The sequence below is a fragment of the Arthrobacter sp. 754 genome, assembly GCF_040548695.1.
Lineage (GTDB): Bacteria > Actinomycetota > Actinomycetes > Actinomycetales > Micrococcaceae > Arthrobacter.
The window spans coordinates 1027234-1082239 of sequence record NZ_JBEPSC010000001.1 but is presented as its reverse complement, the minus strand read 5'-3'; the positions used below and the strand labels follow the sequence as shown (position 1 = coordinate 1082239).

Genomic DNA, 55006 nt, shown 5'->3' with positions numbered 1-55006 from the left:
GCAGGTTGCCGTGTTCGACACCGCTTTCCACCGCACCCTGCCCGAGCACGCGTGGCGTTACGCCGTCCCGGACGAGCTGTACACCAACCACGGCATCCGCCGCTACGGCTTCCACGGCACCTCGCACGAATACGTCACGCACCGCGCCGCCGCGCTGCTGGGACTCCCGGTGGAAGAGTTCGACGGCGTGATCGCCCACCTGGGGAACGGCGCCTCCGTCACGGCCATCCGCGGTGGACATTCGGTGGACACGTCCATGGGCTTCACCCCTCTCGAAGGACTGGTGATGGGCACCCGCTCCGGCGACCTGGACCCCTCCATCCTCGTATTCCTGGGCCGGGCCGGCTGGACCCCGGAGGACCTCGACACCATGCTCAACCGTGAATCCGGGCTGAAAGGCCTCGCCGGAAACAACGACATGCGCTCCGTGGTTGAGGCCGCCGAAGCGGGCGATGCCAAGGCCGCCACCGCCCTCGCGGTCACGTCTTACCGGCTGGCCAAGTACATCGGCGGCTACCACGTGGCTGTGGGCGGCGCGAAGGCGCTCGTTTTCACTGCCGGCATCGGCGAGAATTCGCACCAGTTCCGCGCCCTCGTCGCCGACAAGCTCGGTGCCCTGGGGATAGAGCTCGACGCCGGCCTGAACAGTCAGCGGTCCAAAGAACCGCGCGTGATTTCCACGCCGGAGTCCGCCATCCCGGTTCTGGTGGTGCCCACCGACGAGGAGCGCGCCATCGCCGAGGCGACTGCCGCCGTCGTCCATTCATCGGTTGTTTCGTAACGCCCTTCCGGAGGCCCAAGAGGGCGTCATTGGGGCAAACGAGGGTAGTCACGGCGGGTCTTTGTGCCCTATGGCCTGGTTCCAGGCCGGACCTAGCCTGAGATAGGCAGAGCAGCGGGGCCGCCTGCCGAATCCCGGGAGGCAAACAGTGAACTCTGCAAAGACAAGCATCATCGCGGGCATAGTCCTGATGGCGGTCGGCGGGCTGTTGCTGCTGGACCTGCTCAACGTCGTCGAGAGCGCCGCGTATGTGCCGGCACTGATATTCGCGGCGGCCGGGGTTGTGTTCCTGTCCGTCTTCAGCCGCAGCCGGGAGAACTGGTGGGCAGCCATCCCCGGATCGGTGTTCCTCGGCCTGGCAGCGGTCATCACCGCCACGCAGCTCACGGAAGGCCGCTTTGGCGCGGCCTACCTGTTCCTCTTCATGGCAGCCGGATTCGCCGCGGTTTACCTGCGCGAGCAGGCTAACTGGTGGGCCCTGATCCCGTGCGGGGTAATGTTCACGCTGGCAATCATCGTCGCCCTCCCTCAGGGGCTTCCCGGCATGACCGTCCCTGCCGTCCTGTTTCTGGGCCTGGCAGCCACCTTCGGGTTGCTTTCCCTGGTCCCGGTGAAGGCTGACGGGCACACCGCCCGGATGAAGTGGCCCCTGATTCCGGCCGCCGTTCTCGGAGTCATGGGCGTGATCTTCGGGCTCCAGGCGACGGCGCTGCTCATCTCCGGTGACTTCGCCGTTCCGGCTGTCATGATCCTGGCGGGGATCGCCTTGCTGGTCTACGCCTACTATGCCCGCCATGACAGGCAGCACAAGGCGCCCGGCCACCTTGGACCTCCCTATTCCGGGTAACGGCGGACGTACTGGACGTACTGGACCTACTGGACGTACTGGACGTACTGGACCTACTGGACCTACTAAGCCCGGCCCTTGAGGATCAGGTTCCAGTAGACCTGCGGGAAAACGTCCCGGTCCACCACCCAGGAAGCGCGGCTTTCCTTCCACAGGGGGACCTTGGGAATGGTGGGCTTTGGCCGGTATGCGGCGTCGAACTCGGCAAACACCACGGTGGACCGGGAAACGGTGAACGGGCACACGGCATAGCCGTCGTACTTTTCCTTCAGTGGCGTGCCCTTCCGGGCAGCCACCATGTTCTTCGCCAGCACCTTGGTCTGTTTGCGCAGCGCCCCGCCGCACTTCGAATTGGTGGTGGCTGCGGCGTCACCCAGGGACCAGACGTTCGGGTAACGCACATGCCGCAGGGTTTCCGGGTCCACGTGCACGAACCCGCCGTCGTCGCCGGGGGCCGGCAGGTCCGTTGCCTTGAGCCAGTCCGGCGCGGACTGCGGCGGGACCGCGTTCAGGACGTCGTAACGGAGTTCCTCCGTGGAGCCGCTGGCGTTGTCCCTGATCAGAACAGTCTGGGCGGTGGGATCCGCCGCGGTCACCTCGCTGTTGAGGCGGAGTTCGATGCCGTACGCGGCGATCTTGCGGTCCAGCTCCTCGTCCACGCCGGGTACGCCAAAGACCGTGGGGTACGGCTGGACCATCACCACACGGATGTCCTTGAGGACCCCCTGTTCCCGCCAATAATCGCAGGCCAGGTACATGGGCTTCTGTGCGGCGCCGGCGCACTTCGCTGGCCCGGCCGGCATGGTGAACACCGCGGTGCCTGACTTGAGGCTGCTGAGCAGGGTCCAGGCCTTGGGGGCAAGATCGAACTCGTAGTGCGAAGCGCCGTGGGGGGAGTGGACGGCCGCCGCCAGCCCGGGGACCTTGGCCCAGTCCAGCTGCAGCCCGGGGCAGACCACCAGTTGGCCATACGTGAGCCCGGAACCCGACTCCAGGGTCACCGTGTTGGCTGCAGCGTTGATCCCCGCGGCGCCGTCCCGGATCCATACCACTCCCTTGGGCATGACCGAGGCCTGGGGGCGGATGGCCTCGGCCGCCTTCGCCCGCCCGCCGGCGATGTGGGAGAACAGCGGCTGGTAGAGGTGATGGTCTTTGGGTTCCACCACGGCGATGTCCCTGACGCCGTAGCGGTGCAGGCGTGCGGCCAGGGAAATCCCCGCGTTGCCGCCGCCGATGATGAGCACTTCGTGGTGCTTTGGGCCCGGCACGCGCCTAGTCCTTCTCGGTCAGGGCGGAAGCCTTGTGGGCGGCGCGGGCGCCGGTCTTGGCGGACTCCACGACGTACTGCGGTTCTGCTTCACTGGCCCGGTGCTGGTTCCCGTCCAGTTCGAAGTCGCCGGTCTTCTTCTCCACGATCTTCCCGTGGGTGGGACCCTGCGGCGTGTTCCATTCCACGGATGAACCCTTGCGTAGCGACATTCCTGCTCCTTCAGACGGACCCGGACGTGAAACACAATAGTAAGCATGATGAGTTTCGCAGGTCACTGCCGCGGAGGTTATTTCAGGCCGGCGCCGGGGAGCAGTTCGGTGGCGCCGAGCGAATCGGCGATGAAGGCGTAGTCCCAGGCCCGTTCGCGCCACTGGACGTACCGGCCGGACGCGCCGCCGTGGCCGCCGTCCATTTCGATTTTCATGACGATCGGCTCAGTACCCGTGGTCTTGTTCCGCAGTTCCTGCACCCACTTGGCCGGCTCCACATACAGCACACGCGTGTCATTGAAGGACGTGACGGCGGCGATCTTGGGGTAGGCCACGGCCCGCACATTCTCGTACGGCGCGTAGGACTTCATGTAGGCGTAGACCTCGGGGTCCGTGATGGGGTTGCCCCACTCTTCCCACTCCAGCGCGGACAGCGGCAGCTCCGGGTCAAGGATGCTGGTCAGGGGGTCCACGAACGGCACCTGCGCCACGACGGCCGCGTACTTCTCCGGCGCGAGGTTGGCCACCGCACCCATGAGCAGGCCGCCGGCGGATCCGCCCAGCGCGGCGATCCGGGCCGGATCAACCCAGCCGGAGTTGGCCAGCCAGTCGGTGGCGTCCACAAAGTCGGTGAAGGTGTTCTTCTTGGTGAGCTTCTTGCCGTCCTCGTACCAGTGCCGTCCCAGCTCACCGCCGCCGCGGATATGGGCGATCACAAACACCACGCCACGGTCCAGGAGCGAGAGCCGCGCAATGCCGAAACCGGGGTCCATGCTCAGCTCATACGAGCCGTATCCGTAGACCAGGCCCGCCGCCGTCGAATCCTGCTTGACGGCCTTGTGCCGCAGCACCGACAGCGGGATCTTGGTGCCGTCCGCGGCGTCGGCCCATTCACGGGTGGCCACGTAGTCGGCGGCGGAGTAGCCGCCCAGGACGGGGCTTTCCTTGCGCAGCAGCAGTTCCCCGGCAGGCTGCGAGGGCGTAGGCAGCACGAAATCGTAAACGCGCGACGGCGTGAAGTAGGACGTGTAGCCCAGCCGGATCACCGGTGCCTCGTAGTCGGACCCGCCCACGCCGGCCGTGTACAGCTCCTCGTCGAAGGCGGGCTCCACCGGCGGTTCCTGGGCGGCTGTGCCAAGCCCGGCAAGGCCCATCACCTGGACGCGTTCGATGGTGTCCTTGCGGACGGAGACGATCAGGTGGGTGGAGGTGACGCCGGCGCCGTTGACGCGGACGTCGTCGGAATGTTCGACGACGGTGTCCCAGTGCTGCTCGGCCAGCGGCTTGGTGAGCTCGGCCGGGTCTACGAGGGAGACCATGGAGTTCACGGCGTTCCGGTTGTGGGTGATGACGATGCGCTCCTGATTTTCGCCGTCAGGTCCGGTCAGCAGGAACGGCTCGGCCTCGTAGAGCACGCGCTCGTCCCGCGAAACCACGGTGGTGAGCGCCGCCGTCGGGTCATCAAAACGCAGCAGGCGGGTCTCGCTGTACTCGGAGCAGCCGATGCCCAGCACAAGGTGACGCCGGTCAGAGGAGAGCTCAAAGCCCAGCCACATGGCGACGTCGTCCTCCTGGTAAATCACCTCATCATCGGTGACCGGCGTGCCCAGCACGTGGGACTTGACCTGGTACGGGCGCCAGGAGTCGTCCACCACGGTGTAGAAAATCCGCGTCCCGTCGGGGGAGAAGCTGACGCCGTAGAAGATGTTCTCAATGACATCGGGCAGGAGTTCGCCGGTGCGGAGATCCTTGATCCGGAGCGTGAAGCGTTCGTCGCCGGAGTTGTCCACCGCGTAGGCGTAGAGGTTCCCGTCCACCGTGACGGCCGAGCCGCCCACTGAGAAGAACGGCTTGCCCTCGGCTTCGATGTTGCCGTCCAGCAGCACTTCCTCGCCCGGGATCCCGATGCCGGCCTCCACTGCGGGGGGAGTCCAGTCGGCCACGGGGTTGCCGGTGTCGGTCGCGCGGACGCGGCACTGGATGCCGTATTCCTTGCCCTCGACGGACCGGCTGAAGTACCACCAGCCGTCCTTGCGGTTCGGGACAGACAAGTCTGTCTCCTGGGTGCGGCCCTTGATTTCCTGGAAGATGGCCTCCCGCAGCGGCTCCTGATGCGCGGTGACCGCCTCCTGGTAGGCGTTCTCAGCCTTCAGGTGCTCCACGACTTCCGGGGATTCTTTTTCGCGCAGCCACTCGTAGTTGTCCACGAAGGTATCGCCGTGGTGCGTCCGCCCGAGCGGAACCTTCTTGGCGACGGGAGGCGCTGCCGGCGCGGGGGAAGCGGCGGTGGCGGAATTGGCGGAATCCTGCAGCGGAGTCTGGGTCATTCCTTCAATATATAGAGCCGGACTGACAATGGCGGCCGCGTTCGCTACCGGGGGAGCCCGCCCTCAAACGCTCTTCCACTTCCTGCGGTTTTTCCAGCGACGCTCTTTCAGTTCCTGCCGCCAAAACGCGAACGCTCTTTCACTTCCTGCGCCAGGCCGTGGCTCCCCGAGCCCCCGCCCCGGTCCCACCACGGCGGCCGGAAGTTGATAGAGGGTTTGCGCAAACACTGCAGAAAGTGAGAGAGCGTTGGAACCGGGTGGCGGCAAATTGGGCTGGAGCGGAAAAGTCGGACAGGCGTATCCTGATCACGCGAAGGCGCATCCGCCCAGCGTGAGAGGGGAAGTTCCATGACCATCCCGCCAGTGCACGAACCCGAGCCGTTCCCGCCGGAACCCGGCCCTGACCCGTTTTCGCCGGATCCCACCCAGCCGGGCCACCCCGGACCTGAGCGGCCAAGCCCGATCCCGGCACCGGAACCGCCCGGACCGCTGCCCGTCCCGGATCCGGGCCCGGCACCACTTCGGCCGGACCCTACCCGGAGCTGACGCGGCCGGCAGCCGGCGCGGAGCTGACTCCGCGCCGGCTTTTAGCGACCGGCCCCTATTAGCGGCCGGCCCCGGCGGCAGTGGTCCGCGTGGTGGTCTGCCTGGACAGCAGGATCCCGAGCCCGATCATCAGCAGGCCCAGAACCAGGTGGAGCCAGTTGTCGGCCGTGTTGAAAGGCACAAAGTTGGCCGGGGTGTCCTGCCCGATCAAAAGTCCGTACAGCCACAGAACCAGATAGATCGCGCCGCCATAGAGGAGGAAGGCGCGGGACTGTCCCGGTGTGCGTGCCAGCGCGATGCCTGCCACGCCGAAGAGCAGATGGACGATGTTGTGCAGGATGGACACCTGGAACACGCCCAGGAGGAGGGCTTCTGACCCGTGTCCGGCGAATCCCATGCTGCCGTAATTTGTGGTCACGCCCGGGATAAATCCCAGGATGCCCACCAGCAGAAAGACGGCCCCCACCACCTGTGCCGCGCGCTGGAGGGTGGTTTTGTGTTCGGTGGTTCGCGCGTTTGCCATGGCCTTTACCCCTGTTCAGTTCAGTAGGACCCAGCACTGTTAATTATGCTAAGCATGCTTACCGCATGGAAGACCCGCCCAACGAGGCGGCGCCAAAATACGCCGGGACACTTGCGCTGACTTGTGAGTGGTGCTATAAAAAATCTACATCAGCCAATACAGATCGGCTGATGGAACGTGTTGGATCGTCTCTTACGAGGAGGGAAGCCATGTTGATGCGAACCGATCCGTTCCGTGCGCTGGACAGGCTGGCCCAGCAGGTCCTCGGCACGGTTGCGCACCCGGCGGCGATGCCCCTGGATGCGTGGCAGGAGGACCAGGAGTTTGTGGTGGCCTTTGATCTGCCCGGTGTGAAACTGGATTCAGTGGATCTGGACGTGGAGGGGAATGTCCTGACCGTGCGGGCCGAGCGCCCCGATCCGGCCGGCGAGAACACCGAACTGATCGCGGCCGAGCGGCCGTGCGGTGTGTTCAGCCGCCAGTTGATCCTCGGGGACGCACTGGACACGGAAGGCGTCAAGGCAACGTACGACGCCGGTGTCCTGACCGTCCGGATTCCTGTCGCCGAGAAGGCCAAACCGCGTAAAATCGAGATTGAGGCAAAGGGGGCAAAGCAGCAGATTGCCGCCTGACCCGAGCCCTCTTCAACACAGGACCGGGAGGTCCGGACGCTATCGTTGACTGCCTTTTGGGGCGATTAGCCATTGCGTGCACGCCACAGCGCCTTTCGGCGCACCGGCAGCAAGCGCTGAACCTCCCTTACGATGGCCCCCGGCATAGCCCGGGGGCCATCCCCATGGAACTAGCCTTCCTCGGCTCGGTAGTGGAGTCCGAGCCAGGGGGAGCAGGCCAGTTCATTGTCTTCACGCAGCGGGATGAGGTGCCCGGCACGGGCGTCGGGAATCGGTGCTGTTTGCGGCTGCCCTGTTTGAGGCTTATCAGCGGCGGACATGGCGGACCTCCTGGGTGTCACGCGGGCCCCGCAGATCAGGCTGCGGGTGCGTGGGTGCCGGTCATCAGGGCAGCGAGATCATCCGGCTCCAGGAACGACGGCGGCGGCGGGGGACCCCAGCTGAACAGTCCCTGGGCGCCATGGAAGGTTTCCGGCGTCCAGATTTCGTCCTCGGGGATGCAGTCCATGTCGGAGTAATACTCGGAGAAGTTACCGGCCGGATCCTTGAGGTACCAGAAGAAATTCGAGCCCGCATGGTGGCGTCCGAGGCCCCAGATGTGCCGCTCCGGGTTGTTCTCCAGCATCGCTTTCGCGCCCCGTCCGACGTCGTCGATGTCATCAACCTGCCACGAGGTGTGGTGGAGGAAATTCACAGGGGCGGCCATAGCCAGGACGTTGTGATGGTCAACGGAGCAGCGCATGAACGCCCCCTTCTCCCCGACGTAGTCGCTGACTTTGAAGCCGATGCCTTCGGTAAAGAAGCGCATGGTGGCCGCCAGATCCACGGTGCCGATCACGGTGTGCCCCAGTTTGCGGGGTTTGATCCGGGTCTCACGCACGACGCCGGGAGCGCGGCCCATGCGCTCGGTCCGGCCCGGGCCGTTGTACGGCGTCGCCGCGGTCTTCTCCTGGGCGATGCGTGGCGCAACGTGGATGCGTGCCGTGAAACCCGAGATCGGTTCCTGGGCGAGGAGTTCGGATCCGTTATGGGTGATGGGGACACCCAGGCGGGTCATCTGCGTGGTGACACGGGCGACGTCGTCGTCGTTGTCAACGCCGACGCCGAGCTCCACCAGCCGCCGCGTAGGTGCGTGGACGATCTTGAGCTGTTCGCCGCCGTCGCGGGTTCCGAACGAGTTGTTGCCCAGCGGGTCCAGGCCGAATTCCTCATAGTAGGCGGCTGTTTCGGCGACGTTGGGGACGCCCATGACCACTCGGGTCAGGCGGTGCAATGACATGGGATTACTCCTTTGTATCCATGGATAAGGCTAAACGCTGATCGGCGGCGGCGCTGCTGCCCGGCTCCGCGCCGAGCAGCAGCGTCCGCTCACTGGGCGGCAGAAACGAAAGTCTGCGTGATCTCGCCGATCCCCTCGATGCGGGAGATCAGGGTCTCACCCGGCCGGATGAATCGCTGGGGACTGCGCCCCACGCCGACGCCTGCGGGGGTTCCGGTGAAGATGATGTCGCCGGGGAGCAGGGTCACCGTCTCGGAGAGTCCTTGGATCAGGGCGGGGATGGAGAAGATCAAATCGCTGGTGCGGCCCTTCTGGAGCTCCTCACCGTCGAGGCTGCACCCGAGTTCCAGATCGTCCGGGTCCTCGAACTCGTCCGGCGTGACCAGCCAGGGACCCACGGGGGCAAACCCGGCGAATGACTTCCCAAGCCCGAACTGCGGAGCCGGGCCGCGGAGCTGGGAAATGCGTTCGGACAGGTCCTGCCCGACCGAAAGCCCGGCAACGTGCGCCCAGGCCTCGGCGGCCGGAACGTTGGAGGCCGTCTTGCCGATGACGGCCACCAGCTCGACCTCCCAGTCCGTGTTCCCGCCATCGGGCAGCTCAACGGTGGTGTCCGGCCCGGTAAGGGCGCTGACGAACTTGGTGAACACCGGCGGCAGCTGCTCCGGGGCGTCGAATCCGGATTCCTTGGCATGTTCGCTGTAGTTCAGCCCGATCGCGAAAATCTGGCGCGGCGCCGGGGACGGTGACCCCAGCTGGGCGCGGTTGATGACGACGTCGTCGCCTGGGCTGGTGAAGCCGTTCGCCCAGGCGGCGAACGCCTCCCAGTCGTTGTAGAGCGAGGGCAGATCGGGGCCGAACCGGCCTTCGCTGGCGGCGTGGATGTCAACGCCGGCCTCTTCGGATGTCAGCAGGACAGCCCGGCTGTTGTGGTTTGCGATGCGCAAAGTAACTCCTTGAAAGTTGTGTTGCCGGTGCGGTGTGCGCCGGCGGGTCAGGGTCTGGCTGTCAGAGCAGCTGGGTGCCCAGCACCTGGCCGAGGGCGGACTTGAGGACTGCCTGGGCGTCCTGCGCGCCCTCGACTGAACGGAACGCCACATAGCGGTCGGGCCGGACCAGCACTGCACCGGTCGGGGAGATTTCGCGGTGCTTGAGCCAGGAGGCGCGGACATCGATGTAGTCGCTGTCCAGGATGCCCACGGTGGCCGCCTTGAGGGGCAGGCCGTGTTCCGCCGCGATCTTGTTGGCGGCGTCCACCCAGTCAGCGCCGTCTTCTCCCGCGATCAGGAGGAAATGGCCGCCGTGGACCAGGGTTCCCAGCGGGATCCGTACACCCTCGCGCTCCACCAGGGCATGGGGCATGGGGTGGCCGGGCTTGGTGCTCGGCTCGTAGAGCCTTACCGGGTCCAGTGGGACGTACTCGGGGCTGCCGTCGTCGACGATTGCACCGGCACCATATGTGTAGCCGAACTCCACGTTGTGGTGGCGGAATTCCATGGTCTGCGACCCGATGGCCTTGTTAAGGGCGTGCCGCTTGTCCTCGGACTCGGGCAGGTCTTCCCAGAGCGGGCGAAGCTCGGCCCAGTTCTCCTCAGACGATTTGTCCGGGGACAGGTTCAGGGCCTTGTCGATGGTGAAGTGGTTCATGGCGTTGGCGACCGCGTTGTTGATGTTGTTCTGGTCGACCGGTTTGCGCTCTGCCTCATAGCTGTCCAGCAGGGAATCCCCGGCCTGGCCTCGAAGGACGGAGGCCACTTTCCAGCACAGGTTGTAGGCGTCGTGCGCGGCCGAGTTCAGGCCAAGGCCGCCCGTCGGCGGGTGCCGGTGAGCTGCGTCGCCGAGGAAGAACACGGAGTCCTCGCGGAACTTGTCCGAGATGACCCCTTCCATCACCCAGGAGCTGATGCTGTTGATTTCCGGATCGAAATCGGGGATGCCCAGCGTGGCCTTGAGCCGGCCCAGGACCTTCTCGCGCTCCATCGCCTCGGGGTCATCCGTTGCGTACTGGAGGTGGATGATCCATTCCTCCGACGCCGGGCCCCAGTTCTCCGGTCCCATGGGAACCAGCACGCCGCTGGACCAGGAGCCGCCGAAATCGGGGTTGACCAGCCAGCGGATCAGGACTTCGTCGTCCTTGAGGTAGGCGGAGAGGTCAGCGGTGAAGTGCACGGTGACCATGCGCATCAGGTCCCGCGGCCCGGACATCCCGACGCCGAGCATCTTGCCGACCGTCCGGCCTCCGTCGGCCGCAAAGAGGTACTTGGCGCGGACCGTGAAGTCGGTGCCGTCGTCTTTGTTGTGGACGGTGGCGATGACGCCCTCTTCGTCCTGGACCAGTGCGGTCAGCTCATGGTTGAACCGGACGTTGCCCGGGTTAAGCGACTCGGCGTGTGCGCGCAGGACCGGCTCGAGGCGGATCTGCGGGAGGTTGCAGGTGCGGCAGGGGCTGGCAGCCACGTAGTCCGGATCCGTGTAGCCGCCGCCCCAGACCTCAAGGCGCCCCAGTTCACGGCCGTAGCCGTCGTGATCGCCGGTGATCCCGGCGTACCAGCCTGTTGCCTGCATGTTCTTGGCCGGAGTGCTTCGCTTGTAGATCTCGGGGGCGACGCCGACTTCCGTGAAGATCTCCATGGTGCGCTGGTTCAGCACGTGTGCCTTGGGCAGGATGGAGGTGTTGGGGAAGGCCGTCACGAGCAGCGACTCGATGCCGAGGTTTGAAAGGGTCATTGAAGCGGTGAGGCCCGCGCCGCCGCCGCCGACGATGAGGACAGGAACTTGTACATCCGTCATGGAATCTCCTTAGGGAAGGTACTGCTGGCTGTGGCCGTTTCCTCTTGCCTGTGGCTACGTTGCCATCCGGGCTTGAGCGGCCGATCTTGGAGGTGATCTGCAACACACACTGCCAGCACTTCATCGATATAGCAAGAAAATATCGATTTTATTTCTGTTGAGCGTTTTTTACTCCCGGGTCGGGTAGGGTGTGTTCATGACCTCGCCTGAGCCCAAGACCCATTCCGAAGGAGTCTATGCGTCCCTGCGGGCCGAGCTGCTGGGCGGAGCTTTTCTGCCGGGCAGCAAACTCAGGCTCGCAGGCCTGGGAACCCGCTATGGAGTAAGCCTCTCTGTGGTGCGCGAGGCCATGACCCGGTTGGCCGGTGAAGGGCTGGTGCGGGCCCTTCCCCAACGTGGCTTCTGCGTGACCCCGCTGTCCATTGAGGACCTGCTGGATCTTACCCGTGCCCGCGTTCTCATCGAAACTGCGGTGCTCCGCGAGTCCATCAGCCAGGGCGGCCTGGAGTGGGAATCGGCCGTAATTGCCGCCCACCACACCCTTCAGGGCACGCCGTACACCACCCGCGAGGGTCATCTGGGCGGTGCCTGGTCCGAGGCACACCATGCCTTCCACCGCGCGCTCCTCACGGGTGCCAAAAGCCCCCGGCTTGAGTCCATTGCCACTGAACTGCGCGACTGTTCCCTGCTGTACCAGCACTGGTCCATCGAAATCGCCGGCGACGTGGACCGCGACGTCGCCGCCGAGCACCGGCACATCGCCGATCTCGCCGTCGCCCGGGACGCCGAGGGGGCTGTCCAGGCCCTGACCGAGCATATTGAACGGACCACCGCAGCCCTGCTGGCCTACGCGGAATCACAAACGGGTCAGCAGCGTGCTGCGGGCATCCCCGCCTGACCGAAGCGCCCAGGGCCCTCAGGCCCAATTAATTAGGGGAACGACGACGGCGGTTGCCTCGTACAATCGGACTGTACGCAACCGGTCGTGTCCCCGCGGCGTACCAGCCGGGAGATGGCCGCCGTGCCCAGCATTTTGAGGGGCACCCGGTAAAAGCCTCTGGGAATGGAAAGCCCATCATGTCCATCGCGCCCCGAAAGACGTCCACGGCAACAGAAGCTCCAGAGCCCGTATCCAAGAAGAGACGCCGGCGCCCGTTGCGTGCTGCCGGCATCGTGGCGCTGGTTGTCCTGGGGCTGGTCCTGGTTTCCACGGTGATCAACCTGATCCTGGAGTCGACGGAAAAATCGGGCACCAAGCCCTATGGCGACCGGGTCGCAGTGAGCAGCGGAGGCGAGATGAACGTCTACCGGAGCGGGAGCGAGGGCCAGCCGATCGTCCTGCTCAGCGGACTGGGAACCCCCGCTCCTGGTCTTGACTTCGCTCCCCTTGTCCGCGAACTCAGCGGCTTCGACGTCATGGTCGTTGAGGGGTTCGGGTACGGCTACAGCGACATGGAAGCCCGGGCACGGACCAACGAGAACATCAGCACTGAACTCCATGAGGTGCTGGCCAAACTCCAGGTCAAGCCACCCTACGTTCTGGCGGGGCACTCCATTGCCGGTTTCTACATGCTGGACTACGCGAACCGCTACCCGGCGGAGGTATCGGCCGTGATCGGAATCGACGCGACAATACCGAAGCCGGGGAGCCAGCCTGTGCCGGACCCGGATCCGGGCATCAACTGGGGAAAGGCGCTCGCGGTCACCGGACTGGTCCGTGCGGTCGCCGCAGTTGCCCCCGGCATCTTCGACCCGGACAGCGACGCCTATACCGACGACGAGCTGCAACGCATGCGCCGGATGATGAACTGGAATTTCGGCAATGCCGCCGTCGCTGACGAAACAGCCCGGATCGCAAACAACGCCGCAGCACTCAGGGGAGTCACGTATCCGGACGACCTGCGCGTCCTGGCCTTCCTCGCCGATGACAAGTCCGATTCGATAACAACCAAGACAGCCGCGACGCAGAACCTGCTGAAGAACGTCAAACGGCAGGAAATCATCACCCTGGAGGGCGGGCACTACCTGCACTGGACCCAGGCCAAGCCAATGGCGGACGCTATCCGGGCTTTTCTTTCCCGCTCCGGGTAGCCAGGTACCTGCCCGGACGCCGCCGGGCGCTGGCTAGGCAGCCTTGACGACCGGAAGTTCATCCCAGTGCGTGGTGTAGCGGGGGGAGAGCATGTCCCGTTTCATGGTCCAGTCCGGCCCGACCCGGATGCCGGCGTGGCCGAGCCCGATGGAGCCGCGGCCGTACCGGCGGGCCACGTCTTCCAGAAGCGATCCGATGCGGCGTTCCTCGTGCGCGTTCTCGAACAGGGACAGGGGCGCCTGATTGCCGGTGGGCCGCAGGTCGGTGACCATGATCCCGGCCCTGGCATACTTAACGCCTTCGTGGATGAGGGGCAACAGGGCGTGGGAGGCCCTGGTCAGGATCACCGGATCCGCCGTGGGCATCGGCAGCGGGATGCACACCGACGGGTACGTAGTGTCCTTCGGGTTGAAGTGTGAGGTGCCGGCGAACGCCGTGAGGACTTTTGCCTGCAGACCGTGCTTGGCCAGCCGCGCCGAGGCCTGCTGCCCATAGACGCTCAGCACCTGCCGGACCCCTGCCGCCGTGGTGATGGGTGTGGCGAACGAGCGGGAAAAGATCAGCTGGTCGCGACCGATCCGCTCCTCCTCCATCGGGATGCAGGGCGTTCCCTGCAGTTCCAGCACGGTGCGCATCATGACCACCGAGAACCGGTCCCGGATCATGACAGGATCGGCCCGGGACAGGTCAAGGATCGAAAAAATACCCAGGACGTTTAGCCGTTTGGTCAGCCGCGTGGCCACTCCCCAGATTTCGATGACGGACAGGCGCCGCATCAGGCCTTCCCGTTCGACGCCGGGCACCGAGTCCCAGTGGCAGACCCCGCCGAAGCCGGGGTTGTTCTTCGCCCATTTGTTGGCCAGCTTGGCCAGGGTTTTCGTCGTCGCGATCCCCACACAAACCGGGACGCCCACGTTCCGGCGGACAGCGGCCTTCATGGCCCTGCCCAGCGTCAGCAGCTCAGCCGGGGTGCCTTTGACGCCGAGGAAGGCCTCGTCGATGCTGTAGACCTCCAGCCAGGCAGAGTACCGGCCCAGCAGCTCCATCACCCTGGCGCTCATGTCGCCGTAGAGCTCGTAGTTGCTGGAGAGGGCCACCAGCCCCCATTCCTTGGCCCTCGGGGCGAGCTTGAACCACGGCTCACCCACGGCGATGCCCAGGGCTTTGGCCTCGGGGGAACGGGTGACCGCGCAGCCGTCGTTGTTGGACAGCACCACCACGGGTATGCCCTCCAGTGACGGGTCGAAGGCCCGCTCGGCCGAGGCGTAGAAGCAGTTCACGTCCACGTGGGCGATCTGCGGCATCCGGCGCATCACCGCCGGCTTAGACATTGCTCCAACCCGCCTGCGTAGGCCCGGTAAGGCACCGAATCCGGCCGCCGGACAGGCCGCTGCCCTCGGTAGAGTTTCGGTTATGGATAACCCGGTGAAAGTCCGCCGCGCGCGCGTCGAAGACGCCGCCGTGATGGCCCGAGTGAACGTGCAGTCGTGGCGTGAGACCTACCGCGGCGTGATGGCGGACCGCGTCCTGGACGACCCCGGATTGCCCGCAGTCCGGGAACGGTTCTGGACCACCGCTCTCAGCGATGAACGATACCGCGCCAACCGCGTCGCCGTGGCCGAACGCGACGGCGAAATGATCGGGATCGCGATGGCGGGGCCGCCGCAGAGCCCAGGTGCGCAGTGGGGCACGCACCTGTATGTGCTCTACGTCCTCGCCGCTGAGCACGGGACAGGCGCCGGCGCCGCCCTCCTGGACGCCGTCGTCGGCCCGGAAGATTCGGCAGCGCTCTGGGTGGCCGATCCGAATCCCCGGGCGCAGGCGTTCTACCGCAAGCACGGCTTCGTGGCGGACGGGACGGTGAACGTGGACGACGGCGTGCGTGAGCTCCGCATGGTGCGGATCCTTTCCGGGCGCGGCCAGCTCCCGGACCCGTCCTCGGACGCTCCCTCCCGGCCGCCTAAACATGGTGAAGGCACCGCGTAGCGACACCCCAGATGACGAGGTCCGCAAGGGCCGGGACCCGGATGTCCGGGTAGGCAGGGTTCTCGGCCTGGAGCACGACGCCGGTGCCCGTGATCCGGAGCCGCTTCACCGTGAGCTCCCCGTCCAGGACCGCGACGACCACGCAGCCGTCGCGCGGTTCCAGGGCGCGGTTGACGATCAGTTCGTCGCCGTCGCTGATGCCGGCACCCTCCATGGAGTCCCCGGACACCCGCACAACGTATGTGCTGGTGATGTCCTTGATCAGGTGCTCGTTCAAATCGATCCGGCCATCAAAATAGTCCTGCGCCGGCGAGGGAAACCCCGCCGCGACCGGGACAGGTGAGATCAGCACCGACAACAACGACATGCCCGCATCTATCACACGGGGACCCACGATAACGCCCACAACACACCTTTATTCGAATATATGTTCGATTCATTCAGTGTAGCGGCAGGCGCAGACAAAGAGCAGACCACGCCGGTTCCCTCCGGCAGGCCGGGTACCGCGGAGGCGCCGCGGGCGGTCACTTCAGGCGGAAATTACCTGAACAGGCCTTCGCCGATGAACCCGCCGGGCTGGACGCCGGGAGGCACCGCCGCGAGGGCCGAACTGGTGTGCTTGAGGTACTCCAAAGCAAGCGTGTCCTGCTTGGCCATGGCCATCTGCATCGGGACGTAGTGCGTGCGGGGATCCTTGACGAAGGCAATGAAGAACAGGCCGGCGTCGAGGTGTCCGAGCCCGTCGGAACCGTCGGTGTAGTTGTAGCCGCGGCGGAGCATCCGCACGCCGTCGTTCTGGTCAGCGTGGGCGAGGCGGACGTGCGCGTCCATGCCGATCAGGGGCTCGCCGTCCTTGCCTTTGAGCGAAAAGTCGGGTGAGGTGAACTCCTTGCCCCCGGACAGCGGGGAGCCTTCGGATTTGGTCCGTCCGATCAGCCCCTCCTGTTCCCGCAGCGAGGTGCGGTCCCAGATTTCGATGTGCATGCGGATGCGGCGCGCCACCAGGTAGCTGCCGCCCTGCATCCAGGCCTCGCCGGACCGCGTGCCCGGGCCGGCCCAGACGTGTTCGTTCAGCAGGTCCGTGTCCTCGGCCTTGAGGTTGTTGGTGCCGTCCTTGAAGCCGAAAAGGTTGCGCGGGGTCTGCTGGTTCCTGGAGGTGGAGGACGTGCGGCCGAAACCGAGTTGGGACCAGCGCACCCGGGCTTTGCCGAAGCCGATGCGGGCGAGGTTGCGGATTGCGTGGACGGCGACCTGCGGATCGTCCGCGCATGCCTGGACGATGATGTCGCCGCCGCTGCGGTTGGCCTGCAGGTCGTCACCCGGGAAATGCGGGAGGTCGATCAGGGCGTCTGGCCGGCGGCCCTCGAGGCCAAAGCGTGCTTTGCCGTCTTTTTCGAACAGGCCGGCGCCGAACGCGAAGGTGACGGTGAGTTTGCCGGCGCTGAGGCCCAGTGCTTCGCCGGTGTCCTCGGGCGGTGCGTCGTAGGGGCCGTCCACCGCACCGGTTGCGCCGGTTTCGCGGCCCTGACTCATGGCCTCGGCCGCGGCGGTCCAGTCCTTCAGGAGGCGGATGAGGGCAGCCCGGTCCTCGGTGGTGACGTCGAATGCTGCCATGTGGAGGCGGTCCTGTGCGGCGGTGGTGATGCCGGCCTGGGTGGGTCCGTGGAAGGGCACAACGTCGCCGGTTCCGGCGTCGGCCGGCGTGGCCGCGGCAGCCAGGGCGTCCTGGGTGAGCAGGCCCGCGGCCAGACCGGCCACGGCTCCTGCACTGCCCACGCCTGCCAGCGCCAGCAGGCCCCTGCGGGACATGCGCGGCGCCGGTGCTTCACTTTGTGCGGGGTCGATGCTCTGTGCGGGGTCGGCCGTGCCTCCGCCGAATGGGCAGCCGCTCACAGGACGACGGCGGCGGTGAGGTTGGACAGTGGCTCACCCAGTGCATCCACCAGCGAAGCCAGCTTCTGGACCTGCTCCGGGGTCAGTTCGTCGTAGTAAACGAAGCCGTCACCGCGGGCGTGCTGGGTGAGTTCGGCCTGGAGGGCGGCGAACTTCCCCTCCAGCGACGCGGCGAGTTCCGGGTTCTTCTGCTCAAGCACGGGCTTGAGGTTCTCGAAGGCGATCCGGGCGCCGTCCACATTTGCCTGGAAGTCCCAGAGGTCCGTGTGCGACCAGATTTCCTCCTCGCCGGTGACCTTTCCGGTGGCGACCTCGTCGAGCAGTTCCTTGGCACCGTTGCCCAGTTTGTCGGCGGTGAGTTCAACGGTGCGCGTGCGGCCGGCCAGGTCCTCGGTGTCGGCCACCAGCTGGGCGGCGAGCGTCTCCCGTTCGGGGGCCGTCAGAGCCGTGAAACCGGCCGGCGGGAAGAGGTCCTTCTCGGCGCGGTGCCAGCCGGTCCACTCCTCGCCGGGAGCGAGGTCCGCCTCCCGGGCGTCCAGCTTCGGGTCCAGGTCGCCGAAGGATTCCGCGACCGGTTCAATCCGTTCCCAGTGCATGCGTGTGGCGGCGTAGAGGTCCCGGGCCTTCGCGGCATCCCCGGCGGCGTAGGCCGCGGCGAACTCCTTGGTTCCGGCGAGAAGCTGTTCGGTCTGGTCCTTGACGTAGGCCAGGTACTGGGCCGTCGCGGTGTCCGTGAGGGCCTTCATGTTGGTGTCCACGGCGGCCTGGCTGCCGGATTCGGTGATCTCGAACGCGGACCGGATGCCCTCGCCCTGCATGCCGGGCTTGCACGCCGTCGTGTACTTTCCGGCGGGTGCGGTGAGCACCAGGTTGCGGGTCAGGCCCGGGCCGATGTTCTCCACTTCGCCGATGATGCGCAGGCCGTCTTCGGCCAGGAGGTAGAACTCGGTGACCTGGTCGCCGTCGTTCTGGATTGCGAATGTCACGTTCCCGCTCTTGGTGCTCGAGCTGGACAGGGAGCAGACATCGTTCGTGCTGGACACCTTGATGGGGCCCGTGGCTGCCGGTGCGCTGTTGTCGGTGCAGGCAGCGAGCGCCAGCGGCAGGACGGCGGCGGCCAGCACGTACCGGAGGCGGGTGGACTTGGGGAGATTGGGCACAGGGGTATTCCTTTGGGGATGTGACGCGGGTAGGGGATATAACGCGCGGGTGGGGAGGGGTGGATCAGGAGCCGGCAGCGGTGCGGACCGGTTCCGGGATGGCGGCCGCGGTTTGGGCGCGGCGGTGGGATCGGAAGTAGAAAAACATCACTGGCGGGACGTAAAGCAGCCAGGCGGCAGCCTCAAGCCAGGTGGTGGCCGGGGAAAAGTTCAGGGTGCCTTTGAGCAGGGTTCCGTACCAGGACGACGGCGGCACGGCGGCTGAGACGTCGAAGGCCAGGCTGTGGAGGCCCGGAAGGATGCCGGCCTCCTGGAAGTCGTGGACGGCGTACGCCAGGACCCCGCCGGCGATGATGATCAGGGCGGCGCCGCTCCAGGTGAAGAACTTCCCGAGGTTGACCCTCAGGACGCCGCGGTGGAGCAGGGCGCCGAGGGCAACGGCGGTGGCGAGCCCCAGCAGCGCCCCGACCAGGGGTGAGGTGGAGGAACCGGTGGATCGGGCTGCCGCCCAGAGGAACAGGGCCGTTTCAATGCCTTCGCGGCCCACTGCCACGGCTCCAACAACCGCAAGCCCCCATCCGGATCCGGCGGTCTTCCGGTCCACCTGGGTCCGGAGGCCGCTGCCCAGGGTCCGGGCCGTCCGTGCCATCCAGAAGACCATCCAGGTGACCAGGCCGACGGCGATGACGGACAGGGTGCCGCCAATGGCCTCCTGCGCTTCGAAGGTCAGGCCGCGGGGGCCGAAGCTCAGAAGGGCACCGAAGCCCGCCGAGGCGGCCACGGCAATTCCGACGCCGGTCCACAGCCTGGGGAGGAGGTGGGAGCGGCCGCTTTTGGCCAGGTATGCCATCAGGAGGACGACAATCAGCGTCGCCTCCAGACCTTCTCGGAGGCCGATAAGGTAGTTCGCGGTCATAGGGAAGTGCACCTCGGCTCGTGGCAGCCAAGGTTAGGCTTACCTAAAGGTAGGTTACCGAGTTTGGTGAATTACGCAACTTCCACGTGCGCTAATTGCATTTGTGTTACATCCGCGGCCGGTTATCCGTTGGCGGGCTCCACCCAGTAGCGGCGTTTGCCGTTGCGGGTGTCCTCGTAGCGGCCGCCGTTCTTCTCGATCGTGGCCCGGGAACCGGCGTTGTCCTCATCGCAGGTAATGAGAACGCGGGAGATGCCCAGGTTCCGGGCGATCGGCAGGGCCTCTGCCAGCGCGGCGGACGCGTTGCCGCAGCGCCGCGCGGAGGGCCGCACGCTGTAGCCAATGTGCCCGCCCTGTTCGAGGAGGAATCCGTTCAGCTCGTGCCTGATGGCCAGCGAGCCAAGGAACGTGCCGCCCTCCACGATCCACAGGTAGGTGCACGGCACATGTTCCGGTTTCCGCGGGGTCTCCGGCAGCGCGTCGCGGACGAGGGTGTCGACGAAGCGGCGGAAGGCCCTGGCATCCTTCAGTTCTTCGAGCGTCCAGCCGTCTGCCCCCGCGCCGTCCTGCCGCGCGCCGTCGAATTCCGCGGCCCCTTCCAGCCATGAGGAATGAAAACGTACGTCGGGAGCGATCAGGAGAGGCATGACAGTAGCGTATTCGAAGGCTCCGCGTTTCTGCCTCTAGTGCTTGCCTTTGCGGGGCTGAAGGTAGTCCAGCAGGAGGTACGTGGTCTGCCTGGAGCACTTCGTGATCGGGCGGAGGTGCTCCGTCGCCAGCCGGGGAAGGACCGTACCGGGTTCGTTGTCCCGTGTTTCGTCGCGGAGGGACAGTTCGAGGTCGAAGGCAAGTCCTGCCAGGCGTTCCGCGCCCACCATCTGGCTGGAGGTCTTGAGGCTGAGGACGGCGTCCAGGGCGCCGGTCAGGTCGCCGGTGGTCAGGGCCATGCGCAGCTTCTCGATCCTCTGGGGCAGGGCCGCGATGAAGTTCTGCACGAACACCTTCCAGACCCCTTCGTCGTCGTCGAGTTCTTCGCGCAGCCGGCTCAGCACGGACGAGTCAAGGAGGGGCGCGACGTTGCCGTCATTCTGCGTCATGGCCGTCCTTCCCTGAGCCCCATTGCGGCGTCATCCCTGGAAATGGGTGGCGGGAGGTCCGCCCGGAAGGTCCTTCAGAATGGTGTCCGCGAGGACCCGGGCCTTGACGTTGCGGTGGCTCGAAGCCCTGGCAAGGATGTTGAATGCCTCCTCGTAGGAGCAGCGGTTCTGCCCCATGATGACCCCGCACGCGACGTCGATGGAGGTTCGGCCCTCCATGGCCGCGCGCAGCTGGCCGGCCGTGGTGAGGGCCGTCCTGATCTCTGTCGCCATGCGGAAACTCCTGCCGGCAAGGTTGCTGAAGGCCACGACGTCGGCAAGGACGGCAGGAGTGAAACGGTTGGCATCCTCGGCCAGGAGCGTCAACGCCGCGGAGCATCCCGGTTCCAGAGCCATCGGAACAGAAACGACGGACCGGTACCCGGCGTCCCTGAGCGGCGCCCAGAAGCCGGGCCACCGCGGATCCCTGGAAGAGTCATTGGGGATGATGGCCAGCCGCCCGGCCAGGGCCTGGGAAACGGGGCCGTCCCCGTGGCTTTGGTCCCATCTGGCCAGGCCCGCCGCGCCGTCGGTGGTACCGACGGTCAGCGGTGTCAGCCCCAGGCGGGCCAGCGTCAGGGCACAGTCCAGGGCAGGCCCTGCACCGCCCGCGAGGGCTGAAACAGCCGACAAGGCCAGGAGCCGGAGCGATTCCTGTTCACTGTCGGTGCGGAAGTCCAGCAGGAACTCTGAACGCCCCTGGATGCCGGCATGGCTCCGGGGCTCGCGAATGCTTGCGTGGGGAAGGGTGTTGCCGGCCAGCCCGCCGGACCCGGCCTGCCCGCCGGAGCCGGTCTGCCCGCCGGAGCCGGTCTGCCGGCGGGAACGGACCGTACCTAGTTTCGAACCCATGGACTGCCCCCCGAAAGTCGTTGTGCGCAGGGTTGCCGCACTGTTCCATGAACGCTACGGTCCCGGGGAGAGGGAAGGCATGCGTAGCGTGTACTCGACTTTCAAGGGGCGGACACTTGGAATCGGCCAGCCTTGCGCAGGGGAAATCAGGTATTCAGTTCCAGCATCAGGGCGGGCAGCTGGTCGGCCAGTTCGCGGGCCAGGAACCCCATCGGGCCCAGCCTGCTGGCCAGCCTGTCGGCTGCGGCGGCGTGGAGGTGGCTGCCCCAGCAGGCGGCCTGCGCGTCGGTGGTTCCGCGGGCGCGGAGACCGGCGATGGCACCGGCGAGCACGTCGCCGCTGCCCGAGGTCCCCAGTCCGCCGTATCCCGTGGTGATCTCCCAGAGCGAGGCGTCCTCAGGACCACCGGTGTCCGTTGCATCGGCGTCCGTCGCATCGGTGTCCGTTGCATCGCCGCCGGGCGGCCGGGCAACGAGGCCCTGGCAGCTGACCACGGCGTCATAGCGGCGGGCCACCTCGACGACGTCGGCCGCCAGGTCACCGATGTCCCGGCCCAGCAGCACCCCCGCTTCCGTGGGGTTGGGGGTGATGAGCAGGCGGCCCCGCCAGGGGTCCAGCCGGTCCCCGAGCCTGGGCAGGCAGCCCAGGGCGAAGGCGTCGAGGATGATCGCCGCGTCACCGGAAACGGATTTGTCCGCCAGCAGGGCGGCGAGCAGTTCCTCGGTGAGGTCGATGTCGTCCAGGCCCGGCCCGATCAGCAGGGCGTCGCAGCTCTCAAGGTCCGCGGAAAGCCGGTCCAGCCCGTCCGGCCCCAGCGAGCCCCGGGAATTCTCGGGAAGCCCCGTCACGCCGGCTTCGGGCAGCGCCACGGCCAGGTGCACGGCCACCGACTCCGGAACGGCCATGACCAGCTTCCCGGCCCCGGCGCGGAGGGCGGCGGTTCCGGCCAGCAGGGCAGCTCCCGGGGTTGACCGGGCGCCGCCGATGACCAGGACGGAGCCGCGGGAGTACTTGTCCTCCCCGGGCGCGGGCAGTGGCCAGTCCCGCAGCAGGGACGGGGTGACCGGGGTGGCGTCACTGCGGATGGACACTGGCATCTCCCGCGTGCTCGGTGACTTCCACGCCCTGTTCCCTCAGGTGGTCAGCGACGTTGAAGCTGTCCAGCGTCCACGGGCCCACGCCGTCGGGGCGCACATACCTGGTGACGGAGGCGTTGAGGATGGTGGTGCCCGCGGCGAGGTCCAGGAGTTCCTGTTCGCTCATCCCTTCGAGCACATACCGGCACAGCAGGATCAGCGCATCGTGGCAGACCAGCATGACGCGGTGGCCGGTGTCGAGGCTGTTCAGTTCGCTGAGCACCGAACGCAGCCGGAGCACCACGTCCGCCCACGACTCGCCCCCGGGCGGCCGGTAATAGAACTTGCCCAGCCACCGCCGTCGTTCGGCTTCTTCGGGCAGGCGCTGCTCCACGCCGAACCGGGTGAGCATGTCCAGGATGCCGAGTTCACGGTCCCGCAGCCGTTCATCCGTCCGCACGGTGACCGGCCAGTGCGCGGTTTCCACGGCGATCTCAGCCGTCTGGCGGGCGCGGACATACGGGGACGACACCACGGCGTCGGGCCTTAATTCCTCGGCGATCCCGGCCAACGCCTTGCCCAGCGCCAGGGCCTGGTCCTGCCCGGTGCGGGAGAGCGCGACATCGGCATCCCGCGCGGGCACCGGAATCACCTCGACGCCGGCCAGCGACGCCTCCGTGGCCGCCACATTTCCCTGGCTCTCGCCGTGCCGGATCAGGATGAGCTCCACCGCGCCGGGTGCCCGGACCGCCTGCGTCATTCCGTCGTTTTCCATCAGCGTCCATCCCGTCGTCCACTTTCCGCGTCCCGGCTGCATGCCGGGTGCGCGGGCATTACTAGTGCGGTACCCACATGCGCAGGCAAAATAACGGACGACGGCGGGCGCCTGCCCCGGGAGCGCGGCCTACGGCACGGCGTACTGGCCGATGCTGCCATCCCGCAGTGCGGCTCCCACGGCGTTGATGCCGCCGTAGTCAGGGAACACCACGGACTGCCCGGCGGCGAAGCCGGTCCCCGCGGTGGGCAGGGTCATGGTGCCGATGGCATTCACGTCAAGGTTCCGCAGGCTGTGGGCCAGGATGGCAACTTGGACGGGATCGAAACCCCTGTCCACGGTGAGGCAGCAGGCGGCGAAGCCGACGAGGGAGCGGACGGCATTGACGTCGTTCAGGGCACCGCCGGCGGTGAGCTTGGCCAGGATGGCCCGGAGCATGATGCGCTGGTTCTGGACGCGTTGGTAGTCGCCGTCGGAGAACGCGTAGCGCTCGCGGCTGAACTCCAGCGCGGCCTGGCCGTCCAGGTGGTTCACGCCGCCGGAAAACACATGCCCGGTATCGTGCGTGGACTGGAAGGGGAAGGGCACGTTCACATCGATCCCGCCCAGTCCGTCCGTGAGTCCCCGGAAGCCGTTGAAGTCCAGCATCAGGGTGTGGTCAACGTGGATGCCCAGGAGCGACTCCACCGTCCTCGCGGTCAGGTCGATGCCGCCGATTTCCAGTGCCGCGTTGACCTTCGAACCGCCGTAGCCGGGGATCTCCACCCACAGGTCCCGCATGATCGAGATGATGTAGAGGTTGTGGCGGTCAGCCGGAACATGGACCACCATGAGCACGTCCGAGCGGTGGTCCTGGGACTCCCCGGTCGCTGCGGTATGGGCCTCCTGCTCACGGGCGTTGGCCCGGCTGTCGCTGCCGATCACCAGAACGTTCATCGGCGCAGCCGGAAGCTCCGCGATCGGTTCGGGCGGCGGCGGTGCCACCGGTGCCGGCGGGGGCGGCGGCGTCTCCGACGGCGTGGGGGTGGGGGTGGCGGTGGCCGTGTCAGAGGCAGTGGGCGCCGGGGCCGCGACGTTCGCCGTCGGACGCGTGAAGATCAGGGCTGATACCGCGACGGCGGCCACGAGTACCACGGCCAGCACCAGTGCGATGATCTGCCGGCGGTTCAGGCCGGCACGTGCCTTGGGATCGGGGCCAGATTGTCCTGGACCGATGGGATCATGACCGCCTGGGGTGCTTACCATGACTTAGTGTCCGCCCGGAGGACGGGTTTGGCTACAGCATGGACTGTGTCGTTTCCACAACGTTTCCACAAAAATTACGACGGCGGCCGCACCGCTTCTGCGGGAACCGCCGTCGGGGAAATCAGGCGGGGAGGTTCACGCGGGCGTGGCGCAGAACGGACACGATCGCGGGGGCCAGTTCGTCTTCCATCTGGCGGTAGATGTCGGGGCTGCGCCGGTAGGGGTCGATGATGTCGTTCTCCGCCGAATCGGCGGGCAGCGACAGGTGCCGCACGGACGCTGCCCTGGCGGGGAGCCCCCGCCAGAAGGCGGTGTTGGCACTGAGGGGATCGCCGCCGTCGGCCGCTGCATGGCCTTGATTGGCACTGTCCGCCGCACTGTCCGCACGGTCGTCCAGGACGTCGAGCATGCGGGCGAACTCGCGGATGGTGAAGGTGCGCTTGAGCAGGGAGGCGTCCAGCTGGAGGACCTCGCCCCGGTGGCCGGAGGTCATGGTGAGCACCAGGTCCACGCCGCGCAGGATCTTGCTGGTCAGCTGCCGGGAGACGAAGCCGTCCGGGTTCCCTCCGTAAGTGCGGACGATGTCGCCGGACAGCGGCTGCATGGGGTCGCCCACCATGGCGCGGGTTCCGGCGCTGGTCACCACGAACCCGCCGGGCATCACCTGGTCCAGACCCGCCTGAAGCAGCCGTTCGGCCACGGGGGAGCGGCAGATGTTGCCGGTGCAGACGGTCAGGATCCTCACTGGGGCGGGGGCAGATGCGGTGGATGCCACGGAGCTTCTCTTTCCAGCCGGGACGCCCGACCGGTGCGGCCAGACGTATCTTTCAACTTAACACGCCCAGGGCCCCCACCCTCCCCCCAACCCCGACCCTCTGGCAGGTCCCGTCGCTTTTTCCGCGACCCTCTGGCAGGTCCTGCGGGTTTTTCCGGGACGCTCTGGCAGGTCCCGTCGGTTTTCCCGGGACCCTCTGGGAGTTCCCGCTACAGCCGGAGCTCCATGAAGACGCTGTTCGGGTCCGGTACGTAGCCGGCAAAGGGCGGGCACGGGGTGAATCCGTTGCGGGCATACAGCCGCCGTGCGGGAGCGAAGTACTCTTCGGTTCCCGTTTCCAGATAGATGTGCGCGAAGTTGCGGCCCCGGGCTTCCTCGAGGATGTGATTGAGCATGAGGGTGGCGACGCCGCGCCCGCGGGCACCTGCTGCGGTGCGCATGGACTTGATCTCGCCGAGCTTCCCAGCGTGCTGAGGGGAATCGAGTAGCTTGAGCGCACCGCATCCCAGGAGTTCGCCGTCTTCCCGGGCCGTCCAAAAGCTGATGGACGGTCCGGACAGCGCGGAATGGTCCAGCGCGTGCACACTTTCGGCCGGCGAAGTGGCGAACATATCTGCCAGGTGCTCACTCAAGAGTTGGTAAACGTCTTCGCGGGCAGGATCGTCACGGCCGATGATTATCATCCCCAGAAATTTACCCGACCCTCTCGCAGGAACTGCCAGAGGGTCGGGCAAAAACGTGCGGGAACTGCCAGAGGGTCGGGCAAAAACGTGCAGGAACTGCCAGAGGATCGTTTGGGTCAGAGGCCGGCGAGCAGCGCCTTCATCTCCACAATCTCCGCTTCCTGCGAGGTGACGATGTGCCGGCAGAGTTCAATGGCCGCCGGATACTTGCCGGCCGAGATCTCCTGTTTTGCCATGGTGATGGCGCCTTCGTGGTGGCCGATCATCTGGGTGAGGAAAAGCCGGACAGCCTCCGTTCCTGAGGCGGACTTGAGCTTGGCGATTCCTTCCTCGTCCACCATGCCGCCCATCGAGTGGCCGGGCATGGAGCTGCCGCCCATCATTCCGGGCACGTTCCAGGTTTTCAGCCAGTCTGTCATCGTCTTGATCTCGGGCGCCTGGGCGTCCTTGATCCTGGTAGCGAGGCTGGTGACATCGGCCGGGATGCCGGGCTTGGCCAGCATTATGTCGCTCATCTCCACCGCCTGGGCGTGGTGCGGGATCATCATCTGGGCGAACATGATGTCGGACTGGTTGTGGTCGTCGTTGGCATCCGGCATCATGCTGGCCATCGGGCCCGAACTGCCGTGGTTCATGGGCATGGTGTTCCCGCCGGCGGAGTTGGAGCCGGCCGCGCAGCCGGCAAGGCCGAGGGACGCCGCCAGGGCAGCGGCGATCGAGATGTTGCGAATCTTGGTGTTCATGGGAGGTCCTTCAAAACGTAGGGGGACTGTGCCGTGGGTGGTTGGAGGCAAGGCGCAGTCCGGTCTACGTCCGGCTGATGGACAGCTCGCAGGGCGTTGGGCTTATTGGCCTGAAGGCGTACGCACCGGGCCGGCCGCTCAGTGCCGCCGGGACGGAGCGGAAGTAGGCGCCGGTGTCGTGGGGCGGGAAGACTGTGAGCGAGCTTGCATTCGCCGACGGAACACAGGCAGCGCCGGGCTCCTGGGCATCCTGGCAGGAACCCGCGCAGGAGCTGGAGACAGCGGCTGTGGCGCCGGCGCCTGCATGCCCCGCGTGCACCGCATGCACCGCATGCACGCCGGCACCCTGATGCGCCCGGTCCACCGACGCGGTTGCCGCATGGTTCGCGTGGGACCCATGGTTCCCGGTCATCACGTGCATGCCGAAGATTCCGGCGATGATTGCCAGAACGGCCGCCGCCAGGCCAGCGCGGAGGAGGGCGGCGGACACGGAACGGGCTGTTGCTGTCACCGCGGCGCCGCCCTTCAACGTTCTGCCCTCATCGTCATCGGAATCAACGAACTTCGGAGGGGTTGAGTTTCACTTTGCGCAGGAGCTGCGCGTTGAGTGCCACCACGATGGTGGATGCGGACATGAGGACGGCACCGGCTGCGGGGGAAAGTACGACGCCGGCGAAGGTCAGGACCCCTGCGGCCAGCGGCACGGACAGCACGTTGTAGCCGGTGGCCCACACCAGGTTCTGCCACATCTTCCGGTAGCTGGCGCGGGAAAGGTCCAGCATGGACAGTACCGCCCGCGGGTCGTTTCCGGCGAGGACCACGCCTGCCGATTCCATCGCAACATCGGTTCCGGCTCCAATGGCGATGCCCACCTCGGCGCGGGCCAAGGCGGGGGAGTCGTTAACGCCGTCGCCCACCATGGCCACCTTCAGGCCGCGGGCCTGGAGCTCGGCCACCTTTTTGTCCTTGTCCGCCGGCAGGACCTCGGCGAACACCTCGTCGATATGCAGTTCCTCCGCGACAGCCTGGGCCACCTGGCGCGCGTCGCCGGTGATCATGGCTACCTTCACGCCGCGGTTCTGCAGGGCCGCCACGGCCTGCCGCGACTCCGCCCGGACAGCATCCTCGAGGCTGACCGCCCCCAGGACCCTGCCGCCGTCGACCACGTGCAGCACCGCGGCGCCGCGGTCCATCCACGCCCGGGTGGATACGGCAACAGTGTCAGGCTCGACGACGCCGAGCTCGCGCAGGAGCGCGGGTCCGCCGACGTGGACGGTGCGTCCGTCCACGCTGGCGAGGACGCCGCGTCCGGTCAGGGAGCTGAAGCCGGTGGCCGGTGGGAGTGTGAGGTTCCGCTGGCGGGCGGCGCGGACGATGGCCCGGGCCACCGGGTGTTCGCTGTCGGATTCGACGGCGGCGGCCAGCGCCAGCAGGGAATCCGGGTCCACGCCCGGTGCAACGGCAACGTCCTTGAGGTCGGGGGCGCCGGTGGTCAGGGTTCCGGTCTTGTCGAACAGCACCACGTCGATGGTGCGCATCCGTTCCAGCGCCATCCGGTTCTTGATCAGGACACCGGCGCGGGCGGCCTGTTCGGTGGAGATGGCGATGACCAGCGGAATGGCCAGGCCCAGAGCGTGCGGGCAGGCGATCACCAGCACCGTGACGGTCCGGGTGACGGCCTCCGGCACGCTGCCCAGCAGGGTCCACACAATGAATGTGATGACACCCGTGCCGGCGGCGAAGTAGAACAGGAACGCGGCCGCGCGGTCGGCCAGGGCCTGGGCCTTCGAGGACGAGGCCTGCGCTTCGGCCACCAGGCGCTGGATTCCGGCCAGGGCGGTGTTTTCGCCGACGGCTGTGACCCGGACGCGGACGCTGTTGTCGGTGGCAACGGTTCCTGCCACCACAGAATCACCCACGGTCCGGGGAACGGTTTTGGATTCCCCGGTGATCATGGACTCGTCGAACTCGGCCTGGCCGTCCACCACTGTCCCGTCGGCCGGCATCCTGGCCCCGGAACGCACCAGGACGGTATCGCCTTCGCGGAGTTCGGACACGGGTACGGTCTCGGTGCCGTCGGCTGTGACGCGGTCGGCTTCGTCAGGCAGCAGGGCGGCGAGGGCATCGAGGGCGCCCTGCGCGGAGCCGAGGGCCCGCATTTCGATCCAGTGCCCCAGCAGCATGATGGCCACCAGCAACACCAGTTCCCACCAGAAGTCCAGATCGAATCCGCCGATTCCCAGGCTGGTGACCCACGACGCCACAAACGCCACGCTGATGGCCATGGCGATCAGCAGCATCATTCCCGGCCGCCGTTCCTTCAGTTCCCGGACGCCTCCCTTGAGGAACGGCTGGCCGCCGTAAAGGAAGACGACGGTTCCCAGCACGGGCGGAATCCAGGCTGACCCGGGGAAGACCGGCGCCATGTAGCCCAGGATGTCGCCCATCATGGGGCTGAAATAGACCACAGGAACTGACAGGACCAGCGTGAGCCAGAACCGGTTCTTGAACATTGCGGTGCTGTGGCCTGCGTGCTGGCCGTGGCTGTGGACGGCGTGGTCGTCGTCGGGGGCGTGGCCGTGCTGGGGCCGGTGCCCGCCGTGATGCTCGTGCATGGCGGAGGGGGATGCTGCGGTTGAGGTGGCCTCTGCGGCGGCGGGCTCCATGGTCCCGTGCCCTGCGTGCCCGTGCCCTGAGTGCCCGGCATGCATGTGGTCAGCGTCGCTGCCGTGCCCGGCGTCGCTGCCTTGTTCGGCGTGCCCGGTGTGGTCTGCGGGGTGCTTCATGATTCCTCCTGCAGACCGCTTCTGGAGACTTGGGTCTGCCCGACGACGGCGGCGCCCCGCTCAGCCGGGATCCCGGCGTCGTTCCTTGCCGCCGAAGCGGGGGAGACGCCGTCGCTCCCCGCGGGTGAGCAGCAGCAGCCGGCGGCGGCACCCACGAGCGGCAGCAGGGCCCGGCCCGGCCGATTGTCGGTGCGGTGTTCAGTTCCACGCATGTCAGTTCCATTCCTTTGGAGCGGATCAATGGGTGCTGGGGTTGAACGGCTGTGAAGGCTGGTGCTTTGGCGCCCGCCGGGACATACCACGTCACTGACAACACCTTGAGGATACCCCCAGGGGGTATGCAAGTCAAGGACTATGTGTCCTCGCTGTGACCGCGGAGCCGCAAATGAGGACCGGCTGGCTATGAATGCGAAGAGCTTCGTGTCCATACTGGGGTGATTGGTGCACACGGCCGCCAAAGGCGGTGGCTGGATACAGTTTGGAGGCGTCCTGATGGCTGAACTCAGTAGCCCAGTGACCTATTCCAGTGCCCTTGGGGACGGTCAATGCCTGGCCGGTACTTTCAAGGTTGACGTTCCCGCTATGACGGTGGAGTGGTCTGACGGGATGTATCAGGTCCACGGATACAAGCGCGGCGAGGTGGTGCCGACCCTGGACCTGCTCTTGTCCCACAAACATGCCGACGACAGGCAGCACTGCCAGGACATCGTCACGAAGATTCTGCAGTCCGGCGGCTATTTCTCCATGTATCACCGGATCGTCGATGCCCGGGGAAACACCCGCCACGTCCTCACCTCCGGCGATGCGATCAAGGACGAGGACGGCCGGGTGACGGCGCTCGAGGGCATCATGCTGGACCTATCCTCCACGCTGCGGCGGGAAACGGAGCAGATAGCCCGCGAGGCCGTTGTCGCGGCCACTGCAACCCGCAGCATCATCGACCAGGCACGCGGCATCCTGATGGGCAGGCTGCTGATCGGCTCCGAGGCCGCTTTCCAGCTGCTCGTCACCCACAGCAGCCACCGCAACCTGAAGCTCGCGGTGGTGGCAGCCGAGATACTGCGCCTGGCGGCGCTCCCGGAGGGACCGGCCGAGCTGGATGCGGCCATCCGGGAGATGCAGGCGCGGGCGCTGAAGGTTGAGTCTTCCCGGCGTAAGTGACAGTATCTGCGTATGAATGCAGATACGAAGGCTTATGAGCTGGGCCCGGACAGCCAGTACGTTGAGCTGGCGGTGGAGGTCTTCGCCATGCTCGCCGACGCCACGCGGGTGCGCCTGATACTTGCCCTGCGTGACGGCGAGCTGTCCGTCAACGCGCTCGCCGGGATGGCCGGGAAGTCCGCCCCGGCGGTGTCCCAGCACCTGGCAAAAATGCGGTTGGCGCGCATGGTGTCCACCCGCCAGGAGGGCACCAAGGTCTTCTACCGGCTCGAGGACGGGCATGCCTGGCAACTGGTGGCCGACGCCATCCACCAGGCCGAACACGCTCTGGGAACAGCGCCGCACCACGGAATGGCACCCCACGCACGGCCCGAGGCCGGGAAATGAGCCACGGGCCGGCGGATACCGGCAGCCATCTGCACGCGCACAATGAAGCGGACGACGGCGGCCGTCACCACAGCCACGACGGTCACCACCACGACGGCGGCCACGCTCACCACCACCACGACGGCGGCCACTCCCACGGTGACCACGGCCATTCCCATGCCACGGGTTTCAAGGGCTGGGTCAAGGAACTGTTCATCCCGCACTCCCACGACTCCGCGGACTCGGTGGATGATGCCCTGGAGAGCAGCGCCCAAGGCATCCGGGCCGTCAAGGTCTCGTTGCTGGGCCTCGGCGCAACATCGCTGTTCCAGTTGGCCATCGTCCTGGTCAGCGGCTCGGTGGCGCTGCTGGCGGACACGGTCCACAACTTTTCCGATGCTCTGACCGCCGTCCCGCTCTGGATCGCGTTTGTGCTCGGGCGCAGGCCGGCCTCCCGGACGTTCACCTACGGTCTGGGCAAGGCCGAGGACCTGGCGGGCCTGTTCATCGTGGCCATGATCGCGCTCTCGGCGGTGGTGGCCGCCGTCGAATCCATCCGCCGCTTCTTCGAGCCGCAGCCGGTGCACAACCTGGGCTGGGTGCTGGCCGCCGGACTGGTGGGCTTCGCCGGCAACGAACTGGTGGCCATCTACCGGATCAGGGTGGGCCGCCGGATCGGCTCCGCTGCCCTGCTGGCGGACGGAATCCATGCCCGGACGGACGGCTTCACGTCGCTGGCTGTCGTGGCCGGCGTCGTCGGCGTCTGGCTTGGCTTCCCGCTCGCGGACCCCATCGTCGGGCTGCTTATTTCAGCCGCCATCGGCGTCCTGCTGTGGGGCACCGTCCGCGACGTCGGGCGCCGGCTCCTGGACGGCGTCGATCCCGCACTGTCGGACCGGCTCGCCGCCCTCGTCGCCGAGAACGCGCCGGAGGGGAGTACCTCCCGGCTGCGCTGGAGCGGCCACCGCCTGCACGCCGAGATCACCATCCCGGCCGACGGCGGCACGCACCTGGCCGAGTTCGCCGCCGTCGTGCAGGGCCTGGAAGCGAAAGCGCGCGGCTCCCTGCGCAACCTCGGCTCGGTCACGGTGGTTCCAATCGTGCGAAAAGCCCGGACCTGAGCCGCCCTATGGCTGTCGGGGAGAGCTGGGCAGGAATCGCGGGTTGGCTGAATGTCAATGCACCGGAGACGGCGAACGCCATACGGCCGCCTGCCTCTGAGCACTTGATCCGCTCGTTGGAAGGTCAGGCGCCCAACGGCTGGCCCGCCGGGCTGTCCGCCCTCTACCGGCTGGTTGACGGCGCGGAACGTTCGACGGCGGGCTACATTTACCCGGGGTACCGGCCACTTCCACTGGAAGAAGGTGAGAGGACGCGTCACATGCTTCTGGGCATCGAGGCGCAGGTCGGGGTGGCAGCGAATGCCGAGTTTGAGCGGGAACAGAACTCGCCCCTTTACCGGAACCTGCGGGCTGTCCACCAGGCCGGCAGCAATGTCCCTTTGCCTGACCCCCAGAAACCCTACGACCCGGCAAGGGCTGAAGCCAACGACGCCGGTACCCGGGCTTCCATGTTCATCTCGCCCTTCCTGCCCATCGCGGAAGACGGTTCCGGCGACTTTCTGTTCGTCGACCTCCGGGGCGGCCGGCAGCACGGCTGCGTTGGCGAGTATTTCAAGGGCGAAGCCGACTGGCGTCCCGCGATCTGGCCCTCCATTGAAGCGCTCCTGGACGAGACGCTGTCCAGCCTCGAATCCGGGCGGCCTGTACTGTCCCGCAAGCCCTCAGTAGTCAACGGGGCCTTGACGTGGGAATACGCGACTAACGCCTGAGGCGGGCCAAATGCGTGCCGCGTGCGACGAGTGCCGCCGTCGTCCGCCCTGCCCAAACGCTCTGGCACTTACGGGCACTTTTGGAGCAACGCTCTCTCACTTACGGACGCCTTTGGAGCAAGGCTCTCTCATCTCCCGCTAAAGCCGGACGTGAAAGAGCGTTCGGGGAAAAGCGACATCGAGTGAAAGAGCGTCGGGGGAAACGCTGCAGGAAGTGCCAGAGGGTGTGAGGGGAGGGGATCGAGGGGTGGGGAGTGAGGGGTCTGTGACGATGATCCCGGGCGGAAAAATTGCGGGCGGACGGGAACCCGGCTAAGCTGTGAGGCGTGTCACGGATGACGTGACACATGCTTATGATCTGCGGCGGGAGAGTTCTGCCGGTACGTTCAGCAGGCGCCGTAGGAGCAAATCCTCCCCAGGAATCTCTCAGGCCCACGTACCGCCGCGGTTAGGCAACTCTGGAAAGCAGTCCGGCAACGGGCTCACCGACGGTGCAAGCAGCACCCTGCGAAGAGCAGGTGCCGCGGAAACTCTCAGGTCCAATACAGAGCGGGGAGGAACCCGAATCAATGTGGCGTACCCAGCACGCCACCTGAATTATGGAGTTCCTTCATGACAGTCCAGTCGTCCCCCACCACCTTTGCCGATCGGCATATCGGTGCCCGCCGCCAGGCCGACATCGACACCATGCTCAAAGCCGTCGGCTACGACACCGTTGACGGCCTTGTGGACGTTGCCGTTCCCGACTCCATCCGCCAGGCCAAGCCGCTTGCGCTCAAGGACGCCCTCAGTGAGGTTGAGGTCCTTGCGGAGCTGCGGAAGCTCGCGGGTAAGAACAAGACGGCTGTGCAGATGATCGGCCAGGGCTATTACGACACCGTCACCCCCGCGGTCATCCGCCGGAACGTGCTCGAGGCGCCGGCCTGGTACACCGCGTACACCCCGTACCAGCCGGAGATTTCCCAGGGCCGGCTCGAGGCGCTCCTGAACTTCCAGACCATGGTGCAGGACCTGGTGGGCCTGCCGATCGCGAACGCGTCGCTGCTGGATGAAGCGACCGCCGTGGCCGAGGCCGTCCTGATGATGCGCCGGGCCAACAAGAACAAAGAGGCCCACGACGGCAAGACCGTCCTGGATGCCGATGTGATGCCGCAGACCATCGCGATCGTCAAGGGCCGGGCCGAAGCGCTGGGCTTTGAGGTGGAGGTCGCTGACCTGTCCAAGGGCCTGCCCGGGGGTGTCATCAACGGCATTGTCCTGCAGCAGCCGGGCGTGTCCGGCCGCGTCTTCGACCACGCCGACGTCATCAAAGAAGCGAAGGAACGCGGCGCGCTGGTCACTGTCGCTGCTGACCTGCTGGCCCTGACTTTGATCACGCCTCCGGGTGAGCAGGGCGCTGACATTGCGGTCGGTTCGACGCAGCGTTTCGGGGTTCCGTTGTTCTTCGGCGGCCCGCACGCGGCCTACATGGCGGTGGCGAAGGGCCTGGAGCGGTCGATGCCCGGCCGCCTGGTGGGTGTGTCGAAGGACGATGCCGGCGTGCCCGCCTACCGCCTGGCTTTGCAGACCCGTGAGCAGCACATCCGCCGTGAGAAGGCGACCTCGAACATCTGCACCGCGCAGGCTTTGCTGGCCATCGTCTCCGCCTTCTACGCCGTCTATCACGGCCCGGACGGCCTGAAGGCGATCGCCGAACGCGTCCACACCAACGCCCGCACCCTGGCCACCACACTGCAGGCCGCCGGCCGCGAACTGGTCACGGACACCTTCTTCGACACCGTCACGGTCTCCGTCCCGGGCAAGGCCGCCAAGGTCATCGCCGCCGCCGAAGCACGCGGGATCAACCTGCGCCACATCGACGGGGACACCATCGGCGTCTCCACTGATGAAACCACGACGGCGGAGGTCCTCTCCGCGGTCGCCGTCGCCTTCGGCGCCGGCCCGGTTGTGGACGCCAAGGGCTTCGAACTGCCCGAATCCGTGCTCCGCACCTCGGAGTACCTGCAGCACCCGGTGTTCAACACGCACCGTTCCGAGACGCAGCTGCTGCGTTACATCCGCCGGCTCTCGGACCGTGACCTGGCACTGGACCGGACGATGATCCCGCTGGGTTCGTGCACGATGAAGCTGAACGCGACCGCTGAGATGGAAGCGATTTCCTGGCGGGAGTTCGCCTCGATCCACCCGTTCGCCCCGGAATCCCAGACGGTGGGCTGGCGCGAACTGATCACCGGGCTGGAGGACGATCTGGCCGAGATCACCGGCTACGACCAGGTCTCTTTGCAGCCGAACGCCGGGTCCCAGGGCGAGCTCGCGGGCCTGCTCGCGATCCGGGGTTACCACCACTCCAACGGTGACACCCAGCGGAACGTCTGCCTGATCCCGGCGTCCGCGCACGGGACCAACGCCGCCTCCGCTGTCCTGGCCGGGATGAAGGTCGTCGTTGTCGCCACGGCCCCTGACGGCACGATTGACCACACGGATCTGTACGCGAAGATCGAGGCGAACAAGGACGCCCTGTCCGCGATCATGATCACCTACCCCTCCACCCATGGGGTCTATGACGCGGACGTGACCGAGATCTGCGACGCGGTGCACGCCGCGGGCGGGCAGGTCTACGTGGACGGGGCGAACCTGAACGCCCTGGTCGGGTTGGCGCAGCCGGGCAAGTTCGGCGGCGATGTTTCGCACCTGAACCTGCACAAGACCTTCTGCATCCCGCACGGCGGCGGCGGACCGGGCGTCGGCCCGGTCGCGGCGAAGGCGCACCTGGCCCCGTTCATGCCTTCGGATGCGAACAAGGCAGCCCACGAAGCCGGCCACGGCGTCGCGATCAGCGCGTCGAACTACGGCTCGGCCGGGGTCCTGCCGATCTCCTGGGCGTATGTGAAGCTGATGGGCGCCGAGGGCCTGACCGAGGCGACGAAGGCTGCGCTGCTCGCGGCGAACTATGTCGCGGCCCGGTTGAACGAGTACTTCCCCGTCCTGTACACCGGTGAGGGCGGTCTGGTGGCGCACGAGTGCATCCTGGACCTCCGCGACCTGACCGCGAAGACCGGGGTCACGGCGGAGGATGTGGCCAAGCGGCTGATCGATTACGGTTTCCACGCACCGACCCTGGCGTTCCCGGTTGCGGGGACGTTGATGGTGGAGCCCACCGAGTCCGAGGACCTCGCGGAGATCTACCGGTTCATCGAGGCGATGATCAGCATCCGGAAGGAAATCGACCAGGTCGCGGCCGGCGACTTCACCGTCACCGATTCCCCGCTGCGGCACGCACCGCACACCGCGGCCGCCGTCGTCAACACCCACTGGGACCGGACATACAGCCGCGAACAGGCCGTATTCCCGCTCCACCACCTCAAGCAGGACAAGTACTTCCCGCCCGTCGGACGGATCGACGGCGCAGCCGGGGACCGCAACCTCATCTGCTCCTGCCCGCCGCTGTCCGAGTTTGAAAACTAAGGATCCCGACATGACTGAGAACTACACCGCTCTCTACGAAGAGCACAAGAAACTCGGCGCCTCCTTCACCGATTTCGGTGGCTGGCAAATGCCCCTGAAGTACTCCTCCGAGCTGGCCGAGCACCACGCGGTCCGCAAGGCCGCCGGCCTGTTCGACCTCTCCCACATGGGCGAAGTCTGGGTCACCGGCCCCGAAGCCGGCGCGTTCCTGGACTACGCCCTGGTGGGCAAGCTCTCCGCGATCGCCGACGGCAAGGCCAAGTACTCGCTGATCTGCAACGCCGACGGCGGCATCATCGATGACCTCATCACCTACCGTTTCGGTGATGAGAAGTACCTCGTGGTCCCCAACGCGGGCAACGCCCCCACCGTCGCTGCCGCCCTGGCAGAGCGCGCAGCGAACTTCGACGTCAAGGTCGAGGACGTCTCCGCAGCCATGTCGCTGGTGGCAGTCCAGGGTCCCAAGGCCGAGGCCATCCTGCTCAAGCTGACCGATGAGGCCCAGCACGCACTGGTCACGGACCTGAAGTACTACGCGTTCAACGAGCTCACCATCGCCGGGCACCGCGTCATCCTGGCCCGCACCGGCTACACCGGCGAGGACGGCTTCGAACTCTTCGTAACGAACGACGCCGCCGCTGACCTGTGGGCGAAGGTCGCCGAGGCAGGGGAAGAGTTCGGCATCATTCCGTGCGGCCTCGCCTCCCGCGATTCGCTCCGCCTCGAAGCCGGCATGCCGCTCTACGGCAACGAGCTTTCGCTCGAGCGTTCACCGTTCGACGCCGGCCTCGGCCCCGTCGTCGCGCTCAAGTCCAAGGAAGGCGACTTCGTGGGCCGCGCAGCACTGGAAGCCGCGAAGGAGGCCGGGCCCAAGCAGAGGCTCGTCGGGCTCAAGGGCCTCGGACGGCGCGCCGGCCGCGGGCACTACCCGGTCCTCAAGGACGGCGTCAAGGTGGGCGAAGTGACCTCCGGCCAGCCCTCACCCACGCTTGGCTACCCGGTCGCGATGGCGTACGTCGACGTCGCCTACACCGAAATCGGCACGGCCCTGGACATCGACCTGCGCGGCAAGGCAGAGCCGTTCGAGGTCGTCGCCCTCCCGTTCTACAAACGCCAAAAGTAGTCCGGCGTCCGTTGGCCCGTCGGGTCCGACCTCCTCTGCATGCTCGGTCGCGAAGACGCCCGCTGGGCGGACGTGACGCTCCCTTGGACGCATGCTGCCGGAGGCCGGACCCGAAGGGGCCCACCCACCCCCGACCCTCTCTCACTTAACGCACGTTTCGGGCGGACGCTCTCTCACTTGATGTGGGGTTTGGGCGAACCCTCTCTCACTTTTTTGACACCCACCAAACTTAAGGAAACACACACATGGCCAAGGTTGCCGCTGAACTGAAGTACTCCGTCGAGCACGAGTGGATCTCCACGGATGGCGACGGTCCGTCTGTCATTGGCGTGTCCGCTGTGGCCGCTGAGGCGCTGGGCGACATCGTTTACGTGGACCTGCCCGAGGTTGGCTCCACTGTGACTGCGGGGGAGACCTGCGGCGAGATCGAGTCCACCAAGTCCGTCTCGGACCTGTACTCACCGGTCACCGGCGAGGTCACGGAAATCAACGACGACGCCGTCGCCGATCCCGCCCTGGTCAACTCCGATCCCTACGGCGCCGGCTGGCTCTTCAAGGTCTCCGTCACCGAAGAGGGCCCGCTGCTCTCCGCACAGGAATACGCCGAAGCCAACGGCGGCGAACTGTGAGCGCCCCCGCGGACGTCAAAATCTTCGAGCAGATCATCTCCCCGTCCCTGGACGCGGACCTGAGCACGCTGGACCCGGAGATCGCCGTCAAGCTCGACGACGAACTCACCCGCCAGCGCAACGGCCTGGAGATGATCGCCTCGGAGAACCACACCGCCGTCGCCGTCATGCAGGCGCAGGGCTCGGTCCTGACCAACAAGTACGCCGAGGGCTACCCGGGCAAGCGCTACTACGGCGGCTGCGAGCACGTGGACGTCACCGAGCAGCTGGCAATCGACCGGGTCAAGGCCCTGTTCGGCGCCGAGTTCGCCAACGTGCAGCCGCACTCCGGCGCGCAGGCCAACGCCTCGGTGATGCACGCGCTGATCAAGCCGGGCGATACCATCATGGGCCTGAACCTGGCCCACGGCGGACACCTCACGCACGGCATGAAGATCAACTTCTCCGGCAAGCTCTACAACGTGGTCCCGTACCAGGTCCGTGAAGACACCCACACGGTGGACATGGCCGAGGTGGAGCGCCTGGCACTGGAGCACAAGCCGCAGCTGATCGTTGCCGGCTGGTCCGCGTACGCCCGGCAGCTGGACTTCGCCGAGTTCCGCCGCATCGCCGATCTGGTGGGCGCGTACCTCATGGTGGACATGGCGCACTTCGCCGGACTGGTGGCCGCCGGCCTGCACCCGAGCCCGGTGCCGCACGCCCACGTCACCACCTCCACCACGCACAAGACCCTCGCCGGCCCGCGCGGCGGCATCATCCTCTCCAACGATCCCGCCATCGCCAAGAAGATCAACTCGGCAGTGTTCCCGGGCCAGCAGGGCGGACCGCTGGAGCACGTCATCGCCGGCAAGGCCGTGGCCTTCAAGATCGCCGCGTCGCCGGAGTTCAAGGAGCGCCAGGAACGGGTTCTGCTCGGTGCCAGCATCCTGGCCGAGCGCCTGGTCCAGCCGGACGTCACCGCCAAGGGGATCAGCGTGATTTCCGGCGGCACCGACGTGCACCTGGTCCTGGTGGACCTGCGCAACTGCGAGCTCGACGGCCAGCAGGCCGAGGACCGCCTGGCCGCGATCGACATCACCGTCAACCGCAACGCCGTCCCGTTCGACCCGCGGCCGCCGATGGTCACCTCCGGTCTCCGGATCGGCACCCCGGCGCTGGCCACCCGCGGGTTCGGCGAGGCTGCCTTCCGTGAAGTTGCGGACATCATCGCCGAGGCCTTAACGGCCGACGCCGACGCGGACCTTTCAGGGCTGCGTCACCGGGTGGAGGCACTCGCCGCCGCCCACCCGCTGTACCCGGGGCTGTAGCCCCTTCCGGCAGGACCATCTGCCGGAACCATTGCTTGACCTAGTTAGGAACCTTCATGGCTGTTGGAGTCTTTGATCTCTTTTCGATCGGGATTGGGCCGTCGAGCTCGCACACGGTGGGGCCGATGCGTGCTGCTGCGGTGTTCGCCGAGGAGCTGAAGTCCTCGGGGGCGCTGGGGAACGTGGCCGGGCTGCGGGTTGACCTGTACGGGTCGCTCGCGGCCACGGGCCACGGCCACGGCACCATGACGGCCATCCTGCTGGGCCTGGAGGGGTTCCACCCGGAGAAGATCCTGCCGGCCGAGGTGGAGGAGCGGCTCGCCGCGATCTCCGAAACGGGTACCCTCCAGCTGGCAGGTTCCGTGCCGCTGCCGTACGGCGTCACGGACATCATCCTGCGTCCGCTGACCATCCTGCCGCGGCACACCAACGGCATGACGTTCACCGTCAGCGACAAGGACGGCGAGGTCCTGCACAAGGCCACGTTCTTCTCCGTCGGCGGCGGCTTCATTGTCCGGGAGGGCGAAGAGGACGCGGCCCTGAAGGAACTGGACGAGTCCAAGAAGGAACTTCCGTTGCCGTTCCGGACCGCGGCCGAACTGCTGGGCAGGTGCCAGTCCAAGGGCCTGTCCATCGGCGACGTCATGTTCGTCAACGAGCGGGCCTCCCGCTCCGAGGAGGAAATCCGCGAAGGCCTGCTGCACATCTACTCCGTCATGGAGGAATGCGTCCAGGTCTCCCTCAAGCGCGAAGGGCTGCTGCCCGGGGGACTGAAGGTGCGCCGTCGTGCGCCCGACTGGCATGAGCGGCTCGAAAAGGAAGACAAGGACCGGGACCCCAAGTACTGGCAGGAATGGGTGAACCTGATCGCCCTGGCCGTGAACGAGGAGAACGCGTCCGGCGGCCGCGTCGTCACCGCGCCCACCAACGGAGCGGCCGGGATCATCCCGGCGGTCCTCTACTATGCGCTGCACTTCGCACCGGGCATGGACAAGGCAACGCAGGAAGACCGCGACGACGTCGTGGTCAAGTTCCTGCTCACCGCAGCCGCCATCGGGGTGCTGTACAAGGAACAGGCGTCCATCTCGGGTGCCGAGGTGGGCTGCCAGGGCGAGGTGGGATCGGCGTCGTCGATGGCGGCCGGAGCCCTCGCCGAGGTCATGGGCGGCACCCCGCAGCAGGTGGAAAACGCCGCGGAGATCGCGATGGAACACAACCTGGGCCTGACGTGCGATCCGATCGGCGGCCTGGTCCAGGTCCCGTGCATCGAACGGAACGCGATCGCCGCGGCCAAGGCCATCAACGCCGCCAAGATGGCGCTCTGGGGCGACGGGACACACCGGGTATCGCTGGACGAGGTCATTGTGACCATGCGCGAAACCGGCAAGGACATGTCCTCCAAATACAAGGAAACGGCCATGGGCGGCCTCGCCGTCAATGTGGTCGAATGCTAGCCGCAATGCTAAGGGAAGAGAACAAATGACACTGGCACCAGAAGGCCGCAAGCTGCTCCGGGTTGAGCAGCGGAACTCTGCGGTTCCCGTGGAGCGGAAGCCGGAGTGGATCAAGGCGAAGGTCCAGATGGGCCCGGAGTACGTCCAGCTGAAGAACCTGGTCAAGAAGGAAGGCCTGCACACGGTGTGTGAGGAGGCCGGCTGTCCCAACATTTTCGAGTGCTGGGAGGACAAGGAGGCCACGTTCCTGATCGGCGGGTCCGAGTGCACCCGGCGCTGTGATTTCTGCCAGATCGATACCGGCAAGCCCTCCCCGGTGGACATGTTCGAACCCACGAAGGTGGCCCGCTCGGTCCAGGCCATGCAGCTGCGCTACGCCACCGTGACCGGGGTGGCCCGGGATGACCTGGCCGATGAGGGTGTGTGGCTGTATGCGGAAACGGTGCGGAAGATCCACGAGCTGAACCCGGGCACCGGTGTGGAGCTGCTGATCCCTGACTTCTCCGGCAAACCCGAGCACATCGCGGCGATCTGCGATTCCAAGCCCGAGGTCTTCGCGCACAACGTCGAGACGGTGCCGAGGATTTTCAAGCGGATCCGGCCGGCGTTCCGGTATGAGCGGTCCCTCGACGTCATCACCCAAGGACGCAACCTGGGCATGGTGACCAAGTCCAACCTGATCCTGGGCATGGGCGAGACCCGCGAGGAAATCTCCGAAGCCCTGAAGGACCTGCATGAGGCCGGGTGTGACCTGATCACCATCACCCAGTACCTGCGCCCGTCCGAACGGCACCTGCCGGTGGACCGCTGGGTCAAGCCGCAGGAATTCGTGGACCTCCAGGACGAGGCCACCGAGCTCGGCTTCCTCGGCGTCATGAGTGGTCCCCTGGTCCGGTCCTCGTACCGCGCCGGCCGTCTCTGGGCCACCGCGATGCGCAAGAAGGGCTGGGAAATCCCCGCCCACCTCGCCCACATCGAGTCCTCCGGCAGCACCCGCCAGGAAGCCAGCTCACTGCTCGCAGCCCGGGCCAGCTGACCGGCCGCCAAGAATCGATACCCAGAAAGGACCGAAGATGTTCCCTACGAGAATCGAAATCGTCCCGTCAGCCGGGATCGTTGACCAGGTCCGGAACCATGTCCCGCTGACCACCACGCTGACCGTGACATGCCTGGCCCACCACGGCATCGAGCGGACCATGCGCGCCGCGGTGGAGCTGGGCGAGCTCGGCTACAGCGTCATCCCGCACCTCGCGGCGCGCAGCATCCACGACAGGGCCGAGCTGACGCGGATCATGCGCGAATGCGACGCGGCCGGCATCCGCGAAGTGTTTGTGATCGGCGGCGACCGGAAGCAGCCGGCAGGTTCCTACGAACACGCCCTGCCGCTGCTTGAGGACATCGCGCAGTACACCGGCGGCCGGATGCGTGCCGGCGTCGCGGGTTACCCGGAAGGGCATCCGAAGGTGCAGGCACTGGACCTGCTGGACGCACTGCTCACCAAACAGCACCTGGCCACGTCCATCGTCACCCAGATGTGCTTCGCCGCGCCCAAAATCACCGACTACGCGGCGCTCCTGCGCCGTGAAGGCGTGACGCTGCCCGTCTGGGCCGGCCTGGCGGGGTCAGTCCCGCGGACCAAACTGGTCTCGCTGGCCACGCAGATCGGCGTCGGAAGTTCCCTGAAGTTCCTCAGCAGGAAAGGCCCGCTGGCGCGCAAGCTGCTCAGCGGTGACCGCTACTCGCCCGCCAGCCTGGTGACCGAGCTTGAAAGCGCCAATCTTGAAACCGCCAATCTTGAAACCGGCAATCCAAACACCCACACCGGCAACATCGCCGGCATCCATCTTTACAGCTTCAACAACCTCGATGCGGTCCCCAACGAAGCGGGCCCCGCGTCATCCCCAGCAGCACTCCAGCCAGCATTGATTCGAGGAGCAGCACGTGAGCAGTAAAACCGTCACCACCCCCCAAACCCCCCATCTTGAACGCCAGCTCAGCAACCGGCACATCCAGCTGATCGCCATTGGCGGCGCCATCGGCACGGGCCTGTTCATGGGCTCCGGCAAAACCATCTCCGCGGCCGGCCCGTCCGTCATCTTCGTCTACATGATCATCGGCTTCATGCTGTTCTTCGTCATGCGGGCCATGGGCGAACTGCTCCTGTCCAACCTTCATTACAAGTCCTTCAGCGACTTCGCCGCCGACCTGCTGGGCCCCTGGGCTGGCTTCTTCACCGGCTGGACCTACTGGTTCTGCTGGGTGATCACCGGCATCGCGGACGTCATCGCGATCGCCGGCTACTCCGAGGAACTCTGGCCGGGGCTGCCCCTGTGGATCCCGGGCCTGGTCACCGTGGGGATCCTGCTGCTCCTGAACCTCGCCACGGTGCGGGCGTTCGGTGAGACCGAGTTCTGGTTCGCGCTGATCAAGATCATTGCCATTGCGGCGCTGATCATCGTGGGCCTGTTCATGATCTTCAGCGGTTTCCAGTCCGACGCCGGCCCTGCCACCTTCTCGAACCTGTGGAGCCACGGCGGATTCTTCCCGAACGAGTTCATGGGCTTTGTGGCCGGCTTCCAGATCGCCGTGTTCGCCTTTGTGGGCATCGAGCTGGTGGGCACCACGGCCGCCGAGGCCAAGGACCCGGAGAAGAACCTGCCCAAGGCCATCAACTCCATCCCCATCCGCGTCCTGCTCTTCTACGTCGGCGCCCTCATCATCCTGATGTCCGTCACGCCCTGGACCCAGTTCCAGGCCGGCCACAGCCCGTTCATCGCCATGTTTTCCCTGGCCGGCCTCGGCGCCGCAGCCACCGTGGTGAACCTGGTAGTCCTCAGCTCGGCCATGTCCTCGGCCAACTCGGGCATCTACTCCACCTCCCGGATGGTCTACGGCCTGGCCCAGGAAGGCGACGCCCCCACCATGTTCAGCCGCCTGTCCCGCCGCAAGGTCCCGCAGAACGCCCTGTTCCTCTCCTGCGTCCTGCTGCTCTCCGGCGTCATCCTGATGTACGCGGGTTCGGACATCGGCAAGGCCTTCGACATGGTGACCACCGTCTCCGCCGTCTGCTTCGTCTTTGTCTGGTCCATCATCCTGGCCAGCTACCTCAAGTTCCGGACCCGCCGCCCGCACCTCCACGAGGCGTCAAAGTACAAGATGCCCGGTGGCATCCCCATGGTCTGGCTGGTGTTCGCGTTCTTCGCCTTTGTGCTCTGGGCGCTGACCACGCAGCCGGATACGCTCCTGGCACTGCTGGTCACGCCGCTCTGGTTCATCGTGCTCGGCGCAGCCTGGTTCATCATCCGCCGCCGCCCGTCGCACCTGGCCCGGTACGCCGAGTTCCAGCGGGACCTGGCCGGCGAGAAGGTGGTGGCCGAGGAGAAGGCCGCCGCCCACGAGGAAGCCCTCCGGGGGAACTAAGTGGCAACCGAACACGTCCTGACCGTCAACTGTGCCGAGTCCCCGGGCATCGTCCACGCCGTGACCGGGTACCTGCTGGACCACGGCTGCGACATCATCGACACCAAGCACTTCGGTGACCGCCAGGCCCGGCAGTTCTTCATGCGCATCCACTTCGAATCCGGGGCCAAGGAGTTCAGCACCGACGAGCTGCGCCGGGACTTCACGCCGCTGGCCGGGACCTGGGCCATGAACTGGCAGCTGGAACCGCACGGCCGCAAGCGCCGGGTGCTGGTGATGGTCTCCAGGTTCGGGCACTGCCTGAACGACCTGTTGTTCCGGGCCCGCACGGGCGATCTCCCGGTGGACATCGTGGCCGTGGTCTCCAACCACACGGACCACGAGGAACTGGTCAAATGGCACAACATCCCGTTCTTCCACCTGCCGGTCACCAAGGAGACCAAGCCGGCGCAGGAGGCGCGGCTGCTGGAGCTGGTGGACGAGTTCGACGTCGAACTGGTGGTCCTGGCCCGCTACATGCAGGTCCTCAGCGATGAACTCTCAGCGCAGCTGACGGGCCGGACCATCAACATCCACCACTCGTTCCTGCCCAGCTTCAAGGGCGCGAAGCCGTACCACCAGGCCTACGACCGCGGCGTGAAGACCGTGGGCGCCACGGCGCACTACGTCAACGCCGAGCTGGATGAGGGACCGATCATCGCCCAGCAGGTCATCGAGGTGGACCACACCCACACGGCGGAGGACCTGGTGCGGGTGGGCCGCGATGCGGAGTGCAAGGCGCTGAGCAACGCGGTCCGCTGGCACTGTGAGGGCAGGGTCATGCTCGACGGCGGCAGGACAGTCATTCTGCGCTGACACTTCCCGCTGCCTCAGGCCTCCTGCATCACTGCGGGCTCGTCGTCGTGCGTGGCCGCATCGGTGTCCGCGCCGGAAACCGCGAGCATGGCCAGGATACTGCCCGAAGCCGGCGCCCCGCCGGCCAGTGAAAGAATGATGCCTTGCGCCACCGCGCGGATGGCGAGGTCCCTGCTTCTTGCCGCCTGGGTGAGGGCACCAAGCGCGTCGTCGTAGGAGCACTGGTCCTGCACCATGATCACGCCGCAGGCGGTGTCAACCTCCTGGCGGCTTGCCAGGGCGGTGCGCAGTTCCGCGGAGAGGACCAGGTCCGCCCTGATCTGCAGGGACAGTGCGAGGCTCTTGGCCGCCACATCGGAGAAGGCCAGCAGCCGCGCGGCGACGGCCGGGGTGAACACGTTCCCCGCGACGGCGTAGAACGTCAGGGCAGCACGGTAACCACGCTTAAGTTCCAACGGTACTGCGACGGCGGAGCGGAAGCCGGCGGTCCTCAGGCCCGCCACATAGCCGGGCCAGCGGGAGTCCTTGCAGTGATCATTGAGGATGATGGACAACTCGCCGTTCAGAGCCCGGGCGGAGGGTCCCAGCCCGGTGCGCTGGTCCCATCGCGAAAGGTCGCCGGCGCCGTCGTGAGTTGCCGCGGTGCAGGGCGCGGCTTCCGGCCGCAGAAGGGCAACGGTGCTCTCCACGGGCGATCCGGTAAGATCGCTGGCCATCGCGGCCGCGAGCTTGGCAAGCGAGTACGCCAAGGCGGCCTCGGAGTGCCCGCGGATGCTCAGCAGGGCACCTGAGCCGCGCCAATTCATCTGAGTTTCAGTTTGCATGGTCCAACCCCCAGAGTCGGTATCCAATTATTGTATGAATCCCGTCAAGGGCGCACCCGAGTAGTGAGTACTCGCTTTTTGAAGCGGCCATGGAAGGGCCTGGAACAGGGGTTACGCCGAATCGCCCTTCGGCGGGATCTCCTGGATGACCCACCGGTTGCCGTCCGGATCGCTGAAGTAGGCGAACATGAACCCGCCCAGGTCCTGCGGCTCGCTGACGGGGGCGCCGCGGCCAACCAGTTCGCTGTGTGCCTCCGCCATGTCCGGCACCACCAGCTGGAGGCCCTCAAGGCTGCCCGGCACCATGCTGTTCATGCCGGTGCCGATGACGATCGAGGTTGCAGATCCGGGCGGGGTGAGCTGGACGACGCGCATCCCGGGGATGTGTTCGACGTCGTGGTCGAGCACGAAGCCGAGCTGGTCGGTGTAGAAGGCCTTGGCGCGGTCGACGTCGGTGACAGGCACCTGCACAACTTCAAGTCGGAGTTCCATGCCGTCAATCTACGGCACTGAAGCGACTATTTGTCGAAGTAGGTGGCCGGCTCTTCGCCTGAGACCTTCAGGACCATTTCCTCGGCGACGTCCCGGAGCTTCTGGTTCCGGTGGCTGGAGACCTTGATGAGGATTTCCATGGCTTCGGCCTGGCTGCAGCGGTTCTGGCCCATCACGATGCCGCAGGCGAGGTTGATGGCCGTGCGGCTCGACATTGCCGCAGCCAGGTTATCCGCAGCGCCCTCGGCGGTGCCGATCCGGACGGCCAGGCGCACGGCCCGGCCGGCGACGTCGGCGAACCGGGCCGCCTCAGTGATGGTTTCCTCGGAAAACGAGTTGACGGCGGGCGCGAAGAAGTTCAGGGCAGCGCTGGCGTCTTCATTGAGCTGCATGGGCACGCCGAGGACGCTGAAGCAGCCTTCCTCCATCAGTGCCTTCTGGTAGCCGGGCCAGCGCGGATCGGTGCGGGCGTCGGCCATCAGGACCGGCTTCTTCACTTTCAAGGCCAGGATGCACGGGCCGTCGCCCACCCGCTGTTCGATCTTGTCCAGGTGGATGGCGCGCGGAGTGCTTCCGCCTACCGTCGCGGTTTTCTTGCCGTGCTTGAGCGTTACGCCGCACTCGATTTCGGCTCCTGCGGACCGGCTGATCGCGGAGGACGCGATGGCGGAGAGCCCGCCAAGGAAGTCCGCCACGGTATCCGTGCCGATAATCAGGTCCTGCAGCTCAACGATCAGCTCATGCTCAGGCGAAACAGTCATGCCCCATTCTAGGCCGAACCCGGAACGGCCATCTTCTGGACGGCAGCCGGATCCTGGGTGATCACGATGTCCAGGGCCTCGGGGTCCAGCAGCTTACGCGTGCCGGTCCTTGCGTCCCTGATCCAGATCAGTTCCAGTGAAGGTACGACGTCGGTGACCCGGCCTCGGTGGAAAAGCTTGCCGTTGTGCCACGCCTCGATGTAGTCGCCGGGCTGGAGTTTTACCTTTTGTGCCTGCTGTGTGCTCATGCTGTGCCCCCTGCTGATGATGTCCCCGTAGTCACAGCATGCCCCGGGCAGGTTGCCGGAGTGTTTCAGCGCGGTGATTTTTCCGTGTCGGCTTCGGGTGGCTCCCGCGCTGCCCGGACCCTGCCGGTGCGGGGACTAAAGACTCTGACGCCGGAGGCCGGCCGGGACGAAAGTGGATCCAGGGGCTGGGGCAGTCCGGCAGCGAGGAACGAGTCATGATGTTTTGGGACGGGCATATGGGCGGCTGGGGATACGTCCTGATGTGGGTGAGCTTCGTGTTGTTCTGGGGTGCCGTTATTGTTGGCCTCGTCCTCTTGGCCCGGTCCACGGGAGGGGGGAACCGCCGTCCTGACATGGGCGGGCCCCGCTCCCGCTTTGCAGAGGACCTCCTTGCCGAACGTTTTGCCCGCGGTGAAATCGATGAGAACGAGTACACCGCACGCCTCGCCGCGCTCCGCCGGGGCCGCGAAACGTGATGGACCTCCGGCTTGTCTCCCGGGTTCTGTTCCTGCGGGCGGCCTGGCGCAGACGGGACCGTTGGGATGCCGCCCGGATCGCCCAACACCAGGACCAGGCCCTGCAGGAGCTGCGCCGGGCAGCCTATGCCGGCTCGGAGTTCTACCGCCGCCATCACGCCGGACTGTACGGCGCACCCCTGGGTCAGCTGCCGCCCGTGACGAAGGCGGACCTGATGGACCACTTCGACGAGGCAGTCACCGCACCGGACCTGCGGTTGGCCGATCTGGAGAAGCACTTGCATGCCCTGGTTGAGCGCGGGGGAGACCCGGGGGTGCCGTGGAAGGGCCGCTGGTGGGCTGCGGCCACGGCAGGGACCACGGGCCAGCGCGGAACTTTCGTCTGGGACCGCGGTGAATGGGCGACTGTCCTGGCCTCCTATGCCAGGGCGAACGACTGGGCCGGGATTCCCGCGGGGCCAGCCCACCTCCCGAAGGTGGCCCTGGTCAGCACCCTCGTCCCTACCCACCAGTCAGCGGTCCTGGGCGCATCCCTCCGCTCCAGGCTCGTCCCCACGCTCCGCCTGGACGTTACCGCACCCTTGGCGGAGACGGTGGCCGCGCTCAACCGGTTCCAGCCCAGGGTGCTGGTGGGCTACGCCTCAGCCCTGGAACCGCTCACGGCGGAGCAGCGAGCCGGGCGGCTGCACATCTCTCCGCAGGGGGTCATGTCAGCCTCCGAAGTGCTCAGCCCCCACGCGGCGGCCGAGCTCGAGGCGGCGTGGGGAAGCGTTCCTTTCGATGTGTACGCGGCCACCGAAACGGCCGGAATCGCCTCCCCCTGCACCTACCGGAACAGCCACGTCTATGAGGACCTCCTGATCGTCGAACCCGTGGATCACGCCGGGAACGCCGTGCCGCCGGGGACAACCGGGGCAAAGGTCCTCGCCACCGTGTTGTTTTCGCGGACCCTGCCGCTGATCCGCTACGAAATGTCCGACACCGTGCGGCTGGGCGGTCGGGGTTGCCCCTGCGGACGCTCCTTTGCCCTCCTGGAGGACATCGAAGGCCGGATGGAAGATGTCCTGCACCTGCCGGGCAAAAGTGGCAGCGTGGATGTCCATCCGAACGTGTTCCACGATGTCCTGGACCAGGCGGCCCACGCAGGCTGGCAGGTCATCCAGGAAGCCGCCGGCCTGCGGGTGCTCCTGGCCGGACTCGCGCCCGGCGGGTCGGTGGAGCAGGTGAGGGCCGCGGTGGTTGAAGCCCTCACCAAGGCAGGCGTGCTGCAGACCGCAGTGGACGTGCACCTGGTGGACCGGCTTGAACGGACACCCCTCGGCAAAGCGCCGCTGGTGCGTGGCCTGAAGAAAAACTATCGTGGCTGACCAGGCGTCCCGGCGGTAGAATTCAAGCGGCCGTCGTCGGGCCGCCCCTCGCAAAGGCCTGGCCCTAGGGACTGGACGAAATCATGCTCAGGAAGCTGCTTTGTACGTTGAACGTAGGGCATCACTGGCTGGCCGAATCAGATGCAGACGGCAACTTCCGCCGGCACTGCATCCACTGCGGAAAGTACTACCGCCGCAGCGCCACGGTGGGTGGACGCGAGCGCAGCGGCAGCCATCCGCCCGACCCTAACGACGGCATGCACGACGGCACCTATCCCGCCCCGCCCTTCTCGTAGGAACACCGGTGGTCCTCATGCCTGAACGTCACATCATGGTGCAACGCCGCATGTCTGCGTCCCCGCGTTCCGTGTGGGCCCTATACGCCGACACAAAAAATCAGCCGAGTGCATTGGTGCCGTTCAAGCAGGCCGAGTCAATGCTCACGCTCGAGCCCGACGACCACGGCACGTTAGCCACGTTCAGCTACCGATACGTACCCCGGGGTGGCCTGATCGGCCGTGTCACCGGCCCATTGATCGACAGGATGCTGACGGCCACCTTTACGAATATGCTCGCCTCCACCGATGAGGCCGCCCAAGCGAACGGGTAGCGAACGCGGCGGGACGGAGCCGGCATTCTTAGCTCGCGGCCTTGGCCCGCCGGTCGGGGATCTCCATCTGGAAGCCGCAGCGGCAGCGGAGGACCCGGGTGGCCAGGTAGACGCTCAGCGCCTCCGGTATCAGCCGGTCGGAGTAGCTGCCATGGACGCTGCGCAGTTCGCTGCCCACAGTGTTCATGGGCTGGCCGCAGTGGATGTAGTGGCCCCCGCAAGCCAGCACTCCTGAAGGGGTGCCCGGCCGGTCCAGGATCCGGGCCACGTCCGCAACGTCGGTGTCCTGGGTGGTGGGAACGCCGCACTCCGTGCAGGAGAAGGTGACCGCCACCATGAACGGGGAACCCGCGAAGGGTGAGCCGGCGTCGAGCGCGTCTATGGAGGTGATTTCGAGCTTATCGACGTTCCCGCACTTCGAGCACCTCAGCGGGTCCGACGCCGGCGCCTGCCAGGTGGCGTCGTCGTCGTGCCTGACGGTCATCAGGCCACGGCCGGGTAGCTGGCCAGGATGTATTCGGCGGCGGCCGGACCGTGCATCATGAGTTTGCTGTCATTGATGTCGATCCCGCACCGGTCCATGGCGGTGCGGAACGCCGCGTCGGAATGGGGCTGCAGATCGTTCAGGAGGCACCAGCTGACGTACAGCCCGTACAGGCAGTCGGGCCCCAGGGGGCAGTCGCTGGTGGGGTCGAGAATGGTGGCTTCATCAAGGAAACGCTGGTAGTGCGAGGTGGACATTGTGGCTCATTCCATGCCTGCATCCTGTGCCGCCGCGATGCTACAGCAGCTTCCCGCGGTCTATGCAGAAGGACCGGGTAAGGGGCCGTAAATCGGTCTGGCCCACTGATTGAATCTACGCCCGAGGGCCGCCGCTTGTACAGAGTCCGGCTGGGCAGGGTCATTGGCGCGTAGGAGAGCCCCCGCTCCGGGACCCTCCCCTTGACAGTAGAACCTCAAGGGCCTACCTAGCGGATATTGACCCAATCTTGCAACCAGGTTGACTGATCCTTAAGCCGCGTTGGCAAGAGTAGGCACAGCCGGGAAAACACGGCCAAAGCACGCTGCTCGCCCAACAGGGCCGACTGCAGTTGAAACGATACGGGGTCGCAATTGTCTGAGGTTCTGAACGCAGAGGTCACAAGCAGCGAAGAGGCGGGTTTCAGCCGCCGCAGGGTTGTTAAGGGTGTGGCCTGGTCGGTTCCGGTTATCGTTACCGCCATTGCGGTTCCGCCCGCATCGGCGTCACCAGGCCCGGTCTCCGTAACTATGGGGGCGAATGGCAATATCACTATTTCCAAAGACCAAGGTCAAGGTCTAAGCCGAGCGGGTTTTGGTCCTTCAACCCTTACTGTCCAGAACACGTCGGGGTCCCCGGTAACTGGAACAATAGGCATTATTCCCAGCGTCAACACCGGGACGGTGAGGTCGGGCATAGCCATCAGGGCCGTCGGTCCGGTGGGTACCGCCACCGTTGACCCAACCAGTTACATCTCGACAGCGACCCTGACAATCTCGGCTGGCCAATCGGCGACAACTTCGATTTCCTTCTACTACGTCGATGGCAAGGGCAGCAACGCGCCAACAACTGGTCAACAGTACACATTCGCGATGACGATCACAGTGGGTTCCCTCGTCGTTACTGTCCCCGGCATCACCATGAACGTCTGATGATCTGGCACCGCTCAACCCACGTCGCCCAAGTCCGTACCCACTCAGCCAGCCGGGTTGCCCTTCTTCACCTGGACGCAACCCAGCCGGTGGTCCTCGAAGGCACGGCTGCAACCATCTGGGAACTGATCGACGGCCGCCGAGACCAGGCAGACATCATTGCCGAACTGGAAGCCGTTTTCGAGGATGCTGCCGGCCAGTTGGTGCGCCAGGTCGAGGCATTCCTGGCCAGCCTGGAAGCCCAGCGCCTGATTGAGCCCGCCCGAATCAAGTAGGTCGGCAGCAGCAATAGCAACTTCACACTACGAGCGCCAGATCCGGGGGGATTCATGAGCTTCGGAAACACACAGGTCGCGTGGGCGCCCCGGCAGTTCGAAGAACCCCGCGGCGGGGATCTGCTGCACCTCGACGTTTTGGGAGTGCAGTTCGCCGTCCGCTGGGGCCGCGAGGTCACCTGGGAACACCGCGAGGGTATGCGCTCGGCCTGGGTGCGCTGTGCCAGCATTGGGGAGCCCTTGGCTCCGCCGCTGCCGAACGAAGCCACGGACACCCAGCCGTTCACTGCTTCCGTCACGTATCAGTCCCCAACGCACGACGGCGGCACCTTCCTCCTTCAGGCCGCCTCCTTTGAGGAGCTGGCTGAGAGCCTCACCTCCCGGCTCACCGTCGCGGCCATCCTGGCCAACGCGGGGGAGTTCACGATGCTCCACGCCTGCGGAGTAGCGGATCCGGTGACGGGGGCTGTGGTTGCCTTGGTGGCAAGGTCGGGAACCGGCAAGACCACCGCAGCCTCGCTGCTGGCCAGGACCTACGGTTACGTCACTGACGAGACAGTCGCCATCCGGCCCGACGGCTCGGTGGTTCCCTACCCCAAGCCGCTGTCCGTGAAGCAGCGTCCCGGCGGGCCCAAGCTTCAGGTGGGACCGGACGTCCTCGGCCTACAGCCTGCCCCCGCCCAGCCCTTCATCCGGTCCATCGTGCTGCTGGACCGGGTCGAAGCAGGCCACGTCCCGCCAACCCTGACCAAAGTGCCGCTGGCCGACGCGGTGCTCGCCCTGATCCCGGATTCGTCCTCGCAGGGTGAGATCGCGGAGCCGCTGCAGTCGCTCTGCCGTCTGATCGACAGCGTCGGGGGAGCCTGGAAGATGACCTACTCCGAAGCCGCCGATCTGCCCGAGGCTCTGGCCCCGCTGTTCCGGAAGCAGCCCTGGTCGGAGCGCGAATGGGAAGCCGCCGCCACCGGACCAGAAGAACCCGGAAGCATCCCGGAAGGCCACCTCCGGCGGGCAGCACCAAAGGACGCCATCACCATCAACGGCGACCTGCTGCTGATGCTGGAAGACCAGATCGTGCGGCTGGGCGGGATCGGCCCGGCCATCTGGGACGCCACCAAAAACGCAGTAACGCCGCACCAACTCGCAGAAGAGGTCGGCAAAGTGCACGGCACGCCGGAAGGCTACCGGGACGCCGTCGCCACCGCCGTCGGACAGCTCGTCGAGAAAGAAGTTTTGAAGCAGGGCGGCACATAACCGCCCATCGCGTGGGGGACCACTCGAAGCAATGACCCGGCAACGCAGACCGGGCCGAAGACACACGAACTTGGATTGAGTGGAAGGAACCACCTTGAGCGTCACCACAGCCACCCCCGGGGAAGCGCCCGCCGGCCTGGACTTATCGGACTACCTCCGCGTGGTCAGGACGTACTGGAAGGCCATCACCGCCTTCACCCTGCTGGCCACGCTGGCGGCGTTCGGCTGGACCGTCCTCCAGCCCAAGATCTACTCCTCCGATTCCAGCGGGATTGTGGTGACGCCGGGCTCGGACAACGTAAGCCTCGCCCTAGCCGGCGACAGCCTGGCGAAGGCGAAGGTCAAGAACTACGAGTCCGTGGCCAAGTCGCGGCTCGTGGCGGACCGCGTCATCGCCGCCCTGGAACTGAAAACCTCTGCCGACGCCCTGCTCGGCACCATCACCGTCAAGGTCCCGCTGGACACCGCCGAGATCCGCGTGACCGCCCAGTCGCCAGACCCGGCCACCGCACAGCGCGTGGCCGACGCCTGGGTCAACGGCCTCGCCGCCCAGGTGGAGGCGATCGAAACAGCACCCCCCGCCGAGACGGCTGTTGGGCCCGGCACCGCTGCAACGCCCGACGCCGGCGCTACAGCCGCCGTCCCGGCGTCGGCTGTTCGGGTGCTCCCGTTGGGCAAAGCAGTCCTTCCCACCAGCCCCGTCTCACCCAACGTCAAACTCACCCTGGCGCTCGGGGCCCTCGTGGGCCTGGCCCTAGGTGTCGCCTATGCCCTGGTCCGGAGGCACCTGGACCGGCGCCTCCGCAACGCCGCGGAAATCGAGCGGCTGTTTGCGGTTCCCGTGATCGGCACCCTGCCTGTGGACCACCGCCTGAACGAGAGAAGCACCGTCCTGGACGCCGGCACCGCAGCGGAAGTCCACGACGCCGGCGGAGCGATGGCCGAGGCCCTCCGGGAGCTGCGCACCAACCTCAGCTTCCTCGACGTGGACCAGCCGCCGCGGATCATCGTGGTCACCAGCTCGGTCCAGGCGGAAGGCAAATCGACTGTCACGGCCAATCTGGCGGTCACCATGGCGGCCGCCGGCGAGAACGTTGTAGTGGTCGACGGCGACCTCCGCCGCCCCACCCTGGTGGACGTTTTCAACCTGGTTCCGGGAGTCGGCGTCACCGACGTCCTCACCGGCACCGCCGAACTCGCGGACGTCCTCCAGCCCTGGGGCGCCCTGCCCAACCTCTCGGTCCTCGGCTCCGGCCGCATTCCGCCGAACCCCAGCGAACTCTTGGGGTCCAAGGCCATGAAGAACATGCTCAACGCCCTGGCGGAGAATGCCATCGTCCTGATCGACGCTCCGCCGCTGCTTCCCGTGACGGATGCCGCCGTCCTTTCCCGCGCGGCCGACGGAGCCATCGTGGTGATCCGGACCGGCAGGACCACCCAGGAGCAGCTGGCGCAGTCCCTGGGGAACCTGGACAAGGTCAAGGGCCGGATCCTGGGCGCCGTCCTGAACTACGTGCCCACCCGCGGAACAGACGCCTACTCCTACTACGGCACGTACACCTCAGCGCCCGGTCCAAGCCCTGAGGCAGTGCCCGAGCTTGCGGGCACCCGCCGCCGGGCACGAGCCTAAGCTCAGCCATGGAAAAACAAGCCGCCGAAACACAGCTAAGCATCCCCGAGGCCGTGCTCCTGGGCCATGCCCTCGTGTCACGCGTGGCCGACAGTAAGGGGATCCGGGCCTTCTTCATCAAGGGTCCGGCGAGTGTGATCCAGGGGCTGCGCCAGCCCAGGATCTCCGGTGACGTGGATGTTTTCGTGGCACCGTCGGACCTGGAACCCATGCTCCAGGGCCTGCGGGACCGGGGCTGGCGGGAACGCCCGGTAGACCCGGACAGCAGGACCTTTCCCAAGCACTCCGTCACGGTGGACCATCCCGAATGGCCGTGCTGCATCGACGTCCACTTCCGGTTCCCGGGGATGGAATCTAACCCTGGCGACTGCTTCGAGCTGATGTGGGCCAACACAGAGGACCTTGAAGTTGCGGGACAGGTGGTGCGTGTCCCCTCAAAGCCGCTGGGAATCCTCATTCTTGCCC

58 protein-coding genes and 1 riboswitch (2 of these 59 running past the window's edge) are annotated in these 55006 nt (G+C 66.4%); of the genes, 27 read left to right on the top strand and 31 right to left on the bottom strand.

Going from position 1 to position 55006, the window contains the following annotated elements:
• Positions 1-781, top strand: the 3' portion of a protein-coding gene (locus ABIA70_RS05145; protein WP_354146480.1) for an acetate kinase. The gene continues 386 nt to the left of window position 1, outside the view; only the last 781 of its 1167 coding nucleotides appear in the window; its start codon lies off the left edge, out of view; its stop codon occupies positions 779-781.
• A gap of 148 nt (positions 782-929) precedes the next feature.
• Positions 930-1628, top strand: coding sequence for a hypothetical protein (locus tag ABIA70_RS05140; protein ID WP_354146479.1), 699 nt, complete (start codon positions 930-932; stop codon positions 1626-1628).
• A 65-nt stretch (positions 1629-1693) separates the two neighbouring features.
• Here ABIA70_RS05140 and ABIA70_RS05135 read toward each other — a convergent pair whose 3' ends face one another.
• From ABIA70_RS05135 to ABIA70_RS05120, 4 genes are all read right to left on the bottom strand, one after another.
• Complete coding sequence (locus ABIA70_RS05135) at positions 1694-2896, bottom strand: NAD(P)/FAD-dependent oxidoreductase (protein ID WP_354146478.1); 1203 nt, start codon at positions 2894-2896, stop codon at positions 1694-1696.
• A gap of 4 nt (positions 2897-2900) precedes the next feature.
• On the bottom strand, positions 2901-3107 hold the full coding sequence (locus ABIA70_RS05130) for a hypervirulence associated TUDOR domain-containing protein (RefSeq protein WP_354146477.1): 207 nt from the start codon (positions 3105-3107) through the stop codon (positions 2901-2903).
• A 77-nt stretch (positions 3108-3184) separates the two neighbouring features.
• Entirely contained in the window at positions 3185-5434 is a 2250-nt protein-coding gene (locus ABIA70_RS05125; RefSeq protein WP_354146476.1) for a S9 family peptidase, read from the bottom strand.
• A 604-nt stretch (positions 5435-6038) separates the two neighbouring features.
• Positions 6039-6503 carry a DUF4383 domain-containing protein gene (locus ABIA70_RS05120; RefSeq protein WP_354146475.1) on the bottom strand — a complete coding sequence of 155 codons (465 nt, stop codon included), beginning with the start codon at positions 6501-6503 and terminating at the stop codon, positions 6039-6041.
• 209 nt (positions 6504-6712) lie between these two features.
• Here ABIA70_RS05120 and ABIA70_RS05115 point away from each other — a divergent pair, with 209 nt between their 5' ends.
• The gene (locus ABIA70_RS05115) at positions 6713-7135 is read left to right on the top strand and encodes an Hsp20/alpha crystallin family protein (RefSeq protein WP_354146474.1); all 423 of its coding nucleotides are present in this window, start codon (positions 6713-6715) and stop codon (positions 7133-7135) included.
• A 170-nt stretch (positions 7136-7305) separates the two neighbouring features.
• On the opposite strand, the gene ABIA70_RS05110 is transcribed toward ABIA70_RS05115, so the two are convergent.
• The 4 genes from ABIA70_RS05110 to ABIA70_RS05095 form a co-directional block, all read right to left on the bottom strand.
• Positions 7306-7455: a hypothetical protein gene (locus tag ABIA70_RS05110; RefSeq protein WP_354146473.1), complete on the bottom strand. Its 150-nt coding sequence runs from the start codon at positions 7453-7455 to the stop codon at positions 7306-7308.
• Between the two features lie 35 nt (positions 7456-7490).
• A complete protein-coding gene (locus ABIA70_RS05105; RefSeq protein ID WP_354146472.1) occupies positions 7491-8414 on the bottom strand; it encodes a VOC family protein in 924 nt (307 codons plus the stop codon).
• A gap of 89 nt (positions 8415-8503) precedes the next feature.
• Positions 8504-9361 (bottom strand): fumarylacetoacetate hydrolase family protein, encoded by an 858-nt coding sequence (locus ABIA70_RS05100; protein WP_354146471.1) that lies wholly within the window; start codon positions 9359-9361, stop codon positions 8504-8506.
• A gap of 61 nt (positions 9362-9422) precedes the next feature.
• Positions 9423-11204: an FAD-dependent monooxygenase gene (locus ABIA70_RS05095; protein WP_354146470.1), complete on the bottom strand. Its 1782-nt coding sequence runs from the start codon at positions 11202-11204 to the stop codon at positions 9423-9425.
• A 196-nt stretch (positions 11205-11400) separates the two neighbouring features.
• Between ABIA70_RS05095 and ABIA70_RS05090 the strand changes: the two genes are divergently transcribed.
• Positions 11401-12102: a GntR family transcriptional regulator gene (locus tag ABIA70_RS05090; RefSeq protein WP_354146469.1), complete on the top strand. Its 702-nt coding sequence runs from the start codon at positions 11401-11403 to the stop codon at positions 12100-12102.
• 179 nt (positions 12103-12281) lie between these two features.
• Entirely contained in the window at positions 12282-13295 is a 1014-nt protein-coding gene (locus ABIA70_RS05085; protein WP_354146468.1) for an alpha/beta fold hydrolase, read from the top strand.
• A 33-nt stretch (positions 13296-13328) separates the two neighbouring features.
• On the opposite strand, the gene ABIA70_RS05080 is transcribed toward ABIA70_RS05085, so the two are convergent.
• The gene (locus ABIA70_RS05080) at positions 13329-14627 is read right to left on the bottom strand and encodes a Y-family DNA polymerase (RefSeq protein ID WP_354146467.1); all 1299 of its coding nucleotides are present in this window, start codon (positions 14625-14627) and stop codon (positions 13329-13331) included.
• 82 nt (positions 14628-14709) lie between these two features.
• Between ABIA70_RS05080 and ABIA70_RS05075 the strand changes: the two genes are divergently transcribed.
• Positions 14710-15282: a GNAT family N-acetyltransferase gene (locus ABIA70_RS05075; RefSeq protein ID WP_354146466.1), complete on the top strand. Its 573-nt coding sequence runs from the start codon at positions 14710-14712 to the stop codon at positions 15280-15282.
• Here ABIA70_RS05075 and ABIA70_RS05070 read toward each other — a convergent pair.
• The 16 genes from ABIA70_RS05070 to ABIA70_RS04995 form a co-directional block, all read right to left on the bottom strand.
• Positions 15257-15688, bottom strand: coding sequence for a LexA family protein (locus ABIA70_RS05070; protein WP_131683787.1), 432 nt, complete (start codon positions 15686-15688; stop codon positions 15257-15259). The two genes, ABIA70_RS05075 and ABIA70_RS05070, sit on opposite strands and share 26 nt — an antisense overlap.
• Positions 15689-15822: 134 nt before the next feature.
• The gene (efeB, locus tag ABIA70_RS05065) at positions 15823-17175 is read right to left on the bottom strand and encodes an iron uptake transporter deferrochelatase/peroxidase subunit (RefSeq protein ID WP_502917159.1); all 1353 of its coding nucleotides are present in this window, start codon (positions 17173-17175) and stop codon (positions 15823-15825) included.
• Positions 17172-18335 (bottom strand): iron uptake system protein EfeO, encoded by a 1164-nt coding sequence (gene efeO, locus ABIA70_RS05060; RefSeq protein ID WP_354146465.1) that lies wholly within the window; start codon positions 18333-18335, stop codon positions 17172-17174. The genes efeB and efeO overlap by 4 nt, the downstream gene beginning before the upstream one ends.
• 64 nt (positions 18336-18399) lie before the next feature.
• Complete coding sequence (efeU, locus tag ABIA70_RS05055) at positions 18400-19251, bottom strand: iron uptake transporter permease EfeU (RefSeq protein ID WP_354146464.1); 852 nt, start codon at positions 19249-19251, stop codon at positions 18400-18402.
• A 122-nt stretch (positions 19252-19373) separates the two neighbouring features.
• Entirely contained in the window at positions 19374-19898 is a 525-nt protein-coding gene (locus tag ABIA70_RS05050; RefSeq protein WP_354146463.1) for a GNAT family N-acetyltransferase, read from the bottom strand.
• 36 nt (positions 19899-19934) lie between these two features.
• Positions 19935-20348: an Hpt domain-containing protein gene (locus ABIA70_RS05045; RefSeq protein WP_354146462.1), complete on the bottom strand. Its 414-nt coding sequence runs from the start codon at positions 20346-20348 to the stop codon at positions 19935-19937.
• A 30-nt stretch (positions 20349-20378) separates the two neighbouring features.
• Entirely contained in the window at positions 20379-21239 is an 861-nt protein-coding gene (locus ABIA70_RS05040; RefSeq protein ID WP_354146461.1) for a GAF and ANTAR domain-containing protein, read from the bottom strand.
• A 146-nt stretch (positions 21240-21385) separates the two neighbouring features.
• Positions 21386-22336: an ADP-dependent NAD(P)H-hydrate dehydratase gene (locus tag ABIA70_RS05035; protein WP_354146460.1), complete on the bottom strand. Its 951-nt coding sequence runs from the start codon at positions 22334-22336 to the stop codon at positions 21386-21388.
• Entirely contained in the window at positions 22314-23090 is a 777-nt protein-coding gene (locus ABIA70_RS05030) for a histidine phosphatase family protein (RefSeq protein ID WP_354146459.1), read from the bottom strand. The genes ABIA70_RS05035 and ABIA70_RS05030 overlap by 23 nt, the downstream gene beginning before the upstream one ends.
• 129 nt (positions 23091-23219) lie before the next feature.
• Complete coding sequence (locus ABIA70_RS05025; protein WP_354146458.1) at positions 23220-24335, bottom strand: LCP family protein; 1116 nt, start codon at positions 24333-24335, stop codon at positions 23220-23222.
• 121 nt (positions 24336-24456) lie between these two features.
• A complete protein-coding gene (locus ABIA70_RS05020) occupies positions 24457-25110 on the bottom strand; it encodes an arsenate reductase/protein-tyrosine-phosphatase family protein (RefSeq protein ID WP_354146457.1) in 654 nt (217 codons plus the stop codon).
• Between the two features lie 209 nt (positions 25111-25319).
• Complete coding sequence (locus ABIA70_RS05015; protein WP_354146456.1) at positions 25320-25793, bottom strand: GNAT family N-acetyltransferase; 474 nt, start codon at positions 25791-25793, stop codon at positions 25320-25322.
• A 116-nt stretch (positions 25794-25909) separates the two neighbouring features.
• Positions 25910-26536 carry a DUF305 domain-containing protein gene (locus tag ABIA70_RS05010; RefSeq protein WP_354146455.1) on the bottom strand — a complete coding sequence of 209 codons (627 nt, stop codon included), beginning with the start codon at positions 26534-26536 and terminating at the stop codon, positions 25910-25912.
• A gap of 64 nt (positions 26537-26600) precedes the next feature.
• Positions 26601-27047: a hypothetical protein gene (locus tag ABIA70_RS05005; protein ID WP_354146454.1), complete on the bottom strand. Its 447-nt coding sequence runs from the start codon at positions 27045-27047 to the stop codon at positions 26601-26603.
• 43 nt (positions 27048-27090) lie between these two features.
• The gene (locus ABIA70_RS05000) at positions 27091-29247 is read right to left on the bottom strand and encodes a copper-translocating P-type ATPase (protein WP_502917172.1); all 2157 of its coding nucleotides are present in this window, start codon (positions 29245-29247) and stop codon (positions 27091-27093) included.
• 71 nt (positions 29248-29318) lie between these two features.
• The gene (locus tag ABIA70_RS04995; protein WP_354146453.1) at positions 29319-29534 is read right to left on the bottom strand and encodes a hypothetical protein; all 216 of its coding nucleotides are present in this window, start codon (positions 29532-29534) and stop codon (positions 29319-29321) included.
• Between the two features lie 280 nt (positions 29535-29814).
• Here ABIA70_RS04995 and ABIA70_RS04990 point away from each other — a divergent pair, with 280 nt between their 5' ends.
• From ABIA70_RS04990 to purU, 13 genes are all read left to right on the top strand, one after another.
• The gene (locus ABIA70_RS04990) at positions 29815-30483 is read left to right on the top strand and encodes a PAS and ANTAR domain-containing protein (RefSeq protein WP_354146452.1); all 669 of its coding nucleotides are present in this window, start codon (positions 29815-29817) and stop codon (positions 30481-30483) included.
• A 12-nt stretch (positions 30484-30495) separates the two neighbouring features.
• The gene (locus ABIA70_RS04985; RefSeq protein WP_354146451.1) at positions 30496-30870 is read left to right on the top strand and encodes an ArsR/SmtB family transcription factor; all 375 of its coding nucleotides are present in this window, start codon (positions 30496-30498) and stop codon (positions 30868-30870) included.
• Complete coding sequence (locus ABIA70_RS04980; protein WP_354146450.1) at positions 30867-31970, top strand: cation diffusion facilitator family transporter; 1104 nt, start codon at positions 30867-30869, stop codon at positions 31968-31970. The genes ABIA70_RS04985 and ABIA70_RS04980 overlap by 4 nt, the downstream gene beginning before the upstream one ends.
• Before the next feature lie 104 nt (positions 31971-32074).
• Positions 32075-32680 (top strand): SMI1/KNR4 family protein, encoded by a 606-nt coding sequence (locus tag ABIA70_RS04975; RefSeq protein WP_354146449.1) that lies wholly within the window; start codon positions 32075-32077, stop codon positions 32678-32680.
• Positions 32681-33034: 354 nt separating this feature from the next.
• Positions 33035-33132: riboswitch (glycine riboswitch) on the top strand.
• A gap of 160 nt (positions 33133-33292) precedes the next feature.
• Complete coding sequence (gene gcvP, locus ABIA70_RS04970) at positions 33293-36145, top strand: aminomethyl-transferring glycine dehydrogenase (protein WP_354146448.1); 2853 nt, start codon at positions 33293-33295, stop codon at positions 36143-36145.
• A gap of 10 nt (positions 36146-36155) precedes the next feature.
• Positions 36156-37268 (top strand): glycine cleavage system aminomethyltransferase GcvT, encoded by a 1113-nt coding sequence (gene gcvT, locus ABIA70_RS04965; protein WP_354146447.1) that lies wholly within the window; start codon positions 36156-36158, stop codon positions 37266-37268.
• A gap of 245 nt (positions 37269-37513) precedes the next feature.
• A complete protein-coding gene (gene gcvH, locus ABIA70_RS04960; protein ID WP_354146446.1) occupies positions 37514-37897 on the top strand; it encodes a glycine cleavage system protein GcvH in 384 nt (127 codons plus the stop codon).
• A complete protein-coding gene (gene glyA / locus ABIA70_RS04955) occupies positions 37894-39204 on the top strand; it encodes a serine hydroxymethyltransferase (RefSeq protein ID WP_354146445.1) in 1311 nt (436 codons plus the stop codon). Before gcvH ends, glyA begins: the two co-directional genes overlap by 4 nt.
• Before the next feature lie 56 nt (positions 39205-39260).
• Positions 39261-40658 (top strand): L-serine ammonia-lyase, encoded by a 1398-nt coding sequence (locus tag ABIA70_RS04950; RefSeq protein ID WP_354146444.1) that lies wholly within the window; start codon positions 39261-39263, stop codon positions 40656-40658.
• A 25-nt stretch (positions 40659-40683) separates the two neighbouring features.
• The gene (lipA, locus tag ABIA70_RS04945; RefSeq protein WP_354146443.1) at positions 40684-41694 is read left to right on the top strand and encodes a lipoyl synthase; all 1011 of its coding nucleotides are present in this window, start codon (positions 40684-40686) and stop codon (positions 41692-41694) included.
• A 37-nt stretch (positions 41695-41731) separates the two neighbouring features.
• Positions 41732-42610: a methylenetetrahydrofolate reductase gene (locus ABIA70_RS04940; protein ID WP_354146442.1), complete on the top strand. Its 879-nt coding sequence runs from the start codon at positions 41732-41734 to the stop codon at positions 42608-42610.
• On the top strand, positions 42600-44078 hold the full coding sequence (cycA, locus tag ABIA70_RS04935) for a D-serine/D-alanine/glycine transporter (protein ID WP_354146441.1): 1479 nt from the start codon (positions 42600-42602) through the stop codon (positions 44076-44078). Before ABIA70_RS04940 ends, cycA begins: the two co-directional genes overlap by 11 nt.
• Positions 44079-44933, top strand: a complete 855-nt coding sequence (gene purU / locus ABIA70_RS04930) for a formyltetrahydrofolate deformylase (RefSeq protein WP_354146440.1) — start codon at positions 44079-44081, stop codon at positions 44931-44933. It begins immediately after the preceding gene.
• Positions 44934-44947: 14 nt separating this feature from the next.
• Here purU and ABIA70_RS04925 read toward each other — a convergent pair whose 3' ends face one another.
• From ABIA70_RS04925 to ABIA70_RS04910, 4 genes are all read right to left on the bottom strand, one after another.
• Positions 44948-45757, bottom strand: coding sequence for an ANTAR domain-containing protein (locus ABIA70_RS04925; protein ID WP_354146439.1), 810 nt, complete (start codon positions 45755-45757; stop codon positions 44948-44950).
• Between the two features lie 111 nt (positions 45758-45868).
• Positions 45869-46249 (bottom strand): VOC family protein, encoded by a 381-nt coding sequence (locus ABIA70_RS04920; protein ID WP_354146438.1) that lies wholly within the window; start codon positions 46247-46249, stop codon positions 45869-45871.
• A 26-nt stretch (positions 46250-46275) separates the two neighbouring features.
• Positions 46276-47010, bottom strand: a complete 735-nt coding sequence (locus ABIA70_RS04915) for a GAF and ANTAR domain-containing protein (protein ID WP_354146437.1) — start codon at positions 47008-47010, stop codon at positions 46276-46278.
• 8 nt (positions 47011-47018) lie between these two features.
• Positions 47019-47258, bottom strand: coding sequence for a hypothetical protein (locus tag ABIA70_RS04910; protein ID WP_354146436.1), 240 nt, complete (start codon positions 47256-47258; stop codon positions 47019-47021).
• Between the two features lie 215 nt (positions 47259-47473).
• On the opposite strand from ABIA70_RS04910, the gene ABIA70_RS04905 reads away from it, so the two are divergent.
• From ABIA70_RS04905 to ABIA70_RS04890, 4 genes are all read left to right on the top strand, one after another.
• Positions 47474-47734, top strand: coding sequence for an SHOCT domain-containing protein (locus tag ABIA70_RS04905; RefSeq protein WP_354146435.1), 261 nt, complete (start codon positions 47474-47476; stop codon positions 47732-47734).
• Complete coding sequence (locus ABIA70_RS04900; RefSeq protein WP_354146434.1) at positions 47734-49101, top strand: phenylacetate--CoA ligase family protein; 1368 nt, start codon at positions 47734-47736, stop codon at positions 49099-49101. Before ABIA70_RS04905 ends, ABIA70_RS04900 begins: the two co-directional genes overlap by 1 nt.
• A gap of 107 nt (positions 49102-49208) precedes the next feature.
• Positions 49209-49397, top strand: coding sequence for a hypothetical protein (locus tag ABIA70_RS04895; RefSeq protein WP_354146433.1), 189 nt, complete (start codon positions 49209-49211; stop codon positions 49395-49397).
• Positions 49398-49414: 17 nt separating this feature from the next.
• Complete coding sequence (locus ABIA70_RS04890) at positions 49415-49711, top strand: hypothetical protein (RefSeq protein WP_354146594.1); 297 nt, start codon at positions 49415-49417, stop codon at positions 49709-49711.
• A 28-nt stretch (positions 49712-49739) separates the two neighbouring features.
• On the opposite strand, the gene ABIA70_RS04885 is transcribed toward ABIA70_RS04890, so the two are convergent.
• Positions 49740-50195, bottom strand: coding sequence for a hypothetical protein (locus ABIA70_RS04885; protein WP_354146432.1), 456 nt, complete (start codon positions 50193-50195; stop codon positions 49740-49742).
• Positions 50195-50452 (bottom strand): hypothetical protein, encoded by a 258-nt coding sequence (locus ABIA70_RS04880; RefSeq protein WP_354146431.1) that lies wholly within the window; start codon positions 50450-50452, stop codon positions 50195-50197. Before ABIA70_RS04880 ends, ABIA70_RS04885 begins: the two co-directional genes overlap by 1 nt.
• A gap of 929 nt (positions 50453-51381) precedes the next feature.
• Here ABIA70_RS04880 and ABIA70_RS04875 point away from each other — a divergent pair.
• The 4 genes from ABIA70_RS04875 to ABIA70_RS04860 form a co-directional block, all read left to right on the top strand.
• Positions 51382-51657, top strand: coding sequence for a PqqD family protein (locus ABIA70_RS04875; RefSeq protein ID WP_354146430.1), 276 nt, complete (start codon positions 51382-51384; stop codon positions 51655-51657).
• A 54-nt stretch (positions 51658-51711) separates the two neighbouring features.
• A complete protein-coding gene (locus ABIA70_RS04870) occupies positions 51712-52911 on the top strand; it encodes an ATP-binding protein (RefSeq protein ID WP_354146429.1) in 1200 nt (399 codons plus the stop codon).
• A 94-nt stretch (positions 52912-53005) separates the two neighbouring features.
• On the top strand, positions 53006-54541 hold the full coding sequence (locus tag ABIA70_RS04865; protein WP_354146428.1) for a tyrosine-protein kinase domain-containing protein: 1536 nt from the start codon (positions 53006-53008) through the stop codon (positions 54539-54541).
• Positions 54542-54549: 8 nt separating this feature from the next.
• A protein-coding gene (locus ABIA70_RS04860) for a nucleotidyltransferase family protein (RefSeq protein ID WP_354146427.1) crosses the window boundary here: on the top strand, positions 54550-55006 show its 5' portion. Its footprint extends 449 nt past the window's final position; 457 of the gene's 906 nt are visible here — the first part of the coding sequence; its start codon is at positions 54550-54552; its stop codon lies off the right edge, out of view.

Bases quoted from the DNA above. Each gene is read 5' to 3' on its own strand.
- lipA (WP_354146443.1), top strand. From the start codon at position 40,684: ATGACACTGGCACCAGAAGGCCGCAAGCTGCTCCGGGTTGAGCAGCGG.
- ABIA70_RS05035 (WP_354146460.1), bottom strand. From the start codon at position 22,336: ATGCCAGTGTCCATCCGCAGTGACGCCACCCCGGTCACCCCGTCCCTG.
- ABIA70_RS04950 (WP_354146444.1), top strand. From the start codon at position 39,261: ATGGCTGTTGGAGTCTTTGATCTCTTTTCGATCGGGATTGGGCCGTCG.
- ABIA70_RS04900 (WP_354146434.1), top strand. From the start codon at position 47,734: ATGGACCTCCGGCTTGTCTCCCGGGTTCTGTTCCTGCGGGCGGCCTGG.
- ABIA70_RS05040 (WP_354146461.1), bottom strand. From the start codon at position 21,239: ATGGGTTCGAAACTAGGTACGGTCCGTTCCCGCCGGCAGACCGGCTCC.
- ABIA70_RS04920 (WP_354146438.1), bottom strand. From the start codon at position 46,249: ATGGAACTCCGACTTGAAGTTGTGCAGGTGCCTGTCACCGACGTCGAC.
- ABIA70_RS04870 (WP_354146429.1), top strand. From the start codon at position 51,712: ATGAGCTTCGGAAACACACAGGTCGCGTGGGCGCCCCGGCAGTTCGAA.
- ABIA70_RS05130 (WP_354146477.1), bottom strand. From the start codon at position 3,107: ATGTCGCTACGCAAGGGTTCATCCGTGGAATGGAACACGCCGCAGGGT.
- ABIA70_RS05085 (WP_354146468.1), top strand. From the start codon at position 12,282: ATGTCCATCGCGCCCCGAAAGACGTCCACGGCAACAGAAGCTCCAGAG.
- gcvT (WP_354146447.1), top strand. From the start codon at position 36,156: ATGACTGAGAACTACACCGCTCTCTACGAAGAGCACAAGAAACTCGGC.
- ABIA70_RS04990 (WP_354146452.1), top strand. From the start codon at position 29,815: ATGGCTGAACTCAGTAGCCCAGTGACCTATTCCAGTGCCCTTGGGGAC.
- ABIA70_RS05080 (WP_354146467.1), bottom strand. From the start codon at position 14,627: ATGTCTAAGCCGGCGGTGATGCGCCGGATGCCGCAGATCGCCCACGTG.
- ABIA70_RS05105 (WP_354146472.1), bottom strand. From the start codon at position 8,414: ATGTCATTGCACCGCCTGACCCGAGTGGTCATGGGCGTCCCCAACGTC.
- ABIA70_RS05115 (WP_354146474.1), top strand. From the start codon at position 6,713: ATGTTGATGCGAACCGATCCGTTCCGTGCGCTGGACAGGCTGGCCCAG.
- ABIA70_RS05010 (WP_354146455.1), bottom strand. From the start codon at position 26,536: ATGAACACCAAGATTCGCAACATCTCGATCGCCGCTGCCCTGGCGGCG.
- ABIA70_RS05050 (WP_354146463.1), bottom strand. From the start codon at position 19,898: ATGCCTCTCCTGATCGCTCCCGACGTACGTTTTCATTCCTCATGGCTG.
- ABIA70_RS04875 (WP_354146430.1), top strand. From the start codon at position 51,382: ATGATCTGGCACCGCTCAACCCACGTCGCCCAAGTCCGTACCCACTCA.
- ABIA70_RS04995 (WP_354146453.1), bottom strand. From the start codon at position 29,534: ATGCGTGGAACTGAACACCGCACCGACAATCGGCCGGGCCGGGCCCTG.
- ABIA70_RS05025 (WP_354146458.1), bottom strand. From the start codon at position 24,335: ATGGTAAGCACCCCAGGCGGTCATGATCCCATCGGTCCAGGACAATCT.
- gcvH (WP_354146446.1), top strand. From the start codon at position 37,514: ATGGCCAAGGTTGCCGCTGAACTGAAGTACTCCGTCGAGCACGAGTGG.
- ABIA70_RS04940 (WP_354146442.1), top strand. From the start codon at position 41,732: ATGTTCCCTACGAGAATCGAAATCGTCCCGTCAGCCGGGATCGTTGAC.
- ABIA70_RS05125 (WP_354146476.1), bottom strand. From the start codon at position 5,434: ATGACCCAGACTCCGCTGCAGGATTCCGCCAATTCCGCCACCGCCGCT.
- ABIA70_RS05120 (WP_354146475.1), bottom strand. From the start codon at position 6,503: ATGGCAAACGCGCGAACCACCGAACACAAAACCACCCTCCAGCGCGCG.
- ABIA70_RS05075 (WP_354146466.1), top strand. From the start codon at position 14,710: ATGGATAACCCGGTGAAAGTCCGCCGCGCGCGCGTCGAAGACGCCGCC.
- efeU (WP_354146464.1), bottom strand. From the start codon at position 19,251: ATGACCGCGAACTACCTTATCGGCCTCCGAGAAGGTCTGGAGGCGACG.
- ABIA70_RS04880 (WP_354146431.1), bottom strand. From the start codon at position 50,452: ATGTCCACCTCGCACTACCAGCGTTTCCTTGATGAAGCCACCATTCTC.
- ABIA70_RS05090 (WP_354146469.1), top strand. From the start codon at position 11,401: ATGACCTCGCCTGAGCCCAAGACCCATTCCGAAGGAGTCTATGCGTCC.
- ABIA70_RS05045 (WP_354146462.1), bottom strand. From the start codon at position 20,348: ATGACGCAGAATGACGGCAACGTCGCGCCCCTCCTTGACTCGTCCGTG.
- ABIA70_RS05015 (WP_354146456.1), bottom strand. From the start codon at position 25,793: ATGATAATCATCGGCCGTGACGATCCTGCCCGCGAAGACGTTTACCAA.
- ABIA70_RS05000 (WP_502917172.1), bottom strand. From the start codon at position 29,247: ATGCATGCCGGGCACTCAGGGCACGGGCACGCAGGGCACGGGACCATG.
- ABIA70_RS04910 (WP_354146436.1), bottom strand. From the start codon at position 47,258: ATGAGCACACAGCAGGCACAAAAGGTAAAACTCCAGCCCGGCGACTAC.
- ABIA70_RS05095 (WP_354146470.1), bottom strand. From the start codon at position 11,204: ATGACGGATGTACAAGTTCCTGTCCTCATCGTCGGCGGCGGCGGCGCG.
- ABIA70_RS04985 (WP_354146451.1), top strand. From the start codon at position 30,496: ATGAATGCAGATACGAAGGCTTATGAGCTGGGCCCGGACAGCCAGTAC.
- ABIA70_RS04980 (WP_354146450.1), top strand. From the start codon at position 30,867: ATGAGCCACGGGCCGGCGGATACCGGCAGCCATCTGCACGCGCACAAT.
- ABIA70_RS05110 (WP_354146473.1), bottom strand. From the start codon at position 7,455: ATGTCCGCCGCTGATAAGCCTCAAACAGGGCAGCCGCAAACAGCACCG.
- ABIA70_RS04925 (WP_354146439.1), bottom strand. From the start codon at position 45,757: ATGCAAACTGAAACTCAGATGAATTGGCGCGGCTCAGGTGCCCTGCTG.
- ABIA70_RS05030 (WP_354146459.1), bottom strand. From the start codon at position 23,090: ATGGAAAACGACGGAATGACGCAGGCGGTCCGGGCACCCGGCGCGGTG.
- ABIA70_RS04905 (WP_354146435.1), top strand. From the start codon at position 47,474: ATGATGTTTTGGGACGGGCATATGGGCGGCTGGGGATACGTCCTGATG.
- ABIA70_RS04915 (WP_354146437.1), bottom strand. From the start codon at position 47,010: ATGACTGTTTCGCCTGAGCATGAGCTGATCGTTGAGCTGCAGGACCTG.
- ABIA70_RS04885 (WP_354146432.1), bottom strand. From the start codon at position 50,195: ATGACCGTCAGGCACGACGACGACGCCACCTGGCAGGCGCCGGCGTCG.
- ABIA70_RS04890 (WP_354146594.1), top strand. From the start codon at position 49,415: ATGCCTGAACGTCACATCATGGTGCAACGCCGCATGTCTGCGTCCCCG.
- gcvP (WP_354146448.1), top strand. From the start codon at position 33,293: ATGACAGTCCAGTCGTCCCCCACCACCTTTGCCGATCGGCATATCGGT.